Source organism: Kitasatospora sp. NPDC059160 (assembly GCF_042755465.1).
Lineage (GTDB): Bacteria > Actinomycetota > Actinomycetes > Streptomycetales > Streptomycetaceae > Kitasatospora.
The window spans coordinates 55444-107156 of record NZ_JBHZCN010000017.1 but is presented as its reverse complement, the minus strand read 5'-3'; the positions used below and the strand labels follow the sequence as shown (position 1 = coordinate 107156).

At 73.5% G+C, this 51713-nt stretch carries 29 protein-coding genes (1 of these 29 running past the window's edge); 9 read left to right on the top strand and 20 right to left on the bottom strand.

Annotated features, from left to right (window positions below):
- Positions 1-23 precede the first annotated feature (23 nt).
- Positions 24-326, bottom strand: coding sequence for a hypothetical protein (locus ACFXOZ_RS10225; RefSeq protein WP_380529286.1), 303 nt, complete (start codon positions 324-326; stop codon positions 24-26).
- Positions 327-451: 125 nt separating this feature from the next.
- On the opposite strand from ACFXOZ_RS10225, the gene ACFXOZ_RS10220 reads away from it, so the two are divergent.
- Together ACFXOZ_RS10220 and ACFXOZ_RS10215 are read left to right on the top strand one after the other, a co-directional pair.
- Positions 452-1669: a pyridoxal-phosphate dependent enzyme gene (locus ACFXOZ_RS10220; RefSeq protein ID WP_380589114.1), complete on the top strand. Its 1218-nt coding sequence runs from the start codon at positions 452-454 to the stop codon at positions 1667-1669.
- A 182-nt stretch (positions 1670-1851) separates the two neighbouring features.
- The gene (locus tag ACFXOZ_RS10215) at positions 1852-3207 is read left to right on the top strand and encodes a hypothetical protein (RefSeq protein ID WP_380589125.1); all 1356 of its coding nucleotides are present in this window, start codon (positions 1852-1854) and stop codon (positions 3205-3207) included.
- A 90-nt stretch (positions 3208-3297) separates the two neighbouring features.
- Here the strand turns inward: ACFXOZ_RS10215 and ACFXOZ_RS10210 are convergent, their stop codons facing one another.
- The 6 genes from ACFXOZ_RS10210 to ACFXOZ_RS10185 form a co-directional block, all read right to left on the bottom strand.
- Positions 3298-4353, bottom strand: a complete 1056-nt coding sequence (locus ACFXOZ_RS10210) for a zinc-binding dehydrogenase (protein ID WP_380589123.1) — start codon at positions 4351-4353, stop codon at positions 3298-3300.
- A 56-nt stretch (positions 4354-4409) separates the two neighbouring features.
- Positions 4410-6074 carry a phytoene desaturase family protein gene (locus tag ACFXOZ_RS10205; protein ID WP_375894451.1) on the bottom strand — a complete coding sequence of 555 codons (1665 nt, stop codon included), beginning with the start codon at positions 6072-6074 and terminating at the stop codon, positions 4410-4412.
- A gap of 14 nt (positions 6075-6088) precedes the next feature.
- On the bottom strand, positions 6089-7783 hold the full coding sequence (locus tag ACFXOZ_RS10200) for a phytoene desaturase family protein (protein WP_380589111.1): 1695 nt from the start codon (positions 7781-7783) through the stop codon (positions 6089-6091).
- Entirely contained in the window at positions 7770-17090 is a 9321-nt protein-coding gene (locus ACFXOZ_RS10195) for an amino acid adenylation domain-containing protein (RefSeq protein ID WP_380589108.1), read from the bottom strand. Before ACFXOZ_RS10195 ends, ACFXOZ_RS10200 begins: the two co-directional genes overlap by 14 nt.
- Before the next feature lie 156 nt (positions 17091-17246).
- Complete coding sequence (locus ACFXOZ_RS10190) at positions 17247-18104, bottom strand: sterol desaturase family protein (RefSeq protein WP_380589105.1); 858 nt, start codon at positions 18102-18104, stop codon at positions 17247-17249.
- 337 nt (positions 18105-18441) lie between these two features.
- Complete coding sequence (locus ACFXOZ_RS10185; RefSeq protein WP_380589102.1) at positions 18442-19884, bottom strand: helix-turn-helix domain-containing protein; 1443 nt, start codon at positions 19882-19884, stop codon at positions 18442-18444.
- 330 nt (positions 19885-20214) lie between these two features.
- On the opposite strand from ACFXOZ_RS10185, the gene ACFXOZ_RS10180 reads away from it, so the two are divergent.
- From ACFXOZ_RS10180 to ACFXOZ_RS10165, 4 genes are all read left to right on the top strand, one after another.
- The gene (locus ACFXOZ_RS10180) at positions 20215-23421 is read left to right on the top strand and encodes a M28 family peptidase (protein WP_380589099.1); all 3207 of its coding nucleotides are present in this window, start codon (positions 20215-20217) and stop codon (positions 23419-23421) included.
- Positions 23422-23684: 263 nt separating this feature from the next.
- Complete coding sequence (locus tag ACFXOZ_RS10175; RefSeq protein WP_380589097.1) at positions 23685-24650, top strand: ankyrin repeat domain-containing protein; 966 nt, start codon at positions 23685-23687, stop codon at positions 24648-24650.
- Positions 24651-24762: 112 nt separating this feature from the next.
- Positions 24763-26007 (top strand): cytochrome P450, encoded by a 1245-nt coding sequence (locus ACFXOZ_RS10170; RefSeq protein WP_380589120.1) that lies wholly within the window; start codon positions 24763-24765, stop codon positions 26005-26007.
- Positions 26008-26133: 126 nt separating this feature from the next.
- Positions 26134-27621: an alpha/beta fold hydrolase gene (locus tag ACFXOZ_RS10165; protein WP_380589095.1), complete on the top strand. Its 1488-nt coding sequence runs from the start codon at positions 26134-26136 to the stop codon at positions 27619-27621.
- A 90-nt stretch (positions 27622-27711) separates the two neighbouring features.
- On the opposite strand, the gene ACFXOZ_RS10160 is transcribed toward ACFXOZ_RS10165, so the two are convergent.
- From ACFXOZ_RS10160 to ACFXOZ_RS10140, 5 genes are all read right to left on the bottom strand, one after another.
- On the bottom strand, positions 27712-28137 hold the full coding sequence (locus ACFXOZ_RS10160) for a hypothetical protein (RefSeq protein ID WP_380589093.1): 426 nt from the start codon (positions 28135-28137) through the stop codon (positions 27712-27714).
- Positions 28138-28162: 25 nt separating this feature from the next.
- The gene (locus ACFXOZ_RS10155; RefSeq protein ID WP_380589091.1) at positions 28163-35152 is read right to left on the bottom strand and encodes an RHS repeat-associated core domain-containing protein; all 6990 of its coding nucleotides are present in this window, start codon (positions 35150-35152) and stop codon (positions 28163-28165) included.
- Between the two features lie 480 nt (positions 35153-35632).
- A complete protein-coding gene (locus ACFXOZ_RS10150; protein WP_380589088.1) occupies positions 35633-36067 on the bottom strand; it encodes an SSI family serine proteinase inhibitor in 435 nt (144 codons plus the stop codon).
- Between the two features lie 157 nt (positions 36068-36224).
- Positions 36225-36839, bottom strand: coding sequence for a hypothetical protein (locus ACFXOZ_RS10145; RefSeq protein WP_380589085.1), 615 nt, complete (start codon positions 36837-36839; stop codon positions 36225-36227).
- A gap of 45 nt (positions 36840-36884) precedes the next feature.
- A complete protein-coding gene (locus tag ACFXOZ_RS10140) occupies positions 36885-37280 on the bottom strand; it encodes a cupin domain-containing protein (protein WP_380526381.1) in 396 nt (131 codons plus the stop codon).
- Between the two features lie 52 nt (positions 37281-37332).
- Between ACFXOZ_RS10140 and ACFXOZ_RS10135 the strand changes: the two genes are divergently transcribed.
- The gene (locus ACFXOZ_RS10135; protein WP_380526383.1) at positions 37333-38445 is read left to right on the top strand and encodes a GlxA family transcriptional regulator; all 1113 of its coding nucleotides are present in this window, start codon (positions 37333-37335) and stop codon (positions 38443-38445) included.
- Here the strand turns inward: ACFXOZ_RS10135 and ACFXOZ_RS10130 are convergent.
- Entirely contained in the window at positions 38435-39238 is an 804-nt protein-coding gene (locus tag ACFXOZ_RS10130; RefSeq protein ID WP_380589117.1) for an alpha/beta fold hydrolase, read from the bottom strand. The genes ACFXOZ_RS10135 and ACFXOZ_RS10130 overlap by 11 nt on opposite strands.
- A 179-nt stretch (positions 39239-39417) precedes the next feature.
- Positions 39418-40299, bottom strand: a complete 882-nt coding sequence (locus ACFXOZ_RS10125; RefSeq protein ID WP_380589082.1) for a CPBP family intramembrane glutamic endopeptidase — start codon at positions 40297-40299, stop codon at positions 39418-39420.
- 111 nt (positions 40300-40410) lie between these two features.
- Between ACFXOZ_RS10125 and ACFXOZ_RS10120 the strand changes: the two genes are divergently transcribed.
- Entirely contained in the window at positions 40411-41763 is a 1353-nt protein-coding gene (locus ACFXOZ_RS10120; protein ID WP_380589079.1) for a sensor histidine kinase, read from the top strand.
- Entirely contained in the window at positions 41751-42497 is a 747-nt protein-coding gene (locus ACFXOZ_RS10115) for a LuxR C-terminal-related transcriptional regulator (protein ID WP_380589076.1), read from the top strand. Before ACFXOZ_RS10120 ends, ACFXOZ_RS10115 begins: the two co-directional genes overlap by 13 nt.
- Here the strand turns inward: ACFXOZ_RS10115 and ACFXOZ_RS10110 are convergent.
- The 6 genes from ACFXOZ_RS10110 to ACFXOZ_RS10085 all read right to left on the bottom strand — a co-directional run.
- Positions 42386-43369, bottom strand: coding sequence for a serine/threonine dehydratase (locus tag ACFXOZ_RS10110; RefSeq protein ID WP_380589074.1), 984 nt, complete (start codon positions 43367-43369; stop codon positions 42386-42388). The two genes, ACFXOZ_RS10115 and ACFXOZ_RS10110, sit on opposite strands and share 112 nt — an antisense overlap.
- A 377-nt stretch (positions 43370-43746) precedes the next feature.
- On the bottom strand, positions 43747-44115 hold the full coding sequence (locus ACFXOZ_RS10105; protein WP_380525383.1) for a hypothetical protein: 369 nt from the start codon (positions 44113-44115) through the stop codon (positions 43747-43749).
- A gap of 421 nt (positions 44116-44536) precedes the next feature.
- Positions 44537-45196 carry an HAD family hydrolase gene (locus ACFXOZ_RS10100; protein ID WP_380589071.1) on the bottom strand — a complete coding sequence of 220 codons (660 nt, stop codon included), beginning with the start codon at positions 45194-45196 and terminating at the stop codon, positions 44537-44539.
- Between the two features lie 72 nt (positions 45197-45268).
- Positions 45269-45964: a hypothetical protein gene (locus ACFXOZ_RS10095; RefSeq protein WP_380525384.1), complete on the bottom strand. Its 696-nt coding sequence runs from the start codon at positions 45962-45964 to the stop codon at positions 45269-45271.
- The gene (locus tag ACFXOZ_RS10090; RefSeq protein ID WP_380589068.1) at positions 45961-50250 is read right to left on the bottom strand and encodes an NEW3 domain-containing protein; all 4290 of its coding nucleotides are present in this window, start codon (positions 50248-50250) and stop codon (positions 45961-45963) included. Before ACFXOZ_RS10090 ends, ACFXOZ_RS10095 begins: the two co-directional genes overlap by 4 nt.
- Positions 50251-50325: 75 nt before the next feature.
- Positions 50326-51713: the 3' portion of a discoidin domain-containing protein gene (locus ACFXOZ_RS10085; protein ID WP_380589065.1), read on the bottom strand. 1087 nt of this gene lie beyond the right edge of the window; 1388 of the gene's 2475 nt are visible here — the last part of the coding sequence; the start codon falls outside the window, past its right edge; it ends in the stop codon at positions 50326-50328.

Here is a 51713-nt window from a genome sequence, read left to right as displayed (position 1 = left end):
GGCACCGGCGGCCGCTCGCCCCCTCAGCCGACCCGCTTGGCGACCCTCTGCTCGGCCTCCCGCAGGTGGCCCGCCTCGTCCCTGAGCCGGACTCCCGCCAGCCGGTAGAACTCGGGGCTCTCGTGCGTGGCCATCCGGTCGGAGAGGGCCGCCGCCAGCTCCCCCGTGACCTCCACCAGGTCGGCGAGCTCCCCGAGCATCACGGCGGCCTCCACCGCCGGGACCTTGTCCCGCCCCCGGTCCTTCGCCTTCGGCAGCGCGTTCTCCCGCAGCTGCCGCCGCGCCTCGTCGACCGCGTCGACCATCGCCCGTATCCCGCTGTCCATCCCGCTCCCCTCGCTCCGCCCGTTGTCCGTCCTCGGACATCCTCGGACATCCCCGTCAGTGTCCCCCGCCGAACAAGATTCAAAAACCCGCCCGGTAGCACCCGAAGCCCACCTAGGCTACTTACATGACAACCTCCGACTCCCTCGCAACCGGCCAGCGCTCGCTCGGCGACCCCACCCTCGACTACCCCCTCTGGCCCCCGCTGACCTCGGGCTGCCCGCGCACCAGCACGGAGGACGTCTCCTACCCCGTCGAGGTCGACTACGCCTACGACAAGGCCGACCCGGCCGCCCTGTTCGCGCCCGTGCGGGCCCGCGCCGGCCTGGAGCGCTGGGCCCCGCTGCTGCCCCCGCTGCTCGCCCCCGGCCTCGGCGAGGGCGCCACCCCGCTGGTGGAGCTCGGGCCGGGCGTGTACGTCAAGGACGAGTCCCGCAACCCGACCTGGAGCCACAAGGACCGGCTGAACCGCTGCACCACCAGCGCCGCCGTCGGCGTCGGCGCGCCCGGCATCGCGGTGGCCTCCTCGGGCAACCACGGCGCCTCGGCCGCCGCGTACGCCGCCCGCGCCGGGCTGCCCTGCGTGGTGTTCACCGGCCCGGACACCCCGCCCGCCGTGGACGCCTTCCTCAACGCCTACGGCGCCGTGGTGCTGCCCGTCCCGTGGGAGTCCCGCTGGCCGCTGCTGCGCCAGGTGGTGGAGCGCTTCGGCCTGCACCCGGTCAGCAACCTGACGACCACCCACACCGGCCACGCCTTCGGCCCCGAGGGCTACAAGACCGTCGCGTACGAGATCTTCCAGGACGTCGGCGTGCCGAGCGCGGTGTTCGTCCCCACCGGGTACGGCGAACTGCTCTACGGCGTCTGGAAGGGGTTCACCGAGCTGCGCCGGCTGGGCCTGGCCGACCGGGTGCCGCGGATCCACGCCTGCGAGTCGGCGGCCTCCGGCCCGCTGCACCGGGCGATCGCCGAGGGCGCCCCGGCCGCGCACGTGACGGTCGGCCGGAGCAACGCGTACTCGATCGCCTCCCCGGTGAGCGGCTACCGGGGCGTGCTGGCGGTGACCGGGAGCGGCGGCGCCGCGCTGACCGTCGACGACCGCCAACTCGCCGACGCCCAGCGGGAGCTGTCCCGGGCCGGGCTGTGGACCGAGCTGTCCGCGGCGGCCGGCCTGGCGGGGCTGCGCAGCCTCGGCGCCGAGGCCCCGGCGGACGGTCCGGTGGTCTGCGTCTCCACCTCCAGCGGGTTCAAGGACAAGGGCATGGGCAGCCGCCCGACCGCCCCGGTCACCCCGACCTGGGAGGAGGTCGAGCGCCGGCTGCGCACCGCCGGGATCACCGGCTAGCACACGGGGGAACGAAGTCCGGACGAGCAAGGCCGGAAGCCTGCTGTTCGTCGGGACGTTCGCTGACGTAGGGTCGGCGTTCGCCCACGCACAGCAGGCTTGCTCCGCCCCACCGTCCCCGCACCAACTCCCCCGCGTCGAAGGGTAGTCCCGTGCTCCTTTCCCCCCGCCGTCTGCTGCCGCTGGCCGTCGCCGTCGCGGCGGTCCCGGTGCTCGCCCTCCCGGCGGTGCCCTCCGCGGCCGCCTCGTACGGCACTCCGACGATCACCTTCTCGGCCGGGTACCTGTCCGGCGCGGTGGGCGCCACCGGCGACCCGACGGTGGGCGTCACGGTCGCCCAGAGCGGTGCCCCCGCCTCGGCGCTGACGGTCGCGGCCTCGGCCAGCACCAAGGCCTCGGTGGCCCGGACCGGCGACGTGACGGTGACCGGCGGCGGCGCCGCCCGCACCCTGGCGGTCGCCGCCCAGGGCGTCGGCTACACCGACCTGACCGTCAAGGTGACCGGCCTGGGCGGCAAGACCGCCACCCGCACCCTGCACTACGCCGCCTCGGCCGCCGTCCGCGACTCCGCCGCGAGCCGCTACCTGACCGGTTCCAGCGACGCCTCGGCCGCCGTGGACGCGGGCGGCGGCTACGTCCTGGTCGGCGACGACGAGTCCAACACCCTGCGGCTCTACGACCGCAACAACTCCGGTGCCCCGGTGCGCAGCTGGGACTTCAGCTCGGCGCTCGGCGTCAGCAAGGAGATCGACATCGAGGCCGCCGCGCGGGTCGGCGACACGATCTACTGGACGGGCTCGCTGGGCAACAACAAGGACGGCAAGGTCAAGCCCGACCGGCACACCCTGTTCACCACCAGGGTGACCGGCTCCGGCGCCGACACCCAGCTGTCCCTGACCGGCTCCTACCAGGGGCTGCGCGACGACCTGATCGCGTGGGACAGCGCCCACGGCGACCGCTACGGCTTCGCGGCCGGCGCCGCCGAGGGCCAGGCGCCCAAGCAGGTCGACGGGTTCAACGTCGAGGGCCTGGAGTTCGCCCCGGGCAGCTCCACCACGGCGTACGTCGGCTTCCGCGCCCCGCTCACCCCGGCGGTCACCGGCGGCCGGGCCCTGCTCGTGCCGGTCACCAACTTCTCGTCCCTGTTCGACGGTTCGGGCACCCACGCCACCATCGGCGAGCCGATCGAGCTGGACCTCGGCGGGCTGTCCGTCCGCGACCTGCGCCGCAACGCCCTCGGCCAGTACGTGATCGTGGCGGGCTCCTGGGCGGCCGAGGACAACTCCGCCCCGTACGCGCTCTACCGCTGGGACGGCCGGCCGGGCTCCAAGCCGGTCAAGCTGCTCGACCTGCCCACCAGCGACGCCGGCGCCTGGGAGGCCGCCCCGGACCTGCCGGACCTCGACGCCCCGGGCGCTCGCGTCCAGCTGATCACCGACAACGGCTCCGCCGACCTCTACGGCGACGGCACGGACGCCAAGGACCTCACCCACCCGGAGTGGAAGAAGTCCCGCAGCACCTGGTTCACCCTGGGCTGACCCGGGGCCCGCAGACCGTCAGGCCTGCACCCCCGACCCCGCAGACCGGCCCCTCGGCCCCGCCAGGCCGAGGGGCCCTTCCGGCTCCGCTCACAACTCGACCAGCACCTTCCCCCGGCTCGCCGAGCGGTCGACGTACAGGCTGCGGTAGGCGGCCGGGATGCTGTCGAAGCCCCGGTGGACGGTCTGCTGGTAGCGCAGTTCCCCGCTGCGGACCAGGGCGCCGAGGTCCCGGCGCAGCGCGGCCCAGTTCTCCTCGGTGAACCACTCCAGCGCGAAGATGCCGCGGATCACGGTGCGCGGGAACATGATCATCGGCAGCAGCCGGGGGCCCGCCCAGGCCCCGCCGACCTGGCTGCCCCACTGCCAGCAGACCGCGACCCGGCTGTCCACCGAGAGCATCCCGAAGACGGTGTCGGTGAGCGTGCCGCCGAGGCTGTCGAAGTAGCGGTCGATGCCGTCCGGGGCGAGCTGGGCGAGTTCCTTGGCCAGCCGCTCCGGGTCGTCCCCGTCGCGGTACTCCAGCACCGCGTCGAAGCCCAGCTCCCGTAGCCGGGCGGCCTTCGCCGGGGTCGCGGTGGTGCCGATCACCCGGGCGCCGCGGTGCCGGGCGAGCTGGCCGACCACCGAGCCGACCGCGCCGCTGGCCCCGCTGACCAGCACCGTCAGCCCGGGGCGCACGTCCAGGAACTTCTCCACCGTCCCCCAGGCGGCCATCCCGGGGCCGCCGAGCAGGCCGAGCGCGGTGGTGACCGGCAGCTGCTCGTCGTAGTCGGCGCGGTCCAGCCGCCGGAAGGCCGGGAAGACCATCGGGAAGGTGCCGGTCTGCCAGAGCCAGGACGCGCCGTTGCCGATCACGTGGCTGCGCCAGCCGCCGAAGCCCTGCACCAGGTCCCCGACGGCGAACCGCGCGGCGGGTCCGGCCCGCACCACCTCCATGATCGAGTCGGCGCCCATGTGGTCGCCGACCGGGGTGTCCAGCGCGATGCCCTGGAGGTACGGGTCGACCGACACCCAGCGCGTGCGCAGCAGCATCTCGTCCTCGGCGAGCCGGACGTCCACCTCCTCGACGACCTTCTCGTACATCCGGTCGATGTCCGGCACCCCGTCCACGTGCGCGCGGACGACCCACTTCTCGATCCGCACCTTCCCGGCGGTCAGCACGGACGCCGCGGTCCTCACGGATTCGTTCACGGACTGGCTCACGAGGTGACTCCAAACTGCCGGTCGTCGGGGCCGACCGGGTCGGTGATCAGGGTGGGCGGCGGAGCGTGGTCGTCCACCTCCGCGGTGAACGGCCGGCCGTCGTCGCGGCAGATGAACTGGACGACGTGCCGGCCGGCGGCGGCCGCGCGGATCAGCCCGCCGGTGGTCGCCCAGACGCCGGAGAGGTAGAAGTTGGCCAGGCCGGGCAGCCCGGGGCCGTTGCGCTTGATCTCCTCCTCCAGGGTCTCCCCGCCCTCCACGAAGGGCTGCCAGCCGAGCACCGTGCCGTCGTAGTTGCCGGTGTAGCGGACCTGGGTGAGCGGGGTGGAGACGTCCTTGACGGCCACCGCCTCCCGCAGCCCGGGGTGGTGGCCGTCCAGGAACTCGATGACGGCGTCCCGCACCCGGCGCTTCTCCCGCTGGTACTCCCGGCCCCGGCCGACCGGCAGGGTGTGCAGCTCCTCGCCGCGCCGCTGCCGGACGGCCTGTTCGGGGCCGGTGCTCAGGGCCCGCCAGGGCGCGATGTCGCAGAAGTAGCTGGCGTAGACGACGGTGGTCCCGGCGGGCGACAGCTCGGGGTAGTGCCGGCTGCGGAACTGGATGTTGATGCTGGGGTGCCGGATGCCGGTGAGCCGCGCCGCGAACTCCTCCTCCAGCAGGTAGGTGCTGCACGGGTCGCCCGCCGGGAACGGCGTGCGCAGGCCGAGGAAGACGGTGAGGTAGCCGGGGAAGACCATGCCCGGCTCGGTCAGCGTCTTCGTGTACAGCCGGCGGTAGGTGTCGTTCAGGTAGCGGCCCTTGAGCAGGTCGAGCATGGTGGTGCGGCCGTCGCAGGCGGCCACCACGACGTCCGCCCGCACCTCCCGCCCGTCGCTCAGCCGCACCCCGACGGCGGTGTCCCGCTCGACCAGGATCTCGGTGACCTTGGCGTTGTACGTGATCTCCCCGCCGAGCCGCCGGTAGCGCTGCTCGACCGAGCGCGCCAGCCCCAGCGAGCCGCCCTCCGGCACCCCGGCGGACTGCCCGGCGTGCGAGGCGAGTTGGAAGTACGTCGGCAGCACCGGGAAGTTGGGGTGCTTCTCGTACAGCACGAAGTTGAACGCCTCGCGCAGCAGCGGGCTGCGGAACCGCGCCGAGTAGTCGCTCATCAGCACCGAGATGGAGCGCCGGATCACGTTGACGTACGGCAGGAAGGAGGCGAGCATCCGCCAGCGCTCCCACCGGCCCATCAGCCCGACCGGCTTGAGGAAGGGGTAACGGGTCAGCGCCAGGCGGAACTTGCGCAGGCCCGCGCAGAACTGCCGGATCTGCCGGGCGTCCTCGGGCGCGAGGTCCAGCAGGTGGGCTTCCAGCCGGTCCGGGTCGGAGTAGAAGCGCACCGCCCGGCCGTCCCGGGTGCGCACCACGTTGAACACGTCGAAGTTGCGCATCCGCTTGCCCTGGAGGGCGCCGAGTTCGAGCCAGATCCGGTGCATCTCGTTGCCGGGACCGCTGCCCAGCAGCCAGCTGACGCAGCAGTCGAAGGTGAACTCGCCGCGGTCCCAGGCGGTGCAGCAGCCGCCGGGCAGTTCGTGCATCTCCAGGACCTGGCTGCGGTAGCCGTTCATCTGCGCGTAGCAGCCGGTGGACAGGCCGCCGAGGCCGCCGCCGATGATAACCATGCTCTGCCTGCCGCTCATTCGGCCGCTCCCCGGTCCGGTGCTCCGACGGTGGCCCGGTCGAGTTGCGGCAGCCGGCCCCACTTGCCCGGGTGCCAGGGTTCGCGGTCCTCGCTGGGCCAGGCCCGGAACGGTCGGCCGAGTTCCTGGCAGAGGTACTGGGCGGCGTACCGGCCGCTGGTGGCGGCCCGGATCAGTCCGCCCAGCGAGGCCCACTGGCCGGCCATGGAGAAGCCGGCGAGGCCGGGCAGTCGCATCCGGTCCCGGTTGACCAGGCGGTTGGCGGTGTCCTCGGCCTCGGAGAAGGCCTGCCAGGCGAGGATGCTGCCGCGGGTGTTGCCGGTGAACCGCTCGGTGGTCACCGGCGAGGCGACGTCGACCAGTTCGATCCGGGCGCCGATCCCGGGGTGGACGCGGTCCAGGAACTCCCGGACGAACGCGGCGACTTCCTGCTTGCGTGCCCGGTAGGCGCGGCGGTCGCGGTTGCGCAGCTCCTTCCAGGACCGGTAGTCGCTGAAGTAGGTGCAGTGCAGGACGGACTTGCCGGGTGGGGCGAAGCCCTCCGCGTAGTTCGAGCGCAGCTGCACCACCAGGCTCTGCTGGAGCGAGCCGGGCAGCCGGGCGGCGTCGGCCGGGCCCAACAGGTAGGTGGTGCAGTGCGGTTCGCCCGCCGGCAGCGGCCCGTCCAGCCCGACGAAGGCGGAGACCACCGCCGGGTAGAGGTTGCCGGGCTTCTCCAGCAGCTCGCCGTACAGCCGGTCGGTGACGGGGCTGGAGTAGCGGCCGCGCAGCAGCCGGTCCAGCACCGTCGGCCCGTCGCAGGCGGCCACCACGTGGTCGGCGAAGTACCGGGTGCCGTCGCGCAGTTCGACGCCGACGGCGCGGTCGTCCTCGATCAGGATCCGGTCCACCCGGCAGCGGTAGTCGATCACTCCGCCGAGCCGGGTGTACCGCTGCTCCACCGAGCGGGCCAGCCCGAGCGAACCGCCCTGCGGGAAGCCCGCGTTGCCGGTGTGGGCGGCCGCCAGGGTGTAGAGGTAGGGCAGCAGCGGGAAGCCGGCCGGCTCCTGGAGGAACATGGTGGGGAAGGCCCGGCGCAGCAAGGGGTCCTGGAAGCGTTCGGCGAAGCGGCTCATCGGGGTGGCCGCGGTGCGCCAGAACAGCCGGAAGGCGGGCAGCACGGTGCGCAGGGTGCGCAGCCGTTCGGCGGTGCTGCGCAGCGGCGGCGGGGTGAGGTCCCAGGGCAGGTCGAGGGCGACGAAGCGGCGCAGGTCGCGGCAGAAGGCGCGGATCGGCGCGGCGTCGCCGGGGGCGAGGGCCAGCAGGTGGGCCTCCAGCCGGTCCGGGTCGGTGTGGAAGGTGACGGCCCGGCCGTGTTCGTCGACGACCCGGTTGAAGGTGTCGAAGTGGGTCACCGACTTGCCGTCCAGGGCGCCGAGTTCGCTCCAGACCTGGTGGGCGCCGGTGCCCTCGGCGGTGCCGATCAGCCAGTCGATGCAGTAGTCGAAGAGGTAGCCCTGCCGGGACCACGCGGTGCAGCAGCCGCCGGGCAGCACGTGCTTCTCCAGGATCCGGGTCTCCAGCCCGCTCATCTGCGCGTAGCAGCCGGTGGCGAGGCCGGCCAGGCCGGCCCCGATCACGATCACCCGGGGCGGGCCTGCGGCGGTCCGCCCCCGGCGGGGCCAGTGCGGCCCGCGGTCAGCGGCGGCCATCGGCGGTGCCTCCCGCCAGGACGGTGGCGGCCAGTTCGGCGTTGCGGGCGGCGAACTCGCCGTCCAGCATCTCGGCGTGGCTGCCGTGCCCGGCGTGCACGGCGGTTCCGGTGGTGGAGGCGCCGTGCCAGGAGCCGGGTTCGCCGCCGGTGTGGACGGCGAGCCGGTCGCGCTCGCAGACCACGTCCAGCCGGGCCCGGACGGTGCCGGTGTTGGGGGTCCTGCTGCAGAACTCCAGGTAGTCCCTGGCCTGGTGCAGGGTCTCCTGGGCGACGATCCGGGAGCCGGTGTGGCGGTGCAGGTGGTCCTGGAGCTCCCGCTCGAACACGGCCACGTGCTCCTCCCCCAGGTCGAAGGCGTCCAGGACCCGGTAGGCGTCCACCAGCAGCACCGATTCGACCGCGCGCCCGCGCCGCTCCAGCTCCTTGGCCACCTCGAAGGCGAGATTGCCGCCGAGCGAGTAGCCGAGCAGCCGGTACGGTCCGGCCGGGTGCAGTTCCTCGACGAGGTCGGCGTAGCGCTCGGTCTTGTCGTCGCCGGTCAGGTAGTTGAAGGCGGCGATCCGGTGGCCGGGCAGGGCGGCGGCGAGCTGCCGGTAGACCAGTCCGTGTCCGCCCGCGGGCGGGAAGCAGAAGACCGTACGGCGCTCGGGCGCTTCGGTGTTGAACCACAGGTGGGGCTGCCCGCCGGCCACCTCGCCGGTGATGATCTGCTCGACCGTGCGGGCCATGCCGTGCAGGGTGGTGACCTTGAACAGCAGGCCGACCGGGATGCTGATGTTGAACTCGGTCCGGAGGTGGTGGATCAGCTCGATCAGTCGGATGGAGCTGCCGCCGAGCTCGAAGAAGTCGTGCTGGAGGCCGACTTCGGGCACCCCGAGCAGCTGCTGCCAGTGTGCGGCGACCCGCTGCTCGTAGAGGGTGACGGGCGGTTCGTGGCGCGCGCCGCCGGTGTCGGCGGCGGGCTCGGGCAGGGCGGCGAGGTCGACCTTGCCGTTCGGGGTGAGCGGCAGGGCGGGCAGGGCGGTGAGGTAGGAGGGGATCATCACGGTGGGCAGGTGCTCGGCGAGGTGGCGGCGCAGTTCTCGGCGGTCCAGCGTGACGCCCTCGGCGGGCACCAGGTAGGCGGCCAGGGCGGGTTCGCCCGCGCCGTCCCGGCTGACCGTCACGCAGGCCTCGGCGACCTCGGGCCGGGCGGTGAGGTGGGCCTCGATCTCGCCCGGCTCGATCCGGTGGCCGCGCACCTTGACCTGGTTGTCGATCCGGCCGAGCAGGTGGGCGGTGCCGGCGGTGTCCCAGCGGCCGAGGTCGCCGGTGCGGTAGAGCCGCCGGGGCGTGCCGTCCAGGTCCATGACCCGGAACCGCTGCTCGGTCTGGGCCGGGTCGTTCGGGTAGCCGGCCGCGACGCCCGCGCCGCCGATCCACAGTTCGCCGGGCACCCCGGCCGGGACGGGCTCGCCGTAGCGGTCCAGGACGTACAGCGCGCTGTTCGGGAAGGGCCGCCCGATCGGGACCATCCGGCCGGGTTCCAGTTCCTCGGCGTCACCCTCGTAGTAGCTGCTGTCCACGGTGGCCTCGGTCAGGCCGTAGGAGTTGACCAGCCGGGTGGCCGGGCCGCACAGGGCGCGCAGCCGGTGGTGTTCGGCGGCCTTCCAGGAGTCGGAGCCGACCACCAGCAGCCGCAGGAAGTCCAGCCGCAGGCCGTCGCGTTCGCAGTGCGCCAGCAGGGCGCGGGCCACGGCGGGGACGAACTCGCCGCAGTCCACGGCCTCTTCGCGCATCACCCGGTACAGCCGGGCGGTGTCGAAGAGCAGCTCGCGGTCGACCAGGACGAGCGTGCCGCCGGTGCCGAGGGCCCGGGCGAGGTCGCCGGTGAACACGTCGAAGGCGGTGCCGGCCATCTGGAGGTGCACCCGGGCCTCGGTGTCCAGGCGGTACTCGGCCCGCCAGCCCGCCGTGGCGGCGGCCAGCTGGCGGTGCTGGACCAGGACGCCCTTGGGCCGCCCGGTGGAGCCGGAGGTGTGGATCAGGTACGCGGGCCGGTCCGGGTCGGCGGCGGGCAGCGGCCCGGCGGCGGCCGCGGGCCGGTCCAGGTCGGCCGGGGTGACCGGCCGGGCGGGCAGGTCGGCCGCCTCCCGGTGCCGTTCGTCGACCACGACCAGGGTCGCGCCGGCGTCGGCCAGCTGGTGCGCCAGCCGGTCGGCCGGGTGCCCGGGGTCGAGCGGCAGGTAGGCGGCGCCGGCCCGCCAGACCGCCAGCAGGGTGGTGACCAGCTCGGGTGACTTGTCCAGGCAGACCGCGACCACCGAGCCCTCACCGGCGCCGAGTTCGCGCAGCCGGGCGGCGGCGCGCTGGGAGCGCCGGTCCAGTTCTCCGTAGCTCAGCCGCCGGACGCCGTCCCGGCCGGGGACGACCACCGCTACGGCCTCCGGGTGCTCGGCGGCGGCCTTGGCGATCAGCTCGGGCAGCGGCACGTCGTGGTCGATCCGCCGTCCGGCGCCGCTGAACTCCTCCAGCACGAGCCGCCGTTCGGCCTCGTCCAGGATCCGCAGCCGGCCGACCGGCTCGGCCGCCGGGGCCCGGGTCATGGCGTCCAGCAGATTGCGGTAGTGGGCGGCGAGGCGCTGGACGGTGCCGGGTTCGAAGAGGTCGGAGTTGTACTTGAACACGCAGTGGAAGCAGTTGTCCGCGCGGTCCTCGTAGGCGGACAGGGTGAGGTCGAACTGCCCCTCCTCCTCGGGCAGTTCGATGTACTCCAGGCGGTATCCGAAGCGCTCCACGGCGACCTTGTGGGTGAGCAGGATGAACATCGCCTGGAACACCGCGGAGCGGCTCGGGTCGTGCTGGAGGCCGAGCCGCTCGACCAGCAGCGGGAAGGGGTACTCCTGGTTGTCCAGCCCGCCGAGGACGCTCTCCCGCACCCGGGCCAGCAGTTCGGTGACGGTCGGCTCCCCGGCCAGGCTCACGTGCAGCGGCAGCGGGTTGACGAAGTAGCCGTAGACGGAGGCGAACTCCTCCTGGGTGCGGCCGGTGACGGGACTGCCGACCACGATGTCCGGCTGGCCGGACCACCGGTGCAGCAGCAGGTAGTAGGCGCCGAGCAGCACCATGAACGGGGTGGCGCCGTTCGCCCGGGCCAACTCGTGCACCCGGGCGGTCAGTTCCTCGTCGATCCGGAAGAACTCGGAGGCCCCGTTGTGGGTCTGCACGGCCGGGCGGGGCTTGTCGGTGGGCAGGGCCAGCACCGGCATCCCGGCGGGCAGGTGGCCGCGCCAGTAGTCGAGCATCCGCTGCGCCTGCGGCCCGGCCAGGAAGCGGTTCTGGTGGTTGAGGAAGTCCAGGTAGCGGGCGGCCACCGGGGGCAGTTCGGGGGTGCGGCCGCGGCGCAGCGCCTGGTAGACCTCGAACAGCTCCTCGATGAAGGTGAAGGTGGAGATCGCGTCCGAGACGATGTGGTGCACGGCCTTCATCAGCACCCAGCGGTCCGGGCCGCGCCGGAACAGCCGCAGCCGCACCAGCGGGTCCTCGGCCAGGTCGTACGGCCGGCGGTACTCGCGGACGATCAGCGCGTGGATCTCCTCCCAGGGGCGGCCCTCGACGTCGAACAGCGCGGTGTCGGCGACGGCTTCGGCGCGGATCCGCTGGACGGGGCGGCCCTGCTCGGCGGTGAAGGCCGCGCGCAGTCCGGGGTGCCGGGCGACCAGGTGGGCGAAGGCGGTGAACATCAGCTCCGGGTCGAGCTCGGCGCGCACCTCGACCGCGCCGCCGATGTTGTACGCGAAGCCGTCCGGGTGGAGCTGGCGCAGGAACCACAGGGCCTGCTGGTTGTGGGTGAGCGGGTAGCGGGCCTCGTCGGTGTGGAGTTCGACCTCGGCCTGCTGCGGGCCGCCCTCGGCGGCGAGCTGCTCGGCCAGGCCGGCGGTGAGCAGCTCGACCAGGTCGGCCACGCTGCCGTTGCTGAGCAGCGCCACCACCGGGAGGGCGACACCGAGTTCGCCGTGCACCCGGGCCCGCAGCTCCATGGCGAGCAGCGAGTCCAGGCCGTGGGCGCCGAGTCTGGTGTCCGGGGTGATCCGCTCGACGGCGGTGCGCAGCACGGCGGCGGCGGCCGCGCCGAACCGTTCGGCGACCAGCTGTCGGCGGGCCTGCGGGTCGGCGGCGCGGTAGCCGTCCAGGAAGCCGCCGGTCTCGGCCGGGGCCTGTGCGGCGGCGCCGGCCGCGAGCTCGGCGACCAGCGGCGGCGGGGCGGGGTACCAGGCGAGGAAGGTGGGCCAGTCGACGACGGTGGCGACCAGCAGCTGGGCACGGTCCTGCCCGAGGACGCGTTCCAGGACGGCGGTGCCGGCCTCGGGGGGCAGCGAGCTCATGCCGCGGGCGTCGCGGTAGTGGGCGACCAGGCCGAGTTCCTCGATCATGCCGGTGGCCCAGGGGCCCCAGTCCAGGCTGAGTGCGGGCCGGCCCTGGGCCCGGCGGTGGTGGGCGAGGGCGTCCAGGAAGGCGTTGCCGGCCGCGTAGTTGGTCTGTCCGGCGGTGGTGAGCAGCGAGGCGACGGAGGCGAACAGCACGAAGTGGTCGAGCGGTTCGTCGGCGAGCAGCCGGTGCAGCAGGTGGGCGCCGGCCACCTTGGGGGCGTACCCGGCGTCGAAGGCGGGCCGGTCCATCTGCGCCAGCAGGGTGTCCCTGACCTGTCCGGCGAGGTGGAACACCCCGCGGATGGGCGGGAGTTGGCGGCGGCGGTGGTCGGCGAGCCAGGCCGCGAGGGCCGGTCCGTCGGTGACGTCCACGGTGGCGAGCAGCGGTTCGGCGCCGAGCGCCTCCAGTTCGCGCAGGAAGGCGATCCGCTCCCCGGCGGGTGTCGCGGGGTCGACGGCGTGCCAGTCGGCGCGCGGCGGCAGGGCGGTGCGGCCGACCAGGACCAGCCGCCGGGCGCCGCGCCGCACCAGGGTGCGGCAGAGCAGCCGGCCGAGCGCGCCGAGCCCGCCGGTGACCAGGTAGCAGCCGTCCGGGCGCAGCACCGGCGGCAGCGGCCGGGTGAGGCCCTCGGCGGGGCGCAGCCGGCTGGTGAGCCGGCGGCCGGCCCGCAGGGCGAGTTCCTGTTCGGCCTCGGCCGGGCGGTCGCCCGGGTGGTCGCCCGCATGGTCGCGCGCGTGGTCGCCCGGGCGGGCGGCGACCGGGTCGGCGAGTTCGGCGAGCAGGTCCGCGGCCTGGTCGGCGGCCGGCCGGGCCGGGTCCAGGTCGATCAGGCTGCCGCGCTGGGCGACGAGTTCCTGTTGCCAGAGCACCCGGCCGATGCCCCAGGCGGGGGCGCCGAGCGGTTCGACCCGGTCCTGCGGGCCGGTGGCCTGGGTGCCGCGGGTGACGATGTGCAGCCGGCCGTCGGGGCGGGCGGCGGCCAGCGCCCGGGCGAGGGTGATCAGCGAGTAGGCGCCGTGGGTGGCGAGCCGGTCGAGCTGCCCGGGGTCGCCGGGGTCGAGGGCGTCGAGGGCGGGCAGGTCGAGGTTCCACAGGTGGACGACGGTCCGGTGGGCCGGGTCCAGCTCGGCGAACAGCCGCTGGAGGTCCTCGGCGGAGTCGGGCCGTACGGTCGTCCCGCCGTCCCCGGTGGCGTACGAGGGGCCGGGCCGGACGAGGTGGCAGCGGGTGCCGTGCCCGGCGGCCAGGGCGGCCAGTCGTTCGGCGAGGCCGCCGGCGTCGGCGAACAGCAGCAGGTCGCCGGTGGGGGCGTCGTGCGGCGCGGCCGGGGCGTCCTGCCAGGCGAGTTCGGTGAGCCAGCCGTCGATGGTGGCCAGGCCGACCGAGGCGGCAGCCCGGGCGACGTCGGCGACCTTGAAGCCGGTGATCCGCCCGAGCGGGGTGCCGTCCTCGGCGTACAGGGCGAGGTCGCCGACGAGTTCCTCGGCGCTCTCCCGGGTGACGGTGGCGTGCGCCCAGATCGGGCGGTCGCCGATGGCGTCGAGCCGGACCTCCTCGATCGAGACGGGCAGCCGGACGCTGCCGTCCCCGGGAGCGTGCAGCCGGGTGGTGAGCAGGGTCTGGAAGCAGGCGTCGAGCAGCACCGGGTGGAGGTGGTGGTCGGCGGCGCCGGGGCCGAGCCGCTCGGTGGGGCGGATCCGGGCGAGCGCCTCGCCGGGCCCGGCCCAGACCTCGGCGACGGCGCGGAAGGCCGGCCCGTAGTCGTAGCCGCGCTCGGCCAGCCGCCGGTAGCAGTCCGGGCCGTCGAGGTGCTGCCCGCGTTCGCGCAGCGCGTCGAGGTCGGCGGCGGGGCCGTAGGAGCGGCGCTGGCCGGTGCGGACCCGGCCGCCGGCGTGCACGGTGGGTTCGCCGCCGGCCGGGGTGGCGGCGATGGTGAAGCGGGCGTCCTCGGGGGCGTAGCCGAGCTGGACGGGCACGGGTTCGGTGTCGGAGAGGAACAGCGCCCGGTGCAGTTCGACCTCGGCCAGCACGACCTGGCTGCCGCCGGTCAGCGCGCGGACGGCCTGGGCGGCCATCTCCAGGTACCCGGCGGCGGGGAAGACCGCCCGGCCCTCGATCCGGTGGTCGTCCAGGTAGGGCAGCCGCTCGGGGTCGAGCGCGGTGGTCCAGGTGGGCTGGGCGGCGGCGGTGCGGCGGCCGAGCAGCGGGTGGTCGAGCTGCCCGAGCCGGACCTGCTCGACCGGCTTCGGCTCGGTCCAGTGGCGCTCGCGCCGCCACGGGTAGCCGGGCAGCGGCACCGGGCGCCCGGCCGGGTGCAGCGCGTGCCAGTCCAACTCGACGCCGAGGGTGTGGAGTTCGGCCAGGGTCCGGGCGACGCGCTCGGGTTCGTCCTGCTGCCGGCGGATCGACGGCAGGGTGTGCGCCTGCTCGGCGCACTCGCGGATCGCGTGGCCGAGCACGGGGTGCGGGCCGATCTCCAGGAAGAGCCGGTGCCCGTCCTCGGCCATCCGCTCGACGGCGGCCCGGAAGCGCACCGGGTGGCGGACGTTGTGCCACCAGTACCCGGCGTCCAGCTCGGGCCCCAGGGCGAGCCCCTCGCGGGCGGTGAGGTGGAGCGGCAGCCGGGCCCGCTGCGGCCTGATCCCGGCCAGGGCGGCGGTGAGTTCGGCCCGGATCGGGTCCATCCGCACGCTGTGGTAGGGCACTTCGACGTCCAGGAGGCGGGCGAAGACGCCCTGCCCTTCGAGCGCGGCGGCGAGTTCGCGCAGCGCCTCGGTGTCCCCGGCGAGGGTCACCGCGGAGGGGCTGTTGACGGCGCCGAGCGAGACCCGGTCGCGGTACGGGCGGATCCGGCGCTCCGCCTCGGCCTCCGGCAGGCCGACGGCGAGCATCGAGCCCGTCCCGGCCAGCCGCTGCTGGAGCGAGCTGCGGGCGAGCACCACCCGGACGGCGTCGGCCAGGTCGTAGACCCCGGCCTCGTGGAAGGCGGCGACCTCCCCGGTGCTGTGGCCCACCACCGCGTCGGGGTGCACGCCGTGGCTGCGCCAGAGCGCCGAGAGCCCCAGCTGGACGGCGAAGTTGGCGGGCTGGGCGAGCCAGGTCGCGGCCATCCGGGAGTCGGCCTCGTCCCGGCCGAGTTCGTCCAGCAGGGACCAGCCGGCCTGGGCGCGGATCTCGGCGTCCACGGCCCGGACGGCCTCCCGGTAGACCGGCTCGCTCTCGTACAGGCCCCGGCCCATCCCCCACCACTGCGGGCCCATGCCGGTGAACACCCAGGCCAGTCGGCGCTGTTGACGCTCCCGGGCCAGGCCCCGGACGACCCGGGGGTGGTCCTCGCCGCGTTCGTGGGCGGCCAGCGCCTCGGCCAGGTCGGCGGGCCCGGTGTGCACCACGGCGAGCCGCTCGGGCAGGTGCTCGCGGCGGTGCGCCAGGGTGTGGCCGAGGTCCGCCGGGCAGGTCCCGGCGGCGATCTCCTGCCGTACGGCGGCGGCGAGTTCGGGCAGTCCGGCGGCGTCCCGGGTGCTCAGCGGCAGCACCGTGACGGCCGGTCGCCGGGCGGGGGCGACCGGGGCGGGCGGCGGCGGTTCCTCCAGCAGGACGTGGGCGTTGGTGCCGCCGAAGCCGAAGGAGTTGACGCCGGCCCGGGCCGGCCCCTGGTGCTCGGGCCAGTCGACCGGGGCGGTCGGGATGTCGAAGGGCAGCGCGGCCAGGTCGATGGCCGGGTTGGGCCGCTCCAGGTTGAGGTGCGGCGGGATCCGGCGGTGCCGCAGGGCGAGCGCGGTCTTGATCAGTCCGGCGACCCCGGCGGCGGCCTCGGTGTGCCCGATGTTGGTCTTCACCGAGCCGACGTAGCAGCGCTCCCCCTCGCGGCGCCCGATGCCGAGCACCCGGCCGAGCGCGGCCGCCTCGATCGGGTCGCCGACCGGGGTGGAGGTGCCGTGCGCCTCGACGTACTGGAGGCTGCCGGGCAGCACCCCGGCGCCGGCGCAGACCCGTTCGATCAGGGCGGCCTGGGCGTCCGCGCTGGGGACGGTGATGCCGTTGGTGCGGCCGTCCTGGTTGACGCCGCTGCCGAGGACCACGGCGTGCACCGGGTCGCCGTCGCGCAGCGCGTCGGAGAGCCGCTTGAGCACCACCACACCGACCCCCTCGGCCCGCACGTAGCCGTCGGCGGCGGCGTCGAAGGCGCGCGAGCGGCCGTCGGCGGAGAGGAAGCCGCCCTTGGTCTCGGCGATCGTGTACTGCGGCGCCATGTGCAGCAGGGCGCCGCCGGCCAGGGCGAGTTCGGTCTCGCCGCGGAGCAGGCTCTGGCAGGCCAGGTGGACCGCGACCAGGGAGGAGCTGCACGCGGTGTCGATCGAGACGCTGGGGCCGCGGAAGTCGAAGCAGTGCGAGATCCGGTTGGACACCATCGTCATCATGGTGCCGGTGGCGGTGTGCGCGGCGATGGTGGTGAAGTCCAGGTCGGCGAACTGGAGGATCTTCCAGTCCAGCGTGAAGGCGCCCATGTAGACGCCGACGTCCCGCCCGGCCAGCGCGCCGGGGCGCAGCCCGCCGTCCTCCAGCGCCTCCCAGCTCACCTCCAGGAGCTTGCGCTGCTGCGGGTCCATGTGGGCGGCCTCGCGGGGGCTGATCCCGAAGAAGGCGGGGTCGAAGGTGTCGAAGCCGTCGATGTAGCCGCCCCGGCCGCCGATCAGCCGCCCCGGCTTGGCGCGGTCACGGCTGCCCAGGGTGCCGGTGTCGTAGCGGTCGGCGGGGGTGTCGGTGAGACAGTCCCGGCCCTCGATCAGGTTGCGCCAGTAGGTCCGGTGGTCGTTGGCGTGTCCCGGCAGGCGGCAGCCGATGCCGGTGATCGCGATCCGTTCGCAGGGCACGGCGAAGGGCGAGGTGGTCATGGTCCAATCCGAGGGTGGTGGCGGGGACGGCACGGGGCACGGGCGGGGCGGCTGCCCGGGGACCGGTCGGAACGGGGGCGGGAACGGGGGCGGGAACGGGGGCGGGTGGGAACGGGGCGGGAGGTCGACGAGCGGTGACGCGGGGGGCCGTTGGGGTCAGGCGGACTGCTCGGTGGTCTTCATCCGGCGCCAGGGGTGCAGCAGGGTGGCGCCGAGCTCTCCGGTGGTCGGGAACGCGGCCGGGTCGGTGAGGCCGACCGCTTCCGGGATCCGCCCGGGCCGCCAGGTGAAGCTCCCGAACACGTGGTCCCACAGCGACAGGTCGGAGGCGTAGTGGCCGGCTTCGGCGAGGTCGGTGCTGTGGTGCAGGCGGTGGAGTTCCGGGCCGGCCAGGACGTGGCCGAGCCAGCCGATCCGGACGTCGATGTTGGCGTGAACGAAATACCCCTGCGCCATCACGAATATTCCGACCACGAACACCGAATCCGCCGAGAATCCGATCATCGCCAGCAGGAGTTGGACCACGGACTGGGCGAACAGCACGTCCAGGAAATGGTTGACGCCGTTGTTGGCGACGTTCACCTTGTCCGGCACGTGGTGCACGCCGTGCAGTCGCCAGAGCCAGCGGTTGCGGTGCGACCAGCGGTGCACCAGGTAGTCCCCGAGCGAGCCGATCAGCAGGGCGAGCGGGATCTCCAGCGCGAACGGCAGCGCCGGACGGGCCGGACCGAGCGCCACCACCAGGGTGGCCACCAGCCCCTGGGCCAGCCCGCCGCCCACCATGCTCAGCACGAAGTACACGCCGTACCAGCGCAGTTCACGCCCGCTCGGGTGCCAGTCGGTCCGGTACGGGATCACCCGCTCCAGCACCGCCAGGTAGCAGATGACGGCGATCAGCACGAGCGGGGAGACCTGGTCGGGCGCCCAGTGGAAGCGCAGTGTCGCGACGGCAGTGCACAGCACCCCCAGGAGCAGCAGCGGATGGGCGAGCCGGCGTGCGATGGCTGACAGCACGCTCCCCCTAGTTCTTCGCGGACTAACGAATGGAAACGTCAGAGACTCTAGCGGGAGGCGCAGGCGGGGTCAGTCATTCGACGTGTTAACGCCATGAATAACCCGATCGGAGGAAGATCCGCACACGAAGTTGACAAATCAGCGGCGTGAAGAGGGCGCATTCGAGGGCGGGTCGGGTCGGGCCGGAGTGCGGCGCGTGCGATTCCCGTACGGTCCGGCGCCCACGCCCCCTCCGACGCCCACCGCACGTCGGGGGCCGAAGGGCCGGCGGCCGGGGTCCGGCGGGAGTGGGCGATCAGGGGCCGACAGGAGCGTCCGAGAGCGGGCCGGCGGGGGCTCAGGAGCCGGCCAGCTCCGCCAACCGGTCGGCGGTCCGCGGCCCGTACCGCGCGAGGCGCTCGCGCAGGCCGCGCAGCTCGTGCCCGACCAGCGCGGGCAGCGCGGCCACCGGCACCGACTCCAGGGCGGGCGCCAGCAGGTCCACGGCCGTCCGCGGATCGTGCGCGCAGGCGTGGCAGTCGGCCGCCCGGACGGTGAACAGCAGCCGACTGGACGGCAGCTGGGTCGGCCCGAGCAGGCCGAGCGCGGTCTCGGTGGCCGCCAGCGCCCGCCGGGCCAGCCGGGGATCGTCCACCGCGGCGGCGAGGTCGCGCAGCGCGGCGGCCGCGGCGGACTCCACCCGCAGCCGCATCGAGGCGATGGACAGCCACGGCACGTCCGCCTCGTCCCGGGCGTCGATGTGCTCCAGGTGCGCCCGGGCCAGCGCGATGTCGCGGACGGTGCCGCGCACGTCCCCTGTCAGGGCCCGGGCCCGGGCCCGGCTGATCCGGCCCATCGCCCCGGCCCAGGGCCGCCCGGGCGCGACCCGGTCGATCTCCCGGGCGTAGCCGAGCGCGGCCACCGGATCGCCGTCCAGCCGGGCCAGGATGCTGAGGTCGCTGAGCGTGCCGACCTGGGTGGCCCGGTCCCCGGCCAGCCCGGCCCAGGTGAGCGCCCGGTCGAAGCAGGCCATGGCGGTGGCGTTGCGGCCGCCCTGCATCCGCAGGGCCCCGGCGGCATGGGCGTGTTCGGCGGCCAGCCGGGCCAGCGGGCGGCGCTGGGCGGCGGGGGCGACGGCCAGCCGGGCGAGCACCACGTGCAGGGTGCGTTCGACGGCGGCGACCAGCCCGGCCAGGGCGCCGGTCTCGCCGGCCCGCAGCTGGGCGGCGAGCAGCCCGGCCAGGGCGTGCGCGGTGGCGGCGTCCAGCGGCGGCGCGGTGGCCGGGTCGGCGGCACGGAACTCCTCGCACAGGAGCGCGATTTCCCCCGGCGGCGGGACTGCGCAGCCCTCGGCGTCGTGCAGCGGGCAGAGCAGTCCGTAGTCCGGCAGCCGGGCCGGGGCGAGCAGGACCGGTTCGACGGGAGTGGGCACGGCGGCGGACCCGGGCCCGACCGGCACCCCGTCCGGCACCCCGCCGGGCAGCGGCGGCCGGAGCAGGCCGGGGGCGAAGGGGGCCGACAGCGGCAGTCCGGCGGTCTCGGCGCGCAGGCAGGCGGCCACCAACTCCCCTCCGGCATTGAGGAGTTCGTCGATCCGCTCGGCCATCCTGGGGGCGACCCGGCGGGAGCCGTGCTCGATCTTGCTGACCGCGGTGTGGTCGTAGCCGATCCCCGCGCCGAGCTGCGCCTGGGTGAGTCCGGCCCGGCGCCGCCAGTGCCGCAGCCGGGCGCCGAACTCCCGCCAGGCGCCCGCCTGCTGGACGTCCGGTGGCGAGGCCGGGGCCGAACGGTTCCGGTGCACGGCTGTCCTCCCCCTGTACGCCCCCGACGCGGGGCCCTGGGACGAGTCCGACGAGGAGGACGGTACTCGATGGCTCCCCTCCCGTACATGAGGTGGTCTCAACCACTGGAAGGAAAGCCCAGCTTGACGCGAAACGGCAGCCGCACCTTGACGGAATTTGCCAACCCTATGCAGAGCCTGCACCAGCCATTGACCCGGGCATGACGCCATGTGAGTGTTCGGGCACCCGAGCGCGGACGGCCCGCACGGCCGTCCCCCAGAAGCGGCCCGCGGTGCGCCCACCAGCCTTTCCCGTCCGCGGTCGAGGACCCCCACTCGCGAGGAGCCTCGATGCAACGCAGAGTTTCCCCAGGACGGTTGCTCACCACGGCGACCACCCTGACCGTACTGGCCGGCCTGATCGGCGCCACCGCCGGGGCGGCCACCGCCGCGCCCACCCCCTCCCCCGCGCCGCCCAGCGCCCTGGCCGCCGCCGTGAACGCCGCCGACGCGGCCGCCGCGGCCGGCACCGACGCCCTGGCCAAGGGACCGGGTGAGACCTACGAGCGCAAGGCCGTCACCCCCTGGCTGAACGGCCTCTACTCGGTCTCGTACGAGCGCAGTTACCGCGGCCTGCCCGTGGTCGGCGGCGACGCCGTGGTGCTCGCCGACGGCAAAGGCACCGTGCGCGGCCTCCAGTCGGCCGCCACCGGGCCGGTCGGCGGCTCCATCACCCCGCAGATCAGCGCGGCGAACGCGGAGAAGACCGCGCGGACCAAGCTGCCGGTCGTCGACCAGGTCGAGTCCCGCCGCCTGGTCGTCCGGGTCAAGGACGGCGCCGGCCGGCTCGCCTGGGAGACCGTGCTCAAGGGCCGCACCGAGACCGCGCCCAGCCACCTGCACGTCTTCGTCGACGCCGCCACCGGCGAGGTCGTCGACAGCTACGACGACGTCGAGGCCGGCACCGTCAACAGCAAGTGGAACGGCCCCGGCCCGCTGACCATCAGCACCACCAACTCCGGCGGCTCGTACGCGCTGCGCGACCCGAGCCGGCCCGGCCTGTCCTGCTCCGACAACGACACCGGCCAGGTGTTCACCAAGTCCTCCGACTCCTGGGGCAACGGCAACCCGTCCAGCCGGGAGACCGGCTGCGGCGACGCCATGTGGGCGGCCCAGAAGGAATGGGACATGCTCCGCGACTGGCTCGGCCGCAACGGCCACGACGGCAACGGCGGCAGCTGGCCGATCAAGATGGGCCTCAACGACGTCAACGCCTACTGGGACGGCAGCTCCGTCTCGATCGGCCACAACCAGGCCGGCGAGTGGATAGCCGCCCAGGACGTCGTCGGCCACGAGTTCGGCCACGGCATCGACCAGTACACCCCCGGCGGCGCCAACAACGAGAACGGCCTCGGCGAGGGCACCGGCGACATCTTCGGCGCGCTCACCAAGGAGTACAACAACGAGCCCGCGCCGTACGACTACCCCGACTACCAGGTCGGCCGCGTGATCAACCTGGTCGGCCAGGGCCCGATCCGCAACCTCTACCAGCCCTCGCTGGTCAACAACGACCCGAACTGCTACTCCTCCTCGATCCCGAGCACCGAGGTGCACGCGGCCGCCGGACCGCTGAACCACTGGTTCTACCTGCTGTCCAACGGCTCCAACCCGGGCGGCGGCAAGCCCACCAGCCCGACCTGCAACAACTCCAGCGTCACCGGCATCGGCGTCAAGCAGGCCGGCCAGGTCTGGTACGGCGGCATGCTGCTCAAGACCAGCGGCATGACCTACAAGCGGTACCGCACCACCACCCTGACCGCGGCCAAGAACCTCGACCCGAGCTGCACCTTCTTCAACCGCACCAAGGCCGCCTGGGACGCCGTCAGCGTGCCCGCGCAGAGCGGTGACCCGACCTGCACGCCGTCCGGCAACAACGACTTCTCGCTCGCGCTCGGCCCGGCCGCCGGCTCCGTCCAACCCGGCTCGTCGACCACCGCGACGGTCTCCACCGCCGTCACCTCCGGCACCGCGCAGACCGTCAACCTGACGGCCACCGGCGCCCCGACCGGGGTCACCGCGACGGTCAGCCCGTCCTCCGTGCAGACCGGCGGGTCCGCGACGCTGACCCTGGCCGCCTCCTCCGGCGCCCCCGCCGGCACCTACGTGATCACCGTGACCGGCACCGCCGGCGCGGCCACCCACACCGCCCAGTACACCCTGACCGTCGGCGGCGGCGGCACGCCCGGCGGCCCCGCGCCGGACATCGACGTGGCCAAGATCCAGGCCGACCTGGCCCAGCTGAACACCATCGCCAACCAGAACGGCGGCAACCGCCGGGCGGGCAGCGCCGGCCACAGCCAGTCCCTGGCGTACATCAAGGGCAAGCTCCAGGCGGCCGGCTTCCAGGTCAGCGAGCAGACCTGCACGTCCTGCACCTACCAGTCCAACAACCTGGTCGCCGACTGGCCCGGCGGCCCGTCCGACCAGGTCACCATGCTCGGCGCCCACCTGGACAGCGTCTCGGCCGGCCCCGGCATCAACGACAACGGCTCCGGCTCCGCCGTCCTGCTGGAGAACGCCCTCGCGCTCGCCCAGCAGAACCCCACCCTCACCCGGCACGTCCGCTTCGCCTGGTGGACCGGTGAGGAGCAGGGCCTCCAGGGCTCCCAGTACTACGTCGGCCAGCTGGGCTCCACCCAGCGCTCCGCGATCAAGGCCTACTACAACTTCGACATGGTCGGCTCGCCCAACGCCGGCTACTTCATCAACAACCTCACCGCCGCGGCCTCCGCGCCGATGAAGGCCTACTGGGACTCGCTCAACCTCCAACCCGAGGAGAACGTCGAGGGCGTGGGCCGCTCCGACGACTACTCCTTCCAGCAGGCCGGCGTCCCGACCTCCGGCTACGCGGCCGGCGCCAGCGCCGTCAAGACCTCCGCGCAGGCCGCCAAGTGGGGCGGCTCGGCCGGGCAGTCCTACGACTCCTGCTACCACCAGTCCTGCGACACCACCTCCAACGTCGACGCCACCGTGCTCAAGCGCAACGCCAACGGCGTGGCCTACACCATCTGGAAGACCTCGGTCGGCGGCACCACCCCGGCCAACGACTTCTCCGTCTCGGTGAACCCGGCCACCGCCACCGTCAAGCCCGGCGCCTCCGCCACGGCCACCGTCGCCACCGCCACCACCTCCGGCAACGCCCAGACGGTCAACCTGACCGCCTCCGGCGCCCCGGCCGGCGTCACCGTCTCCTTCAACCCCTCCTCCGTCCAGTCCGGCGCCTCCGCCACCATGACCGTCGCCACCGCCACCAACACGGCGGCCGGCACCTACAGCATCACCGTCACCGGAACCGGCTCCGCCACCCACACCACCAGCTTCACCCTGGTCGTCGGCAGCGGAACCCCCGACCCCGGCAACGCCTGGACCCCCGGCACCACCTACCAGGCCGGCGACGTCGTCACCTACAACGGCGTCAGCTACCGCTGCATCCAGGGCCACACCGCCCAGGTCGGCTGGGAACCGCCGATCGTCCCCGCCCTCTGGCAGCAGCTGTGACCCACCCGGGCCACCCTGCCTGACACCCCCAGAACCGCTGCGCCGCGATCCGTCGAGGGGGACGGACCGCGGCGCAGCCGCGTCCGCGGGCGGGGCGGGGGCGGGCCGGGGGTTGGGGCCCGGCCTGCCGCATTGTCGGACCCGTGTGCTTCCGTGTACGGAGCAGCAACCGGCAGCCACCGGACAGAGTGGCCGCCGACAACCGGACGCACGGACACAGGGCCCAGGGCACAGGGCACAGGGCACAGAGCACAGGAGGCACGATGAAGGGCTGGACGGGTGTGACCTGGGACAGCTGGCGGGACGCCGAGGAGATCCGCGCGCGCCTCGCCACGGGCGCCGACCCGGAGGACTGGGGCTTCGGCCAGCGGCCCCTGCACCGGGCCGCGTCCTACGGGTCCCCCGAGGTGATCACCGAACTCGCCGCCCGGGTGGCGGACGTGGACGCGCCGCAGGACGGGACCACGGCGCTGTGGGAGGCCGTCCTCGCCGGCCGGCCGGACAACGCCCGCGCCCTGGCCGCCGCCGGGGCCGATCCCTGGCGCCCCCAGCTCGGCGGCTGGTCGCCCGGTCGGCTCGCGTTGGCCGGTCCGGTCCCCGACCTGTTCCCCGTCCCGGCCGGGGAGCCCGGGCTGACGGCGGCCGAGCAGGCCACCGCCCGGAACGCCCGCCGACTCGTCGCGAACCTCGGCGACTTCCACTACGGGGGCACCGGCCTCGCCTGCGTGGCCGGCATCGACGCCGCCGAGGCGGTCCGGCGGCTCTCCGGCGAGCCGGTGGGCGAGGAGTTCATGGCGGACTTCCTCGACGACCCGTACGACCACGACCAGGACGACAGCCTGCTCCTGGTCGGCGTCACGACCGTGCCCGGCGGCTGCATCGTCACCCAGCCCTGGGGCTACACCCCGTCCACCCCGGGCGTCATGGCCCGGCTGACGGCCGGCACCTTCGGCTACGGCATGTACGCCAATCCCAAGAGCGGGAACCAGGGCGGCATCCACCGCGACGGCGTCACGGAGGACTGGGACCTCCACCCCGGCGGCGGGCCCCTCCCCGGTCACACCCCCGAGGAGGTCCTCACCGGGTACCTCTACCACTACAAGGCGATCGCCTACGCCTGTGCCTTCGCCGGCCTGCACCCCACCGACGCCCGAGCCGTCACCGGGCCCGCCGACGTCTGGATACGCCTGCCCGCTCTGGACTACTGGGAGGAGCCGACCGACCAGTGAGTGGACCGGTCGGCGAAGTGACCGGGTGTCACCGTGCCGCGACGCGGCTGACGTAGAGTCGGGCGCCGGGGCGGAGCCGCCCTGCCCTTCGTCGGCCGAGTCGAGGAGAACCCTGGTGACCACGGACACCGTGCCCGTGCCGGAACTGGCCCCCGAGGCCGTCGAGGAGTGGCGGGCGGAGGAGGCGGAACTGGTCGACCTGCTCGCGCGGGCGCAGCGCGGCGTCGGCGGGATCGCCGCGTTCCGGCTCGGGCCGACGCCCACCGTGCTGGTGACCGATCCGGCCGCGGTGCAGCACGTGCTGGGACGCCACCCCGACCGGTACGTGAAGCGTTCGCACCGGGCCCGGATGCTGGTCGGCGACGGCGTGCTGTCCGCCACCGGGGAGGCCTGGAAGCGGCAACGGCGGCTGCTGCAGTCGCAGTTCACGGGAACCGGGATGCGCCGCTACGAGCAGCGGATCGCCGCCGCCGCACGCCGCACCGCCACACGCTGGGAGGGGTACCGGCGCAGCGGGGAGACCTTCGACGTGGCCGAGGAGATGCGCGGCTTCGCCCTGGACACCGTCTGGCGGGCGCTCACCGGGCTGCCGCTCGACGACCGCACGGACGCCGAACTGCGCTCGGTGGAACGGGTGGTAGCCGCGATGCCGACACTGCCGACCAACGCCGCCGACGCCCGGGACACCGTCGCCGAGGACCTCGCCCGGATCGACGCCGTCGCCCAGGCCGCGATCGACGCGGCCCGCGGCGCCGCCGACCTCCCGGAGCCGGGGGTGCTGCGCGTCCTGCTCGACGCCGCCGACCAACACCCCGAGTACACCGACCGGTTGATCCGCGACGAGCTGGTCACCCTGCTGGTCGCGGGCCACGAGACCACCGCCACCACGCTCACCTGGCTGTTCCTGCTGCTCGACGACAACCCCGGGGCCCGGCAGGCCGACCCGCACGCCCTGGCCAGCGAGACCCTCCGGCTCTACCCCTCCGCCTGGCTGCTCCCCCGGCACGCCGTCGAGGACGACGTGCTCGCCGGCCACCGCATCGCCGCCGGGACGGACGTGCTGGTCTGCCCCTACCTCACCCACCGCGACCCGGCCCTGTGGCCGGACCCGGAGCGCTTCGACCCCGCCCGCTTCGCCCCCGACGGCGCCCGTCCCGCCCAGCTCGGCGCCTACCTCCCCTTCGGCCTCGGCGCCCGCGCCTGCCTGGGCACCCAGTTCGCCCTCCGGGAGACCACCGCCCTGCTGGACCTCCTGCTCCCCCTCGGCCCCCTGGAGTTCCGCTCCCGCCCGACCGGGGCGGCCTACAGCATCACCGTCCGCCCGAACGGCCCGACCCCCGCCGCCTTCCGCCGGTAGGTCCCGCTCAACCGCCGGGTGGAGAGCGGCGGTTGGCTCTCCACCCGGCTCCGCTCAACGTCTCCATCCGACGCCTCCACCCGACGTCCGAGGCCCCTCGCCGCCCACCGGCCTACCGTCGAAGACATGACCGCGTTCACGCGCCGCACGGCCGCCGCCGGCGGCCTGTTGCTCTCCCTGGCCCTCCTGCCGACCGCCGTCGCGCCCTCGCCGGCCGAAGCCGCACCCGCCGCCCTCTCCTGGGGCGCCTGCCCGGCGCCGACCCCGAACGCCAACGGCACGCCGTTCCCGCGCGACCCGCGCCAGCAGTGCGCGACGCTGCGCGTCCCCCGCGACTACGGGCACCCCGGTTCCGGCAGCATCACGCTCACCGTCTCCCGGATCCGCACCGCCGACCCGGCCCACCGGCGCGGCGACCTCGTCGTGGTCCCCGGCGGCCCGGGCGGCTCCGGCCTCGACTACCCCGGGGCGGCCGTCGGCTTCCTGCCGCCCGAGGTCCTGCGCTCCTACGACCTGATCGGCTTCGACGAGCGGGGCGTCGGCAACAGCACGCCGGTGCACTGCGACCTGCCGGCCACCGACCGCGCCGCCCAGCTCAACTACCCGTTCCCGGCGCCCGACGGCTCGATCACCGCCAACCTGGCCTACGCCCGCCGGATCGCCGACACCTGCGCGGCCGCCGCCGGCCCGTACCTCGCCGACATCACCACCGCCAACTCGGCCCGCGACCTGGACCGGATCCGGGCCGCGCTCGGGCAGCGCCGGATCTCCTACCTGGGCACCTCCTACGCCACCTACCTGGGCCAGGTCTACGCCAGCCTGTTCCCCGCCGGCGCCGACCACGTGGTCCTGGACAGCACCGTGGCCCCCGGCGGCGAGCAGCAGGCGATCGGCCTGTTCAGCGAGGGCACCGAGGACGCCTTCCCGGCCCTGGCCCGCTATCTCGCCGACCGCGACGCGGCCCTCCACCTGGGCGCCACCCCCGGCGCCGTCCGGGCGAGCTACCTGCGGCTCGCCGCCGAACTCGACCGCGACCCCCTCGTCCTGTCGGACGGCCGGGTGCTGGACGGCGTCAAGCTGCGGGCCGTCACCTACTCCTCACTGAACAACCCGCGCTACTACCCGCTGGCCGCCGCCGTCCTGGAACGGGCCGCCACCCGGTCGCCCTCGGTGTCGGACGGCGGCTCCGGCGGCAACCCGCTCCCCACCGTCATCCCGGACAACTTCGTCGCCGCCCAGGACGCGGTGATCTGCGGCGACTCCGCCTGGCCGCGCGACCCCGCCGGCTACGCCGCGCGCACCGCCGCCGACCGGCGGCGCCACCCCTTGACCGCCGGCATGTCCGGCAACGTCTGGCCGTGCGCCTTCTGGCACTACCGCCCCGAGGAGCCGCAGGTCCGCCCGAACGCCGACGGGCCGCGCGACATCCTGATGCTCCAGAACCGCTACGACCCCTCCACCCCGTACTCCGGAGCCCGCCGGACCCACGCGGCCTTCGGCCACCGCTCCGCCATGGTGACGATCGACGCGACCGGCCACGGCGTCGACTTCACCGACCCCCTCGTCCGCGACCCGCTCACGACCTTCCTCCTCCACGACCGCCTCCCCGGCTGACGTGGCAGCGCCCCTCCCCCGGACCGACGAAGTCCAGGGGGAGGGGCGCTCTTGGGAGCGGGCGCCGCGTGCGTCACCGTCGGTCGCGGGCTACTGCCGGACGAACGACTCCTGACCCGCGTCCACACCGGTCATCTGCAACCGGTCCTGACCGTTTCGCTTCACGAACTGGAAGAACCGCTCGCACTTCAGGTCACCGCTGACGGAGGCCAGCTCGGCGACCGCCCCGGGCCCGGCATCGTCCAGCTTTCCCCGCTTCCAGGTTCCGGTGAACTTCACCGCCGTCGACGAGCTGTCCCCCCGGCACATGGCCGGCAGCAGACTCACTTCCCCGAGCTTGCCGCCTTCCAGGATCTCGATGGAGGCGACACTGGACTTCCAGGAGCCGACGACGGGCGGCGGCTCCTCGGCAGTCGTACACGACACCATCAGCGGGAGGAGCAGGGTCAGTGGCGCGAGTCGGACTCCTCGCCCTCCACCGCCCGTACGTCGCCCCGGGCCCACATGCCCGATCATCGAAGACCTCCCTTGCCTTTTCCCGTCACTCGAAGTCGCTCGGTCGGGCGAAGTCGTTCGAAGCGATGTACTTCCTCGCCTCGTCGAGGATGACGCCCTTGAGTTGCGACTCCGAGGCTCCCTGGTTCGCCGCCGCGATCTTCTCACCCATCTTCCGGCCGTACTCGTTGTTCACCAGGTCCGAGATGTGATCGGCGTACTCATGGCCCTCCCTGGCCCCGAAGGCCTCGTGCGAGTCCGCCACCATCTCGGCATCCTGGCGTCCGTACTTGACCGTGATCATCGCCTGCCAGACGAAGTGCCGGAGGGCGTTCTTACGGGGAGTGTCACCGTCGTCGTCCGGATACTCCGCCGCCGGCGCATTGCCCGCCCACCCCGTGATCTGCTTCACGTCGTAGCAGTCGACCGCACCCAGGTAGGCACAGACCATCAGTTCGGACTTCTTGGCCTTGCCGGTAGCGAACGAGTCGTAGGGCTCGGCCCCCGGGATCTGCGTCTGTCCGGGCTGCGCTTCGTACTTGAAGTTGGTGTTCTTCTTGTACTCCTTCTCCAGCTCGAACCCGTAGGCCCGGCGCGCGGCCCGCTTGTCGCGTTCGAGGTCCGACTGGGACGGCACGCTGCCCACCCAGTTCTTCCCCAACGGCAGCCCCTTGAGCATCATGAACTGCACGAACCCGGCCTCGCGCGCCGGCGCTTCCCGGTTCACCTGGTCGACGACCTTCTGGTAGTTGGGGCCGTTCTGCGTCGTGTCGACCTTGGTGCCCATGTTGGAGCACTTGGCCATTCCGCTCGCGCACTCCTCCAGCGCCATGCCGGTGGGGTCCGTCTTGTTCACCGGGTCGTTGTTGCTGTACCCGTAGGCGTTCCACTGCTGCGGGTCGTCGGGCAGCAGCAACGGGTCCGGGCTGAGGAAGCGGCCGGTGCCGGGCTGGTACTGGCGGGCGCCCAGGTTGGTGAAGCCGGTCGCGTCGTCCTTCAACCCGTTGACGAAGCCCTTGTCGCCGGCCCACGAGGTGCCGCTGCCGGAGCCGCGCAGGACACCGAAGGGGTCGGTCCACCGGCGGTTCACGTTGGTGGTGGCCGAGTCGATGGACAGAGTGCCGGTGCCGTGGTGGTCGGAGAACTGGTACGTCAGCTTGGCCGCACCTTGACGGACCAGGGTCACGCCGCCAGGCATGCTGTAGTAGCGGGTGCCGGTGCTGGTCATGGAGCCGGTGTCGTAGGAGAGTTCGTCGCCGGCGCCGAGGTTGACGGTGACCTTGCCGGGGTTGCGGCGGACCAGCTGGTTGCCGTCCGCGTCGTAGACGTAGGAGGTGGTGGCGCCGCCCTGCTTCATCGTGGCGAGCTTGCCCTCGACGTCCCAGGTCATCTCCGCGCCGTTGGCCGCGTCCACCGCGTTCCAGGTGCGGGAGTCCCACTTCGGGGCCCAGCCGGGTGCGTACACCATGAACTTGCCGTCGTCCTGGACGACCGCGAAGTACTTGCTGTTCGGGCCGACCCACGACTGCGAGGACCACAGCGGAACCCGCTGCGGGTCGTAGACCACGAAGTTGCCGTCGTCCTGCATCGTCGCCCACGCACCCGCATGACCACCGGTACCGGTCGACCACACCACCACACCGCTGCGCAGCGAGGTCAGCACCAGGTTGCCGTCGGTCTGCATGGTCAGCTGCACGCTGCTGGAACGCACGGACTCGCCCGGGTTGAGCACGAAGCCCGCGCCCAGGGTCTTGTTCGCACCCGGGTTGGCGATCTTCGTCGTGTTGCCCGCCGCGTCGTACTGGTAACTCCCCGGCGTGCTGCCGTTGTTCGGGAACGTCGACTTCACGGCCGACGGCGCGTGCGGACCACCCGCACCCGTTCCCGTGTTGCGGCTCCCCGCGGCAGGCACGTCCTGACCGATCGTCAGATCCTTGGACTGGTCGCCGGTCGGGTTGTGCATGACCAGCTTGGTCCGGTTGCCGACCGCGTCGTAGGTGTAGTCCTGCCAGTACGGCGCACTACCGCCCACGGTGGTGGTACCCGCCGTCGAAGCCCCGCTGGTGGGCGTCGCGTTGGCGCAGGCACCCTGCCCGGCGAGGGACGGGGTGGGCTGGTTGAGCCGCCCGGTGTCCGACCACGCCGTGGTGAGCCGGCCCAGGTAGTCGTACGTGAAGCACTGCAGGTCCGTCCGGTCCGGACTGTTGTCCGGAATCGTGCGCACCGCCGTGACCCGACCGGCCGGATTGTAGGCGTAGGTCGTGTTCTGGACCGTACCCGTGGTGGCCGTCTGCTTGTCCACGTACTGCGTCAGCAGGCGTCCGGTCGACTCGTCGTAGGTGTTCGTCGAGACGACCTGGGTCCCCCAAGGGTTCATCGTGTCACGGATGTTGCGCCCGTACGCGTCCCAGTCCGCCTGCCGCAAGTACGTGTACCCGGCTCCGCTCACATCGTTGAGCTGACCATAGGTGTCGTAGTTGTAGTTCACCGCCTCCTGCGCCAGATCACCGGCCGCAGCACGCGTGTCGCTGATGACAGCCCCACTGATCGGGTTGTAAGCGGAGCTGTAGTCGAAACTCACCTGCCCCGTCCTCCCGATCTCGGTGCCCGGGATCGACACGCTCGTCCTGGTCGGCCGGTACCCGGTGTCGAGCTCGGTGACGGTCTTGCTGTACGCCGAACCGCCCGCACCGCCTACGTAGCGGGTCGATCCGGCGGTCTGGCCCTTCGCGACGGTGTCGTACGTGTAACCGGTCAACTGGTTCGCCGGAGCGACCGAACCGTTGAACGTCCCGGTCTTGCGCCCCAACAGGTCGTACGCGATGGCGATCGTCTGGCCCCGCGCATCCGTCGTCGTGGCCAAGCGGCCCGCCGCGTCGTAGGTGCGGGTCGAGACACCGGCGTCCGGATCATCGGCCTTCACCAGACGACCACGCTGGTCGTACGTGTAACTCCAGGTGTTCCCCGCCGAATCCGTCCGGGTCGCCGCCCGGCCGCCCGGCGTGTAGGTGTAGCCGGTGACGTCCGCGTCGGCCTGGTTGCCGGTCGCCGCGGCCGTCCGGTACTGCCACACCTGCGTCTTGCGCCCGCGCGCGTCGGTGACCGTGCTGGTCGCGGTGGCACCGGCGGGCGGCGTGACGTCCACCCGGTCCGCACCGGGGTAGGCCGTCGTCGTCGTGGTCTGCGGCTTGCCCAGCGCCACGAACTGCGAGTTCACCACCCGGCCCAGACCGTCGAACTGCACCACGCTCTGGCTCGGCACCATCGCGCCGTCCGGGATCCACCGGGTCGTGTTCGGCTTGTTGGTGTCCTCGTAGTAGGTGTCGTGGCTGCGGTTCACCCGGCCCTGCGAGTCGTAGAACGTGTCCGTGACCAATCGGCCCTGGTAGGCGGGCGTCGCCGGGTCGCCCTGGGTCTGCACCACCCGGCCCAGGCCGTCCACGATCCGCGTCGCCGTGCCGTAGGCGGCATCACCGGGGCGTAGGGTCTTCGCCGTGACGGTCGACGGCGCCTTGGTGCCGTCCACCGAGTAGTCGTAGGTGAGGTTCGCGCCGACCCCGGTGTCCCGACCGGGCAGCCAGACCGCCCTCAGGCGCCCGAGACCGTCGTACGTCTGAGTGGTCCTACGGCCGTTGGGATCGGTCGAGGTGAGCTGCAGGGCCCGAGCCGGGTCGAGCGTGACGACGGTCTCGCGTCGGGACCCTGCGTCCGGGGCCCCGGCCGGGGCCGGGGTGCCGGTGACCACCTTGTTCGGCAGCTCACCCGGGTTCGCCGAGCTGAACGTCGTGGTGGTGACGGCACCGCTGGGGTTGGCGCTGTCGGTCGCCGTCGGATCGGTCACCGAGGTGACCCGGCCGTATCCGTCGAAGGTACTGGCCGCCGTGGTGACGTACCGCGCCACGCCGTTGGCGTCGTAGCCGTCCAAGGCCTGGACCCCGGTCACCTCTCCCTTGCTGCCGGCAGTGCCGAACCCCTGGCCGTCGTAGAGCGTGCGCGTGTCGGAGACCGTGTTGGACGCGTTCGCGTCCGCGGTGCAGGCGTTGGCACCTGAGATGACGAACTGCTCGGAGACCAGCCCTGTGACCAGGGGGTTCGCGGCTGCCGCGTAGCGGTAGCGGGTGCACACGTCCGGCGTGCCGTCCGCGGTGCTCAGCGAGGTGGTGACCCGGTTGTTGTTCGTGGGATCGGTGGTCGTCACCGTCGAGTTGGTGCGGGTTCCGGCGGTCGTGGTGGTGGTCGTCGCCACGGCGGACCTGGTGGCCGCGTACTGGGCAATCAGGTCCGGGAGGCCGGTCCGCGCGTGCCTGGCGGTCGGCTTCAGGTCTTGGCTGCGTTCGTAGCCGTAGACGGTGTACGAGAGCGGCGAACCCGCAGCGGCGGAGGCATCGGCGTAGCTGTCCGACTCCAGGACGCGGCCGGTCAGCCACTCCTCGTCGGGCTTGGCACCACTCTTCGCCCCGGCCACCGACGCGGCCCTGGGCTTGCCGTCGGCCTTGAGGTCGCCGTTCATGCCCTGGTAGTAGCTGGTGGTCGTCTTGCCCTGCGGTGCGTCCTTGCCCGATCCGGTGACGGCGGTGACGCTGGCGAAGCCGCGGAACTGGTCCCAGGTCCGGTAGTCGGCTTCCAGAACGGCGCTGTCGTTGCGGTGCCAAGCGGCCGGGCCGTAGGTGTAGGAGGTGGTCATCGGCACCGAACCGGCGACCAACTTGCCGTTCGGGTCGACCGTCACCGTGTCCACGGGGTAGCGCAGGAACCAGTCGTCCACCGTGCCCTGGACCTGGGTGTCGAACCACTTCACGTTGAAGCAGGGCATCGTATTGCTGTCGGCCGAGGCCGGCATCCGCCCGGCCGTCCGTGAGCAGGACTCCTTGGTGTACGACACCGTGATCGTGCCGCCGGTCTCCGTGGTGATCACCGCCAGGCGCGGCCGGTTGTAGCGCGGGCGCGCCGGCACCAGGCCGTCGACCCGGTTCGGCACCAGCAGGTCGGCGAAGGTCACCTCCGGCAGCGGCTGCTCGGTCTGGCCGTTGGCGGTGTCCTTGCCCGTCCGCTTCACCGACTGCAACCACGCGATCGGCGCGTTCTCGGTCGCGTTCTGCGGCGACTTGAACACGTGGACGAAGTCGTACTGGTCCACCGGCCGGTAGGAGCCGGAGGAACGGACCGAGGTGGTGAGGGAGTTCAGCCACTTCGTCGACCAGTACGTCGGAGCGAAGTTGGTGCACGCGCCGGTGTCGGAGCACTGCTTGTCCACTGGCACGTCCGGCCAGTTGGTCGCGTTCGCGGCCGTTCGCTGCGACGGGTCGCAGGCGGTCGCGCCGGACAGGCAGCGCTCACCGAGCCCGAAGTCGATCTTCGCTGCGGACTGGTACCCGCCGTTCGCGCCGAGCTGGTCGGACAGCAGTTGCCCGTAGCCGATCGAGGACAGCGCCCCACCGCGGGTGTAAGCGGTGAGCTCACCCTTCCGGCCGTTCTGCCCACCGCCACGGGCGTACCAGTTGGTCTCTGGAGCGTATGAGTACGTGGTCAGGTTCCCGTGCGCGTCCACGACGAAGTCGAGGTTCCAGCGCCAGGCCGTCTGACACCACGAGGCCTTCCCCTTGGAGGCGTCGTAGCAGGGGTCGCCCGCGTTCGGAGAATAGACCGGCACGGTCCACGCCGACTTGCTCTCCGGGCCGGCCTTGCTCGGCGAACCGTTCGCCGCCGGCAGCTGATTGAGGCCGAAGTAGTACACCGTGCCGGAGGTCGTGTCCGTGACCTTCAGGTACGAGCCGTTCCAGGTGCCGTTGTTCGCGCCCGTGAGGAACTCGACCTTCGTCCCGTCGTCACGCTTCAACCGCCAGGTGCACCTGGACTGTTCGTCGGCCGCGGCGCCTCCGGCGCAGGACGGATCATCGGGCACCAGCTCACCGGAATGCCCGCCGAGCGACATGGTCAGGTTCGCACCGGCCCAGCACTGGTCGCCCGAGCCGGGGATGCCCGCCTTGTCACAGCCCCGGTACTGCCGCTCCACGAAGCCGGCACCGAAGTCCCAGCCGTCGCCGATCCACGACGCCTGCGCATTGGTCGAGGCCGTCTTCCCGTCGACCGACGCCGAGTCGTAGCCGAGCGCCAGCGAGGGAGCGCCGCCGCCGAGGGTCGGCGGAACCGCGATCGGGTAGCTGTAGGTGAACGAGCCGGACGAGTTTCCGGCGGCCCAACTCTGGCTCGGGGCCATCGGGGTGGCACTGTAGGTGCCGGTCCCGCTCTCCGGGGCGGCATCGAGCGCCAGCAGCAGCTTGGGTGCGGCAACCGCCGACCCGGCCGACTGCGACTCCGCACGCGGACGGGCCCTGGAGGCGTCCACGGCGGGCAGGTCCACGTCCGCGATCAGCCGTTCGGCCTGGTCGTCGTAGTGCGAAGCGACGGGTGTGCGCACCCGACAGGCTTCGGCTTCCGGTGTGGTCAGCGCGCATTCGGGCAGCAGGACCAGCCTCGCCCGGTGAGCGAAGTCAGCCCCGTACCCGACCGGATCGAGGTCGACCCCGATCCGGACCTTGGCCGCTTCCGTCGCCTCCGCACGGGACAGCGTCACCAGCGCACCGGGCGCACCGGCGCCGGGCGCGGTGGTCCCGTCCGCCACCTGGACCTGTACCGAGGCAACGGGATCGGCCGGCGCGACCGGCGCCAGCCAGACCGGCAGGTCACCCGCCTGCTTCGACGCCCCCTTGTCCAGGCCCACCACCGCACTGCCGGTCTTCAGGCGCGGTGCGGCCTTGGGCGGCACCCAGTTCGGCGAACCGGTCTGCGGTGTCGACGCCTTGGGCTCGTCCGCCCTCCCGGGGACCGAGGCGGTCTTCGCCAGCGGCGTGTTCGGCGGCGTCCAGATCCCGTCCTTGGCCCCGCTCGACGCCGCCGCATAGGCGGGCGCCAGCGGCGACACGAGGGAGGCCAGGATCACCACCGTGCTCACCAGCGCCAGTCGGGACCGGGCCCGCCCGGGCGGCGCCCCCTCCCGGTCCGGCACTCGCCGGAAGCGGACATGATCGATCAACATCCCTACCCCCTTGCACACTGACTGCCTGTCATCCACGGGAAGCGCACGAACGGATGACCCCGGCGGAGAGTAAAGGGAAGGGAAGTGCCAGGTCTAGGGAATTTAAGATTCGACCACCACGTGACGCACATCATGGCCGGCGTGAATCGGAAACCGCCGGACCAAAGTGGACACGAATGCAGAAACCCTCAGTTGACTTCCCTTTTGCCGGACACGGTAGTTTGTCCGGGGCGCGGCGGTGCCGGCGCGAAGGGGCGCGGAGAGGTCGCGGCTCGCCGTCGCGCGTCCCGGCCGTACCCTTCTCGACTTACGGCACTTTCAACCGCGATGAGGTAGCCGACAGCCGCGGTACCCCCATGAGTGCAAGAGGCACATCCCATGAACACGGCGGAGAGCGGACCCGTCGGTGGAACGGCTAACGGCGTGGCCGCCCCCCGATAGCGGGGGCGGCCACGCCGTGGGCAGGTGTCACAACCGGGCTCAGAAGCCGAAGACGTCCCCGGTGTACTTGGTCAGCGTGCTGCCGTTGGCGTAGGTGTGGGACCAGGTGACGGCGGTGGCGCCCCAGTTGCCCTGGGCGGTGGCGGTGACCGGGGCCTGCTGGGCCGTGGGCAGCCAGGTCGGGTGGACCAGCAGCTTGGCGAAGTCGCCGTTGACGCCCGCCAGTTCGCTGCAGGCGGCGGTCGGGTCGGCGACCGTGCCGGTGCCGGTGACGGTTAAGCCGGCGCCGGACTGCACGGCGGTACAGGACAGGTCCGCCGAGGCGGTGTTGCCGGCGGCGTCGGTCCTGGTCAGGTGGACCGAGCCGAGCTGCGTCGCGTCCGTGGTGAGGGCCTGGGCGGTGCCGGTGGTGAGGATCACCGTGGCCGCGCCGGCCGCGAGCAGGCCGGTGACCACCGTTGCGATGCGTCGCATGAGCAGTGCCTTTCCTTCGTGCTGCCCGGGCCATCCGTGCCCGGGCAGGCTGTGGGCACCACACAACCAGCCGGAGGTGCGCGAGGAGTGAAGATCACCCGAACTTCTGTGTCAGGTTCACGCCAATCATTTCGGCCACCCCGCCGGCGGGTACGGCTCACGCCTCCAGGCACAGCGCCGGAGTGCCCGTGGTGCGGGTGAGGAAGTGCAGCAGGTGGGCGAAGCCGCGGGCGTCGTCGATGGCCTTGTGGGTGTGCGGGACGTCGCCCAGCCAGTGCGGCGGCAGCTTCGGCGAGGCCAGGTCCGCCGGCGGGCGGCCGGTCAGGGCCGCCGTGTAGGTGCGCAGGCACAGCGCCGGGCCGTGGAAGAGGCGGTCCTCCTCGTACGGCCCCTGGTGCAGTCCGTACGGGGTGAACCGGCGCAGGTAGTAGTCGATCCACGTCCCGTCGAAGGAGACCGGCGCGGCGGCGAAGGCCCGCGGCCCGGGCAGTGACCGGACCCACTCCACGTAGCCGGCCATCACCTGGGCGACCGGCTGCGGGTCCACGGTCGCGGCCTCCCAGGTGCCCGGCTCGGAGTCGAACCACTCCTTGGTCCGCGGGTTCGGCGCAGCCCCGGGGAGCGGTTCGAGGACGGCCTCGAACTCGCCGAAGGTCCGCCCGTCCGTCGTCGTGGCGACGGAGGCGAAGGACCGCATCGAGTTGGCGCCGGCCCACGGGCCGTCCACCTCGATGTCCGTCACCACGTAGGTCCAGTCACTGGGTTCAGTCATGCTCCCGACGCTACCCGTGCCCTCCCGGCGCCCTGGCTCCGGTCGTCAGGTGTCCAGGGCGTGGCCGGTGGTCGCGTCGACGTGGGCCGGGACGGGGTCGTGGCGGTCGCCGACCGTGGGGGTGCCGGTGGGTTCGAACATCAGGATCGCGGCGCCGTCCGGGGCGGACGGCTTGTGCTCGGTGCCGCGCGGGACGGTGAAGACGGAGCCCTTCGGGAGCAGCACGGTGCGTTCGCCGGCGGGTTCGCGCAGGGAGATGCGGAGTTCGCCGTCGAGGACGAGGAAGAACTCGTCGGTGTCGTCGTGGGCGTGCCAGACGTGTTCGCCGTGGACCTTGGCGATCCGGACGTCGTAGTCGTTGACGCGGGTGACGATGCGGGGGCTCCACAGGGCGTCGAAGGAGGCCAGGGCCTGGCCGAGGGCGATGGGTCGGTTGCTCATGCGCCCATCCTGGGCCGGCCCGCCCGCCCGGCGTGAGTGCTAGACATGGCACATGTCGCAAGGATCCTCGCAGCCGCAACCACCGCAGCAGCCGCACCCCCCGACGGCCGGCCCGCACCGGGTGGTCGTGATCGTCGACGCCAACTCGAACCCCTTCGAACTCGGCTGCGCCACCGAGGTGTTCGGTCTGCGCAGGCCGGAGGTCGGCCGCGAGCTGTACGACTTCCGGCTCTGCTCCCCCGAGCCCAGCACCCTGATGCGGGACGGGTTCTTCACCCTCACCGGGGTCGCCGGCCTGGAGGCGGCCGACACGGCGGACACCCTGATCGTCCCGAACCGGCCCGACGTCGAGGTGCCGCGCCGCCCCGCCGTACTGGAGGCCGTCCGGCGGGCGCACGCGCGGGGCGCGCGGCTGGTCGGGTTCTGCAGCGGCGCCTTCACGATGGCCGAGGCCGGGGTCCTGGACGGGCGGCGGGCCACCGCGCACTGGCAGTGGGCGGACGACTTCCGGGCCCGCTTCCCGTCCGTCCGGCTCGAACCGGACGTGCTGTTCGTGGACGACGGCGACATCCTGACGGCCGCGGGCAGCGCGGCCGCGCTCGACCTGGGCCTGCACGTGGTGCGCCGCGACCACGGTGCCGAGATCGCCAACGCGGTGAGCCGTCGGCTGGTCTTCGCGGCCCACCGCGACGGCGGGCAGCGGCAGTTCGTGGAACGGCCGGTGCCCGAGCGGACGGACGAGTCACTGGCGCCGCTGCTGGCCTGGGCGCAGGAACGGCTGGACGCACCGCTCACCGTCGCCGACCTGGCGGTGCGCGCGGCGGTCAGCCCGGCCACGCTGCACCGCCGGTTCCGCGCCCAGTTGGGCACCACACCGCTGGCCTGGCTCACCGGGGAACGGGTGGCCCTGGCCTGCCGGCTGATCGAGCGGGGCGAGTCCCGGATGGAGGTGGTCGCGCGCCGCAGCGGACTGGGCACGGCCGCCAACCTGCGGGTGCTGGTGCGCCGGGAGACGGGCATCTCGCCGTCGGCCTACCGGCACCGGTTCGGGCCGGAGGCGTCCCCGCGGGCGGAGCCCGCTCCGGCCCGGACACCACCCCCCGGGACACCACCCCCCGGGACGGCGGGCACCGGGCCAGCGGGCACCGACCCGCTCAGTCGGTGATCCCGACGAGGAAGGCCGCGAGTGCGGCGTGCAGCGCCTCCGGCCGCTCCAGGTGCAGGTCGTGCCCGGTGCCGGGGATGCTGACGGCCATGGTGGCGGGGCCCCGCCGGAGCATCTCATCGGCCTCCGCCGCCGGGACGAACCCGGACTGGCCCAGGACGACCAGCGTGGGGCAGGCGATCCGCGCCCACTCCGCCAGGAAGGACCGCTGGGTGAGCTCCGTCAGCGAGTCCACCATCACGTCCCGGTCGAAGCGCGGCCACCAGCCGCCGTCGCGTTCCTCCAGCCCGGCCGCCCAGCCCGCGCCGACCGATCCGCCGCCGAGGAACTCGACGGCCGCCTCGCGAGCGGGGAAGGGCGTCGGCCAGGAGTCGAGCCAGTCGCCGACCTCCCCGGCCACGTCCGGGTCGGGCCCGCCCGGGCCGGCCTCGACGAGTACCAGCCCGCCGACGAGTCCGGGGTGCGCGGCGGCGGTCAGCATGGCCGTGTGCCCGCCGAGCGACTGCCCGGCCAGGACCGGCCGTCGCAGCCCCAACTGCTCGACGACGGCCACCACATCGGCGACGTAGGCGGCACGGGAGACCTCCGGCGGGCGGCGCTCGCTCGCGCCGTGTCCGCGCTGGTCGACCGCGACGACCCGGTGGCGGGTGCTCAACTCCGCTGCCACCGCGTCCCATTCACCCGCGTGCCCGGCCAGCCCGTGCAGCAGCACGACGGGCCGGCCCGGCCCGGCCCAGTCCCGGCAGACGAGCCGGACACCGTCGTGCGACACCAGCCGCTCGGACCATCCCACGTCGGGCCGCGCCACGCCGGTCCCTGCCTCACCGGTCCGTGCCTCGTCGGTCCCTGCCTCGCCGGTCCGTGCCTCGTCGGTCGGTGCCTCGTCGGTCCGTGCCTCGTCGGTCGGTGCCACGTCGTCGTACCTCCAGCGAATCGGGCGGACCCCGATCATGTCGCAACGCACCCTGCCGATCAACGGAGTTGCCCGTTCCGCAGCGCCGGGCCCCGGCCGGCACTCCGCCGGTGGAGCAGCCAGCCGACCAGCACCACGAGGCCGGTCACCGGCCAGGTCGAAATGCTCAACGGGCCGGCCAGCAGCGGGTCGACGATGCGGCCCGAGACCTCGCGGGTCAGCGGCAGCGTGAACTCGTTGAGCGACAGGTGCGCCGCGACGGCCGCCCACACCGACCCGGTGGACAAGCGGATGGCGGCGATGACCGTACCCAGCAGCATGGCCGTCACCACGGCGACGGGTATGCCCAGCAGCACCGAATGGCCGGGGTAGCTCCCGCCGAGCGCCGTCATCGGGACGTGCCAGGCTCCCCAGATCGCGCCGCCGATCAGCAGGCCGCGGGCCCGGCCGTACGGCAGCAACCGGGGCAACAGGTAGCCCTGCCAGCCGAGTTCCTCGCCGAAGTACAGCGGTACGGACACCAGCGCGCTCAGCACCAGCGGCACGACCGTGCCGGGCCCGGGCAGGTGCGCGGGGGCGTACCAGCCGGTGAGCGTGGCGACGGTCAGCCCGGCCGCGGTGAGGCCGAGCGGGATCGTCAACGCGACGGCCACGGAACGGAGTTCGTGCCGCCAGGGAGTGGACCGGGCGAGCCCGAGCAGCCGCAGGGCCTGGCGCGGGCCCCGGCCGCGCACGGTGAGGCCGAAGGCGGTCAGGGCCGGCACCAGCATCATCAGGACCATGCACACCGCCGCCAGCCGTGGCGTCCCCTGCGCCGCGCTCGTCCGGCGGAGGCCGTCCAGCCAGAGCGGGACCATGGTGATCCAGGCGCCGACGAAACTGATCGTCAGGAACAGCACCAGCTCGGAGCGCGAGCCGTCCGAGGTGTTCGTTCGTTTCATGGCCGTGACGCTACGAACCGCGAGGGGGCCGGGACGATCGTGCAGGCGCGTCGACCGATGGTGTAGCACGCTCCACTGCGTCGGGAGCCCGAGGAGGGGAGACTGGCCGCCGTGAACGACACTTCGATGACGCGGGCGTCGCGGGCGGGCGCGGCGCGCTCGGCCCGTGCCGCCGGGTACTGCGCTGCCGTGTTCGTCCGGGGGCTGGCCCTGCTCGTACTGGTGCCCGTCCTCCTGTACTCGGCGGCGCTCTGCCTGGTCGGCGTGGGCCTGCTCGTCCTGCCGCCCGAACTCCGGCTGCTGCGGTGGCTCGCCGACGGCGAACGCGCCCTCCTGGGGCGGTGGACGGCGAACTCTCCGGCACCGGCCGGACCGCACCCGCGCAGGCGCCTGGGGGCGGTCCTCTCCGATCCGGCGACCGGCCGTGACCTGCGCTGGGCGGCCGTCATGGCGGTCGTCGGCACCGCGCTCGGGCTGCTCGGCACGGCGCTGTTCCTGTTCCCGGCCGCCGTGCTCGCGCTCGTCGGCCTGTGGTGGCTGTTCCCGGCCGACGATCCGATCAGGCCGCTCCTCAACGTCCCGGTCGACAGCTGGGGGTCCGCGCTCTACGCCGGGGTCCCCCAGTTCCTGCTGAGCGCGCTGCTCGCCCTGTTCGGCCTGCCCCTGCTCGCCAGGACGGCGGCCGCGCTGAGCCGGTGGCTGCTCGCCCCCTCGGCCGCCGCGGTCCTCGCCGAGCGCGTGTCCACGCTGGACCGGACCCGTACCGGAGCGATCGCCGCGCACGGCGACGAGCTGCGCCGCATCGAGCGGGACCTGCACGACGGCACCCAGGCCCGGCTGGTCACCCTCGCCATGCAACTCGGGCTCGCCGAACGGACGCTCGGCTCCGACCCCGCCGCGGTGGGCCCGCTGCTGACCCGGGCCCGGGAGGGCGCCGAGGAGGCGATGGCCGAACTGCGCGACGTGCTGCGGTCCGTCTACCCGCCGGTCCTCGCCGACCGGGGCCTGGCCGGCGCGGTCTCGGCGGTCGTCGCCCGCTGCCCGGTGCCCGCCACCGTGGAGGTCGGTGAACTCGGGGACGTACCGGCCCAGATCGAGGTCGCCGTGTACTTCGCCGTCACCGAGGCGCTCACCAACGCGGCCAAGCACGCCGACGCCGGCGCCGTGACCGTCACCCTGGCCAGGACGGGCGCCACCCTGCGGGCGGAGATCACCGACGACGGCCGGGGCGGCGCGGCCGAGGCCGGGCCCGACGACGGCACCGGGCCGCGCGGAGCCGGACCGCACGGCACCGGACCACGCACCGCCGGACCACGCGGAACCGGACCACGCACCGCCGGACCACGCGGAACCGGACTGCGCGGCATCCGGCAGCGCGTCGAGGCCGTCGACGGCGTCCTGCTGGTCCGGAGCCCGGCCGGCGGCCCCACCGTGATCACCGTGGAGTGCCCGTGCGCATCGTGATCGCCGAGGACAACGCGCTGCTCGCGCAAGGACTCACCGCGCTGCTGGAGGCCCTGGGGAACCAGGTGCTCGCCACCACCGGGGACGCCGCGTCCTTCCTGACGGCCGCCGTCACCCACCGGCCGGACGTGGCCGTGGTGGACGTCCGGCTCCCGCCCTCCTTCACCGACGAGGGCATCAGGGCCGCGCTGCACGCCCGGGAGCGCGTCCCCGGGCTGCCGATCCTCGTGCTCTCCCAGTACGTCGAGGACACCTACGCCCGGGAGCTACTCGCCGACGGCACCGGCGTCGGCTACCTGCTCAAGGACCGGGTCGCCCGCGTCGACGACTTCCTCGACGCGCTCCACCGGGTCGCGGCCGGCGGCACGGCGCTGGACCCGGACGTGGTCCGGCAGCTGCTCGCGACAACCACCGACCCGCTGTCCCGGCTCACCGAGCGCGAACGCGAGGTCCTCGCGCTGATGGCCCAGGGGTACGGCAACTCCGAGATCGCCGCTCGCCTCGTGGTCACCGAGCGGGCCGTGCACAAGCACGTCGGGAACATCTTCCTGAAACTCGACCTCCCGCCCGAGGACAGCGGCGACCGGCGCGTCCTCGCCGTCCTCACCCACCTCGGAGCCCCTCAGCGACCCTCAGCACCGGGCCCGGCGTCCGGGGTCGTGACCAGGTCCGACGGATCGGTGTTGGCCCCGCACAGCACCACGCAGACCTTCTCGCCGGGCTCGGGCCGGTAGCCGCCCGCCTGGCCGCCCAGCGCCGCGAGGGCGGTGGCGGCGCCGTGCTCGACGGCCACCCGGCGGTCGTCCCACAGGGCACGGCGCGCGCCGACGATCTCCTCGTCCGGCACCAACACACTCCGGACGCCGCCCAGTTGGGCGACACCCAACGCCGTGGCCGAGACCCGCCGGGCCCCGAGCGAGTCCGCGGCGACCGAGTCCACCGGCACGTCGACCGGACGGCCCGCCGCCAGCGCGGCGTTCAGCGCCCGGGAGTTCCCCGGCTCCACCGCGACCGTCCGCACGCCGTGCTCCCGTGCGGCGGTGGCGACCCCCGCGAACAGCCCGCCGCCGCCGACCGCGACCACCACGGTGTCCAGGCCCGGGATCCGGTCCCGGATCTCCTCCAGCAGCGTGCCCGCCCCGGCCGCGATCAGCGGGTGGTCGTAGGCGTGCGCCGCGAGCGCACCGCCGACCGCCGCGAACTCCGCGCAGGCGGCCTGGGCCTCCGCGTACTCCGAACCCACCAGCCGCACGTCGGCGCCGTAGCCGCGCAGCTTGGACACCTTCACCGCCGGCGCCGTGGCCGGCACGAACACCGTCGCCCGCACGCCCAGCTGCCGGGCCGCCCAGGCACACGCCAGCCCGGCGTTCCCGCCGGAGGCGATGGTCACCCCCGCGTCGGGCAGGGTGCCGGCCTCCCCGTGGGCCCGGAGGAAGTTCTGCGCACCACGGGCCTTGAACGACCCGGTGTGCTGCATGAACTCCAGCGCCAGCCACAGCTCACCGGGCTCCGTACGCTCCTCGACCGCCGCCAGGGCGACCGGGCGAACGTGCCCGGCGATCCGCTCCCCGGCGGCTTCGATGTCGCCATAGGTGAGTTCGCGCATGTCCCTGCTCCCTTGTCGTTCGACCGCCACACCGACCGCCACGTCGACCGCCCTCGACGCCCTGCGTCGCGACGCACGACTAGCACCCGGCACCGGCCCACCCTAGGGTGTGTCTGACCATTCCCGCCGGGCGCGCGACGCCGGGGCACGCACCTCGCCGCGTTGTCGTCGGTCGCCAATGCGCTGCATTGGGCTCCCTCCTCCGCCTTGCGATGCACGCACCCCAACGCCGCGCGCTGATCCGACGCGAATGGTCAGACACACCCTAGATCAACAACCCCCGGGCCGGCCCGTCCCCCGTCGAGGTGGATCGTGAACGACGGAGGGCCCCGGCGATCGGCCGGGGCCCTCCGCATCGCGCAGCCGGAGTCGCCGGGTCAGGAGACGCGCTTCAGCTGCCAGGCGTTGTTGTTGAAGCTCGGGTTCGACCAGGCGACGCAGCTGCTGGTGTAGTACGAACCGGTCTGGACCCAGCCCGCCGGCGGGTAGGTGGTGCTGCAGGCCTGGACCACGGTGCCGACGGGCAGTCCGGTGAGCTGCTTCACCTGCTTGATGTTCGGGCTGAAGCTCTGCGTACCGCAACTGCTGCTGTAACCCCAACTCACATCGACGGAGCCGGCCGGGGTGAGAGTGCTTCCGCACATGGTCGTGACGTCGCCCGGGGCGGCCTGGGCGGGCGCCGCGGCCAGGGCCAACATCGCCGCGGTGCCGGCGATGGCCATACAGGTGGTACGGAGGCGAATCATGGGCGGTGGCTCCTTCTGATCGGGGGTGGCCGGTCAGGCCGTGGAGCTATTCCTATGGTTTGATCATCGGTTTCGGATAGCGACTTTCCGGCCTAAAGATCCACCGCGCAGACCCCCACCGAAAGCCTCGCCGGACTGCAGCTGCCCCCTTCGCCCGGTTCCTGCCCGACCCCTGGATACGGCACCGGCGGACAGTCGAACCGGCCCGCCGAACGCACTGCTCGGCGGGCCGGCAACAGCGGGCCCCAATCGCCTGATACGGCGTGTGCTCTGCTGGAGCAGGCACTCGATCAGCTGGGCGCGACCTGGTACGCCACCGGCGTGGATCGCATCCGAGAGGCCCGCCGGGCGCTCGCGAGCCGGCAGGACCCGAACTCGGTCCGGCGCGTCGACGACCGCCTCTACTCCCGGTCGGCGACGGTCAGTTCGCTCCAGAGACAGCCTTCGCGATGAGCTCCGGCAGCTGGCTGAGCGAGTCGATCCGGAAGGTCGCCCGATCAGCAGCGGGATCGTGCTGCTGGATCCAGCCCCACGGCCCCCGGCGGATCAGCGCGGTGCACATCCCGGCCCGGGCAGCGGGGAGGACGTCGTTGTCGAGGCGGTCGCCGACGTAGAGGATCTCCTCCGGTCGCGCCGGGACCGCTTCCGCGACCCGCTCGAAGAACGCCGGATCCGGCTTGCTCGCGCCCCAGTCGTCGGAGGTGCCGATCAGGTCGACGTCGTCCGTGAACAGCCGGCGAAGGATCGCGCCGGCCCGCACGGTCTGGTTACCCGCGATCGCGAGCCAGAGGCCGTCCGCCCTCAGCCGTGCGAGGGCCGGGCGGACATCGGGGTACAGATCCTCCTCGTCGAAGGTTTCGGGCTGACCGGCCACCGCCCGCTTCTCGCGCTCCTCGTACAGGTCGAAGCCCGGTCGGAAGACCTGGAAGGCCTCACGGTAGTCGCGGCCCTGCGCGATCACGGCGCCGAACTGCGCGACGAAGGTGTGCCGAGGAACGCCCAGCCAGTCCGCCCAGGTGCCGTACTCCCGGGTCTCGTCCACCAGGCACTCGCCGACGTCGAACACCACTGCACGGATCATGACGGCAGCCTAACGAAGCCAGGTGCCTGCCGCGCCCGGGCGCCGGGCGCGGCAGGCTCATTGTCAAGGCGCTCAGTGGCGGTGGTGGTTGTCGGGTTGGGCCGGGTCGCCGGGGTGTTCCAATCCCTCGACCAGGGTGAGGCGTTGGGCCCGCTCGTGGTCCAGCCAGCGGACGAACTCCGCCCTTCGCGCGGCCTCCCGGAGGGCCGGGGTGGGGTCGGGGTTCCGGGGGACGGCCAGGGTGGCGAGGAGCATCGCCGTCCAGGGGCCGACGGTGACCCACTCACCCGGTGGGGCCTCCCGAAGCGCCTCGGCGAGGGCCTCCGGGAGGGTGTCGGGGTCGGCTTCGAAGCCGCCGTCGGGGAGGGCGAGGTGCCAGCGGGTGGTCGGTGGGCGGGCGGTCACGGCGCGGTAGTGGGCGACGTCGGCGGCGGACGGCTCGATGCCGGCGGTCACGGATGCGTAGACGGCACGGACGGCCGCGCTGCCCTCGTAGGCGGCCGCCGTGATGGAGCCGAGTTCGACGGCCGCCTGTTGGTCGAGGCGGGACGGGCCGGGGGCGACGACCGGGAGGCCGCGTTCGGCGGCGACCGTCTCGCAGAGGGCCTCGGTCAGCAGCACCTGGGCGACCCACCGGGTGAGCTGCCGGTCCTCCGAACTGCCGGGCAGGGGGAGGGCGGTGGATCGCGGGCCGCCCCGCAGGGCGGCGAGGCGGGCGTCGAGGGCGGTGCGCGGGAGGGGGCGTCCGTCGAGCAGGCCGAGGGTCATGCCTCCACCACCAGGGCGACGGTGGGGGCGTACTGGCAGCGGCCGAACCACATGACCTTGGCGAGGGCCCAGTACGCGCCGGGGTCGAGGGACTCGGGGGCGGTGACGGCGAAGTCGACGGTGACGGCCGAGTCGGCGGGGACGGCGAAGCCGCGCACCGGGTCGGCGACGGCCTCCCACGTCCCCCACGGGGAGACCAGTTGCAGCTCGCCGCGGATCTCGCCGCTGGTGCGATTGGTGAGGGTGAGCCCGAGGGTGGCCCGGCCGCCGGGCGCCACCCGCAGGGTCTCGGCACCGACGTCCACGGACAGCCCGGTGTCGCGGCCGGTCGTCGCCTTGGTGCCCTGGGCGGCCGTCCAGTCCTCCGGGGCGTCGCCGGGGACCGGCAGCAGCGCGGGGAGGTCGCCGACGGCGATGGTGACCACGTCCTCGACCGCCTGTCCGTCGTGCTCGATCCGGACGGCGGCGAAGTGCAGCCCGGGCCGGGCGTCGGCCGGCGGGGTGAGGGTGACCGGGAAGCGCAGGTGGCCGTCGGGGGCGAGCCGGTACGGGCGGCTGGCGAGGCTGGTCGCCCAGCCCTCCGGCGGCAGCACGACGGCCGTGCCCTCGACGGCGGCGTCCCGCAGCTGGGAGGAGAGGGCGACCGAGAGCGTCACCGGCTCCCCCGCCGTCCGCAGCAGCCCGGGCGAGGCGCCGACCGACACCGGCAGGTAGCCGAGCGGCGCCGGGCCCCGGTTGTGCAGCCAGTAGCGGGCATGGACGGGCTGGGCGGGTTCGGCGACCGGGCCGAGTACCGTACCCCCGGCCGTGCCCCCGGGCCGGGCCGAGACGCCGGGCGCGGCGAGCAGGGTGGTGATCGACGAGCCGGGCAGGTCCAGCTCGGCCGGGCCGAGGGGGCGCTCCAGCAGGTCGGCCGCCCGCAGGTCGGTCAGCCCGAGCGCACCGCCGAGTGCCGCCGTCCGGCCGAGGCCAGTGGATTCGACCAGCCGCACGGTCAGCTCGGGTCCGACGGGCGCCGCCGAGCCGTGGGCGATCGGGTTCCCGGCCGGCTTGAGTGCGCCGAGCAGCACCTCGCGCTGCGGTTCGACCCGCAGCCAGGACAGCGTGGCGGGCAGCGGGCCGTCCTGCGGCGCGGCCAGGATCCGCGCGTACAGCGGGTGGTTGAACTCCTGCCCCCGCGCGGGCAGTGCCTGCGCCCGCCAGTCACCGTCACCGCCGACCAGGGCATAGCCGAACTCGTGGGTCCAGTGCTGGAGTTGGAAGGAGGCGCCGTCGGGCAGGGTGCGCCGGGGCGGGTCGATCCACACCCCGGACGGCCAGCCGGTGCAGGAGCGCATCAGCGACAGGTGCAGCGCGCCGGTGGTGTCCACCGCGAAGCCGGGCAGGCCGAAGCTGAGCAACGCCACGGTGTGGTCGGCGAGTTCCTCCGACTCCGGCACCGGCACAGGCACCGGCACCGGCACCGACACCGGCTCCGACACCGTCATCGGGCAGACGGCGGTGATCCGGGCGTCGGCGAGGTCGTCCACCAGGGCCGGCACATCGGCGACCACCAGGGCGGGCAGGGAGCGCAGGTCCCGCAGGTCCGCGTCGGGCCGCCACACCTCGGCCAGCGGTGTCAGCGCGGGCACCCACACCGCGCCGTGCGCCTTGAGCGCGGCCGCGTACTCCTCGCCCGTCCGGTCGATCAACTCCTTTGCCGCGTCGTTGACTTCCGGGCCGCCGACGACGATCCGGAAGTCCGGCAGGTTGGAGTCGACGTCCAGCCAGCCGTACCGCGCCCAGTCCGCCCCCGAGGTGGTGGCGGTGACGCCGACCCGGGCCAGCGCGACCAGCAGCGGACGGGCGTCGGCGGCGTCGTCCAGGGTCGGGACGACCACCTCGGCGACGCCGAGCGCGCGCGAGCCGATGACCTCGCCGGAGGCCGAGGTGAGCTCCGCCCGCGCGGTGGCGCCCAGCCCGAACCAGGTGTTGGCCGGGTTGTCCAGCGTCCACGGCGCCTCCGCCGAGTCCACGTCCGGCATCGCGAAGCCGCGCCCGACGACCGCGCCGGCGACCTCGCTGACCGGCAGCCCGCCGGGGACGTCCACCGGGAAGCGCAGTCGCAGCAGCCGGTCGGCGCCGGAGTAGTCGACCGCCCTGGTGCGGCAGTCGACCCGGTCCAGCCCGCGCCACAGCGTGACCGTCTGCTCGTAGCGCAGGCCGTCGACCGTCCCCGCGATCACCAGCCGCTCGCCGAGCGGCCCGGTCTCGCGGCGCACGGAACCGGCGCCGTCCCCGGAGCCGACCACCGGCCCGCTCGGCACCAGGTGCCACGGGCCCTCGCCGAAGTCGGGGTGCTGCGGGTACTCCTCGTACACCCGCAGTTCGTTGCCGATCCGACCCTCCTGGATCAACTCCCGTTCGTGCAGCAGGTCGTACACCGATCCGAGCCCGCCGCCGCGCGCCGGGTCGGCCGTCACCCGGTACCGCTCGTTGGCGATCACCACGCCCTCGGCCTCGGCCCACGCCGGGGCCGAGGGCTCCCCGGGCAGCAACCGCCAGGTGCGCCAGCCGAGCGCGGGCACGTCGGCGGCCAGGAACCGCAGCACGCCCCGGTCCACGGCGCTCGGCACGGCCGCGCCGGTGTCGTCCACGACCCGCACCGACCTTTCACCGGACGGGAGTTCGACCGAGACCAGATCCGTCCGGTCGAAGGACAGCGTGTTGGTCACCACCAGAGCCGAGCCGACGCCCGCCGTGGAGGTGCCCGCCGAGCCGACGCCCGTCGTGGAGATGCCCACCGTGGAGATCCGCGCCGTCAGCGCGTCCAGCGCCGCGTCCCGGACCGCCGAGGCCAGGTCGTACGCCTCCCGCCAGCCGCCCAGCAGGTCCAGGTACACCTGGTCCGACTCCGAGCCGGTGATCGCGTCGTGGTGGGCCCCGTAGGCGAGTTGGCGCCACACCTTGTCGAGCGCGGCGGCCGGGTAGGCGCCGAGCCCGTTGACGACGGCCAGCGCGGCGAGCTTCTCCGCGTCCACCGCCGCGACCTCGCCCGCCCGTTGGGCCTGCTTGGTGTCGATGTAGGAGACGTCCTTGCCGGTGTACACCGGGTTCATGTCGCGGGTCTGCGGGCTGGGCCGGCGCCCGGTGGCGGCGAGTTCGGCCCGGACGGCGTCCAGGAAGTCGCGCGGGGTGGCGCAGACGAAGCGCGGCCACAGGTACTTCTCGGGCCAGGAGCGGTGGATCGCGGTGACCCACTTGTTCGGCGGGGTGTAGTCCGTGCCGACCGGCAGCAGCAGGTTCCTGGTCGCGCCGACCGGCTTGAGCTTGCGGTACAGCTCGTACACCGCTTGTTCGGCGGCGGGGAGGTCGGGCGAGGAGTCCATCCACCAGCCGGCCGAGTAGTGGTGCGGCATGTAGTGGGTGAGCACGCCCTCCCCGCCGGGCGCGATCCACTCGAACTCGCTGGGGAACTGCATCACCCGGGCGTCGTCCTTGCCCTGGCGGAAGTTCTTCTGGATCGGGCCCCACTGGTGGAACGGCCCGCGGGCCCACGCGCTGCCGGTGAGGCCGGCCGCGGCGAGGTGGCCGGGGAACTGCGGGTCGTGGCCGAACACGTCGAGCTGCCAGGCGGTCTGCGGGTCGCCGCCGAGGATGTCGCGCTGGTAGCCGATGCCGTGGACGATGTTGCGGATGGTCGTCTCGGCGCCGGTGAGGTTGGTGTTGGGCTCGTTGTAGGTGCCGCCGACGAGCTCGACCTGCCCGCGCTCCAGCAGCGTGCGGAGCACCGCGCGCCGCTCCGGGTGCTGGTCGAAGTACGGTTTCAGGTAGTCGACCTCGGCCAGCACGAACTTGTACACCGGGTCCCGCAGGGCCAGGTCGAGGTGGGCGTCGACGAGGGCGAAGCCGTTGCGCTCCCAGAGCGGCCGGGTGGTGGCGTCGGCGCCGAGCAGTTCCCACGGCGAGGTGTAGGCGGCCTGGGTGTTCCACCAGACCGGGTCGTAGTGGAAGTGGGAGACCAGGAACATCGTCCAGCCGGGCTCGGCGACCTCCACGACACCGGCCGCCTCGCTCCCCACCACCCTCACCGTGACGGGAAGTTGCGCGCCGACGGACGCTCCGGTGATCTCCAGGGGGACGTCGACCAGCCCCGTGCCGGTCGCCTCGCCGCGGACGCCCGTCCCGCTGACGGTGATCGGGGCGGCCGGCCCCTCGACCGTCACCCGCAGGATCTGGCGCGGGGCGTCCTCGGGGCCGACGAACAGGTCGGTGCTCTCGACGGCGGTGATGGTGGTGACCGGCACGGGGGGTGGTCCTTTCGGTACGGAGGCCTACGCGGTGACGGAGGCCTACCCGGTACGGAGATGCGGTGCGGACGCCTACTGGCCCCAGGCCTCGAACTCGTAGATCCGGGCGGCCGGATCGCCGCTCTGGGTGGGCTTGGTGACGACCAGCCGGACGTAGCGGGCGGTGGTGTCCACCGGATGGGTGGTGGTGCCCGCGGTGTTGCCGGTCACGGTGGCGACGGTCGTCCACGGGTCGGTGCTCTTCACGCGGGTCTGGAGTGAGAAGTCCCGGGTGTTGTACGCGGCGCTCTCCCCGCCCGCCTGGGCGTGCCGGACCACGAACCTGTTCAGCTTCTTCGCCGAACCGAGGTCCACCTCCAGCCACTTGGCGGCCGTCAGCGTGCACCACTTGTCGCTCGTGCCGCCGTTGACGCTGCCGTTGACGGCCTTGGCCGGGCCCTCGTTGGCGTTGCACTGGCCGGAGGCGGTGGCGGGGCGGTTGAGCGCGAGGTCGGTCGAGCCGGTCGGCGGGGTGGCGTTCCAGCCCACGGTGGTGGAGGCGACGGCCGAGTGCCCGTAGGTGGTGGACACCGCCTCCACGTCCAGCGTGGTGGCGGCCTCGGTGCCGGCCCGGTCCAACCGCCCGACGTAGTAGGCGTCGTTGGGGGTGGCCCCCAGGAAGGTCCGGCTGCCGTCCGGGTTGCGCCGGTACACCTCGTAGTGGTGGACGTTGCCGCCGGGGGCCGCCGTCCAGGACAGTCGCAGCGACTGGCTCGCGCCGGCCGTCACGTCGCTCGCGCCGAGCACGGTCAGCCCGCTCGGCGCGGCCGGGCTCTCCACCGTGCCGTCGTAGAGGGCGACTTGGCCGACCCGCAGGTCGTAGGCCGGGTCGTTGCCGGTGACCTGGAGGGCGAGCTGGGCGATGGTGCGGCCGGCGTACCGGGAGAGGTCGAGGGTGTGCCGCTCCCAGCCCGTCCCGGTGTTGCTCCCGACGTCCACGGTGGTGAAGCTGCCCGGGGCGTCGGTGAAGGAGACGGCGGCCTTGAGCCTGGTCGGGCCGGCGGCCGGGGTCTTGACCACCAGGTCGAGCTTGGTGTTCGCGGCGACCGGCAGCCGGGTCTGGTAGAGCCGGACGGTGTTGGTGGCGTCCAGGGTGCCGGTCAGCCGCAGCGAGGAGCCGCCCTGGTAGGCGTCGGTGAAGTCGACGGACGGGCTGAGCCTGCTGCCGGTGGAGTCGACCACCCAGCGGTAGGTCGGCGGGACGTCCTGCAGCGAGAGGTTGTTCCACCCGCCGGTGGCGACCCGGGTGCCGGCCGCGTTGTAGAAGTCGCCCTGGCCGGTGTCGAAGTTGGTGACGAAGGGCTTGGCGGTGATCGGCGAGGACTCGGCGACGTAGCCCGCCAGGCCGGGCCACCCGGACGAGAGGTCGACCTTGGACGGGTCGTTGTTGGCGCCGACCCAGTAGCGGGCGTCCTTGGCGT

Excerpts from the sequence above, each read along its gene's own strand:
- ACFXOZ_RS10225 (WP_380529286.1), bottom strand. The coding sequence starts at position 326 with ATGGACAGCGGGATACGGGCGATGGTCGACGCGGTCGACGAGGCGCGG.
- ACFXOZ_RS10220 (WP_380589114.1), top strand. The coding sequence starts at position 452 with ATGACAACCTCCGACTCCCTCGCAACCGGCCAGCGCTCGCTCGGCGAC.
- ACFXOZ_RS10205 (WP_375894451.1), bottom strand. The coding sequence starts at position 6,074 with ATGGTTATCATCGGCGGCGGCCTCGGCGGCCTGTCCACCGGCTGCTAC.
- ACFXOZ_RS10200 (WP_380589111.1), bottom strand. The coding sequence starts at position 7,783 with ATGGCCGCCGCTGACCGCGGGCCGCACTGGCCCCGCCGGGGGCGGACC.
- ACFXOZ_RS10195 (WP_380589108.1), bottom strand. The coding sequence starts at position 17,090 with ATGACCACCTCGCCCTTCGCCGTGCCCTGCGAACGGATCGCGATCACC.
- ACFXOZ_RS10180 (WP_380589099.1), top strand. The coding sequence starts at position 20,215 with ATGCAACGCAGAGTTTCCCCAGGACGGTTGCTCACCACGGCGACCACC.
- ACFXOZ_RS10175 (WP_380589097.1), top strand. The coding sequence starts at position 23,685 with ATGAAGGGCTGGACGGGTGTGACCTGGGACAGCTGGCGGGACGCCGAG.
- ACFXOZ_RS10165 (WP_380589095.1), top strand. The coding sequence starts at position 26,134 with ATGACCGCGTTCACGCGCCGCACGGCCGCCGCCGGCGGCCTGTTGCTC.
- ACFXOZ_RS10160 (WP_380589093.1), bottom strand. The coding sequence starts at position 28,137 with ATGATCGGGCATGTGGGCCCGGGGCGACGTACGGGCGGTGGAGGGCGA.
- ACFXOZ_RS10155 (WP_380589091.1), bottom strand. The coding sequence starts at position 35,152 with ATGTTGATCGATCATGTCCGCTTCCGGCGAGTGCCGGACCGGGAGGGG.
- ACFXOZ_RS10150 (WP_380589088.1), bottom strand. The coding sequence starts at position 36,067 with ATGCGACGCATCGCAACGGTGGTCACCGGCCTGCTCGCGGCCGGCGCG.
- ACFXOZ_RS10145 (WP_380589085.1), bottom strand. The coding sequence starts at position 36,839 with ATGACTGAACCCAGTGACTGGACCTACGTGGTGACGGACATCGAGGTG.
- ACFXOZ_RS10140 (WP_380526381.1), bottom strand. The coding sequence starts at position 37,280 with ATGAGCAACCGACCCATCGCCCTCGGCCAGGCCCTGGCCTCCTTCGAC.
- ACFXOZ_RS10135 (WP_380526383.1), top strand. The coding sequence starts at position 37,333 with ATGTCGCAAGGATCCTCGCAGCCGCAACCACCGCAGCAGCCGCACCCC.
- ACFXOZ_RS10125 (WP_380589082.1), bottom strand. The coding sequence starts at position 40,299 with ATGAAACGAACGAACACCTCGGACGGCTCGCGCTCCGAGCTGGTGCTG.
- ACFXOZ_RS10110 (WP_380589074.1), bottom strand. The coding sequence starts at position 43,369 with ATGCGCGAACTCACCTATGGCGACATCGAAGCCGCCGGGGAGCGGATC.
- ACFXOZ_RS10105 (WP_380525383.1), bottom strand. The coding sequence starts at position 44,115 with ATGATTCGCCTCCGTACCACCTGTATGGCCATCGCCGGCACCGCGGCG.
- ACFXOZ_RS10100 (WP_380589071.1), bottom strand. The coding sequence starts at position 45,196 with ATGATCCGTGCAGTGGTGTTCGACGTCGGCGAGTGCCTGGTGGACGAG.
- ACFXOZ_RS10095 (WP_380525384.1), bottom strand. The coding sequence starts at position 45,964 with ATGACCCTCGGCCTGCTCGACGGACGCCCCCTCCCGCGCACCGCCCTC.